This window comes from Dechloromonas sp. CZR5, assembly GCF_008711155.1.
In the GTDB taxonomy this organism is placed as follows: Bacteria; Pseudomonadota; Gammaproteobacteria; order Burkholderiales; family Rhodocyclaceae; genus Azonexus.
Window position 1 is genome coordinate 1 of sequence record NZ_VUYQ01000008.1, and the last position, 56190, is coordinate 56190.

The 56190-nt window shown below is 55.8% G+C and carries 59 protein-coding genes (1 of these 59 only partly in view); 18 read left to right on the forward strand and 41 right to left on the reverse strand.

The window, feature by feature from the left end; genetic code table 11:
• Positions 1–239: 239 nt before the first annotated feature.
• From erpA to F1002_RS17440, 7 genes are all read right to left on the reverse strand, one after another.
• On the reverse strand, positions 240–590 hold the full coding sequence (gene erpA, locus F1002_RS17410; RefSeq protein ID WP_150430324.1) for an iron-sulfur cluster insertion protein ErpA: 351 nt from the start codon (positions 588–590) through the stop codon (positions 240–242).
• 64 nt (positions 591–654) lie between these two features.
• Positions 655–1056, reverse strand: a complete 402-nt coding sequence (locus F1002_RS17415) for a polymer-forming cytoskeletal protein (protein WP_150430325.1) — start codon at positions 1054–1056, stop codon at positions 655–657.
• A 108-nt stretch (positions 1057–1164) separates the two neighbouring features.
• Complete coding sequence (locus F1002_RS17420) at positions 1165–1602, reverse strand: hypothetical protein (protein WP_150430326.1); 438 nt, start codon at positions 1600–1602, stop codon at positions 1165–1167.
• A gap of 447 nt (positions 1603–2049) precedes the next feature.
• Complete coding sequence (locus F1002_RS17425; RefSeq protein ID WP_150430327.1) at positions 2050–3309, reverse strand: porin; 1260 nt, start codon at positions 3307–3309, stop codon at positions 2050–2052.
• Positions 3310–3479: 170 nt separating this feature from the next.
• Positions 3480–4268: an indole-3-glycerol phosphate synthase TrpC gene (gene trpC, locus F1002_RS17430; RefSeq protein WP_150430328.1), complete on the reverse strand. Its 789-nt coding sequence runs from the start codon at positions 4266–4268 to the stop codon at positions 3480–3482.
• On the reverse strand, positions 4265–5296 hold the full coding sequence (trpD, locus tag F1002_RS17435; protein ID WP_150430329.1) for an anthranilate phosphoribosyltransferase: 1032 nt from the start codon (positions 5294–5296) through the stop codon (positions 4265–4267). The genes trpC and trpD overlap by 4 nt, the downstream gene beginning before the upstream one ends.
• Positions 5293–5865, reverse strand: coding sequence for an aminodeoxychorismate/anthranilate synthase component II (locus F1002_RS17440; protein WP_150430330.1), 573 nt, complete (start codon positions 5863–5865; stop codon positions 5293–5295). The genes trpD and F1002_RS17440 overlap by 4 nt, the downstream gene beginning before the upstream one ends.
• A gap of 885 nt (positions 5866–6750) precedes the next feature.
• Here F1002_RS17440 and F1002_RS17445 point away from each other — a divergent pair.
• From F1002_RS17445 to F1002_RS17460, 4 genes are all read left to right on the forward strand, one after another.
• Positions 6751–7182: a 2-hydroxymuconate tautomerase family protein gene (locus F1002_RS17445; protein ID WP_150430331.1), complete on the forward strand. Its 432-nt coding sequence runs from the start codon at positions 6751–6753 to the stop codon at positions 7180–7182.
• A 267-nt stretch (positions 7183–7449) separates the two neighbouring features.
• Positions 7450–8055, forward strand: a complete 606-nt coding sequence (locus tag F1002_RS21050) for a hypothetical protein (protein WP_191090459.1) — start codon at positions 7450–7452, stop codon at positions 8053–8055.
• 3 nt (positions 8056–8058) lie between these two features.
• Positions 8059–8406: a DUF3024 domain-containing protein gene (locus F1002_RS17455; RefSeq protein WP_150430332.1), complete on the forward strand. Its 348-nt coding sequence runs from the start codon at positions 8059–8061 to the stop codon at positions 8404–8406.
• Positions 8407–8462: 56 nt separating this feature from the next.
• Entirely contained in the window at positions 8463–9077 is a 615-nt protein-coding gene (locus tag F1002_RS17460) for a tyrosine-type recombinase/integrase (protein WP_150430333.1), read from the forward strand.
• 197 nt (positions 9078–9274) lie between these two features.
• Here the strand turns inward: F1002_RS17460 and F1002_RS17465 are convergent, their stop codons facing one another.
• Positions 9275–9622, reverse strand: a complete 348-nt coding sequence (locus F1002_RS17465) for a helix-turn-helix domain-containing protein (protein ID WP_013124624.1) — start codon at positions 9620–9622, stop codon at positions 9275–9277.
• Between the two features lie 97 nt (positions 9623–9719).
• Here F1002_RS17465 and ovoA point away from each other — a divergent pair, with 97 nt between their 5' ends.
• The 4 genes from ovoA (at position 9720) to F1002_RS21055 (ending at position 14356) form a co-directional block, all read left to right on the forward strand.
• Complete coding sequence (gene ovoA / locus F1002_RS17470; protein WP_150430334.1) at positions 9720–11834, forward strand: 5-histidylcysteine sulfoxide synthase; 2115 nt, start codon at positions 9720–9722, stop codon at positions 11832–11834.
• Positions 11819–13003 (forward strand): ADP-ribosylglycohydrolase family protein, encoded by a 1185-nt coding sequence (locus tag F1002_RS17475; protein ID WP_150430335.1) that lies wholly within the window; start codon positions 11819–11821, stop codon positions 13001–13003. Before ovoA ends, F1002_RS17475 begins: the two co-directional genes overlap by 16 nt.
• Positions 13000–13662 (forward strand): DsbA family oxidoreductase, encoded by a 663-nt coding sequence (locus F1002_RS17480; protein ID WP_068588550.1) that lies wholly within the window; start codon positions 13000–13002, stop codon positions 13660–13662. Before F1002_RS17475 ends, F1002_RS17480 begins: the two co-directional genes overlap by 4 nt.
• A gap of 520 nt (positions 13663–14182) precedes the next feature.
• Positions 14183–14356 (forward strand): hypothetical protein, encoded by a 174-nt coding sequence (locus tag F1002_RS21055; RefSeq protein ID WP_191090460.1) that lies wholly within the window; start codon positions 14183–14185, stop codon positions 14354–14356.
• Between the two features lie 56 nt (positions 14357–14412).
• On the opposite strand, the gene F1002_RS17485 is transcribed toward F1002_RS21055, so the two are convergent.
• Positions 14413–16026, reverse strand: coding sequence for a transposase (locus F1002_RS17485; protein ID WP_223879668.1), 1614 nt, complete (start codon positions 16024–16026; stop codon positions 14413–14415).
• Between the two features lie 59 nt (positions 16027–16085).
• Here F1002_RS17485 and F1002_RS17490 point away from each other — a divergent pair, with 59 nt between their 5' ends.
• A complete protein-coding gene (locus F1002_RS17490) occupies positions 16086–16883 on the forward strand; it encodes an aldolase/citrate lyase family protein (protein WP_150430336.1) in 798 nt (265 codons plus the stop codon).
• 90 nt (positions 16884–16973) lie between these two features.
• Positions 16974–18761, forward strand: a complete 1788-nt coding sequence (locus tag F1002_RS17495; RefSeq protein WP_150430337.1) for a sigma-54-dependent Fis family transcriptional regulator — start codon at positions 16974–16976, stop codon at positions 18759–18761.
• 25 nt (positions 18762–18786) lie between these two features.
• Here the strand turns inward: F1002_RS17495 and gstA are convergent, their stop codons facing one another.
• The 22 genes from gstA to F1002_RS17605 all read right to left on the reverse strand — a co-directional run bounded on the left by gstA (position 18787) and on the right by F1002_RS17605 (position 39969).
• Positions 18787–19392, reverse strand: a complete 606-nt coding sequence (gene gstA, locus F1002_RS17500; RefSeq protein ID WP_150430338.1) for a glutathione transferase GstA — start codon at positions 19390–19392, stop codon at positions 18787–18789.
• Positions 19393–19475: 83 nt separating this feature from the next.
• On the reverse strand, positions 19476–19898 hold the full coding sequence (locus tag F1002_RS17505; protein ID WP_150430339.1) for a tautomerase family protein: 423 nt from the start codon (positions 19896–19898) through the stop codon (positions 19476–19478).
• A 10-nt stretch (positions 19899–19908) separates the two neighbouring features.
• Positions 19909–20664, reverse strand: coding sequence for an SDR family oxidoreductase (locus F1002_RS17510; RefSeq protein WP_150430340.1), 756 nt, complete (start codon positions 20662–20664; stop codon positions 19909–19911).
• 51 nt (positions 20665–20715) lie between these two features.
• Positions 20716–21771 (reverse strand): 4-hydroxy-2-oxovalerate aldolase, encoded by a 1056-nt coding sequence (dmpG, locus tag F1002_RS17515; protein WP_150430341.1) that lies wholly within the window; start codon positions 21769–21771, stop codon positions 20716–20718.
• Entirely contained in the window at positions 21771–22685 is a 915-nt protein-coding gene (locus F1002_RS17520; RefSeq protein WP_150430342.1) for an acetaldehyde dehydrogenase (acetylating), read from the reverse strand. Before F1002_RS17520 ends, dmpG begins: the two co-directional genes overlap by 1 nt.
• 24 nt (positions 22686–22709) lie before the next feature.
• Positions 22710–22913 carry a 2-hydroxymuconate tautomerase family protein gene (locus F1002_RS17525; protein WP_150430343.1) on the reverse strand — a complete coding sequence of 68 codons (204 nt, stop codon included), beginning with the start codon at positions 22911–22913 and terminating at the stop codon, positions 22710–22712.
• A 24-nt stretch (positions 22914–22937) separates the two neighbouring features.
• Positions 22938–23741: a 2-oxo-3-hexenedioate decarboxylase gene (dmpH, locus tag F1002_RS17530; protein ID WP_150430344.1), complete on the reverse strand. Its 804-nt coding sequence runs from the start codon at positions 23739–23741 to the stop codon at positions 22938–22940.
• The gene (gene dmpE / locus F1002_RS17535) at positions 23738–24535 is read right to left on the reverse strand and encodes a 2-oxopent-4-enoate hydratase (protein WP_150430345.1); all 798 of its coding nucleotides are present in this window, start codon (positions 24533–24535) and stop codon (positions 23738–23740) included. The genes dmpH and dmpE overlap by 4 nt, the downstream gene beginning before the upstream one ends.
• 8 nt (positions 24536–24543) lie before the next feature.
• On the reverse strand, positions 24544–26004 hold the full coding sequence (locus tag F1002_RS17540; protein WP_150430346.1) for a 2-hydroxymuconic semialdehyde dehydrogenase: 1461 nt from the start codon (positions 26002–26004) through the stop codon (positions 24544–24546).
• 146 nt (positions 26005–26150) lie between these two features.
• Positions 26151–27212 (reverse strand): NADH:ubiquinone reductase (Na(+)-transporting) subunit F, encoded by a 1062-nt coding sequence (locus tag F1002_RS17545; protein ID WP_150430347.1) that lies wholly within the window; start codon positions 27210–27212, stop codon positions 26151–26153.
• Positions 27213–27223: 11 nt separating this feature from the next.
• A complete protein-coding gene (locus F1002_RS17550; protein WP_150430348.1) occupies positions 27224–27580 on the reverse strand; it encodes a phenol hydroxylase subunit P4 in 357 nt (118 codons plus the stop codon).
• 28 nt (positions 27581–27608) lie between these two features.
• Positions 27609–29129, reverse strand: coding sequence for a YHS domain-containing protein (locus F1002_RS17555; RefSeq protein WP_150430349.1), 1521 nt, complete (start codon positions 29127–29129; stop codon positions 27609–27611).
• Between the two features lie 14 nt (positions 29130–29143).
• On the reverse strand, positions 29144–29413 hold the full coding sequence (locus F1002_RS17560) for an MmoB/DmpM family protein (RefSeq protein ID WP_150430350.1): 270 nt from the start codon (positions 29411–29413) through the stop codon (positions 29144–29146).
• 9 nt (positions 29414–29422) lie between these two features.
• Positions 29423–30415 carry an aromatic/alkene monooxygenase hydroxylase subunit beta gene (locus tag F1002_RS17565; RefSeq protein WP_150430351.1) on the reverse strand — a complete coding sequence of 331 codons (993 nt, stop codon included), beginning with the start codon at positions 30413–30415 and terminating at the stop codon, positions 29423–29425.
• Between the two features lie 49 nt (positions 30416–30464).
• On the reverse strand, positions 30465–30743 hold the full coding sequence (locus F1002_RS17570; RefSeq protein WP_150430352.1) for a phenol hydroxylase subunit: 279 nt from the start codon (positions 30741–30743) through the stop codon (positions 30465–30467).
• Positions 30744–30754: 11 nt separating this feature from the next.
• Positions 30755–31687, reverse strand: coding sequence for a catechol 2,3-dioxygenase (locus tag F1002_RS17575; protein WP_150430353.1), 933 nt, complete (start codon positions 31685–31687; stop codon positions 30755–30757).
• A 57-nt stretch (positions 31688–31744) separates the two neighbouring features.
• Complete coding sequence (locus F1002_RS17580; RefSeq protein ID WP_150430354.1) at positions 31745–32053, reverse strand: 2Fe-2S iron-sulfur cluster binding domain-containing protein; 309 nt, start codon at positions 32051–32053, stop codon at positions 31745–31747.
• A 174-nt stretch (positions 32054–32227) separates the two neighbouring features.
• Positions 32228–33253, reverse strand: a complete 1026-nt coding sequence (locus F1002_RS17585; protein ID WP_150430355.1) for a universal stress protein — start codon at positions 33251–33253, stop codon at positions 32228–32230.
• Between the two features lie 39 nt (positions 33254–33292).
• The gene (locus F1002_RS17590; RefSeq protein ID WP_150430356.1) at positions 33293–35689 is read right to left on the reverse strand and encodes an RND family transporter; all 2397 of its coding nucleotides are present in this window, start codon (positions 35687–35689) and stop codon (positions 33293–33295) included.
• A complete protein-coding gene (locus tag F1002_RS17595) occupies positions 35686–36801 on the reverse strand; it encodes a YCF48-related protein (RefSeq protein WP_150430357.1) in 1116 nt (371 codons plus the stop codon). The genes F1002_RS17590 and F1002_RS17595 overlap by 4 nt, the downstream gene beginning before the upstream one ends.
• A gap of 81 nt (positions 36802–36882) precedes the next feature.
• Positions 36883–38229, reverse strand: a complete 1347-nt coding sequence (locus F1002_RS17600; RefSeq protein ID WP_150430358.1) for a DUF1329 domain-containing protein — start codon at positions 38227–38229, stop codon at positions 36883–36885.
• Between the two features lie 18 nt (positions 38230–38247).
• Complete coding sequence (locus F1002_RS17605; RefSeq protein ID WP_191090462.1) at positions 38248–39969, reverse strand: DUF1302 domain-containing protein; 1722 nt, start codon at positions 39967–39969, stop codon at positions 38248–38250.
• Between the two features lie 381 nt (positions 39970–40350).
• On the opposite strand from F1002_RS17605, the gene F1002_RS17610 reads away from it, so the two are divergent.
• Complete coding sequence (locus tag F1002_RS17610; RefSeq protein ID WP_370452180.1) at positions 40351–41259, forward strand: LysR substrate-binding domain-containing protein; 909 nt, start codon at positions 40351–40353, stop codon at positions 41257–41259.
• Between the two features lie 33 nt (positions 41260–41292).
• On the opposite strand, the gene F1002_RS17615 is transcribed toward F1002_RS17610, so the two are convergent.
• On the reverse strand, positions 41293–42285 hold the full coding sequence (locus F1002_RS17615; RefSeq protein WP_150430359.1) for a GlxA family transcriptional regulator: 993 nt from the start codon (positions 42283–42285) through the stop codon (positions 41293–41295).
• 139 nt (positions 42286–42424) lie between these two features.
• Here F1002_RS17615 and F1002_RS17620 point away from each other — a divergent pair, with 139 nt between their 5' ends.
• Complete coding sequence (locus F1002_RS17620) at positions 42425–43672, forward strand: acyl-CoA dehydrogenase family protein (RefSeq protein WP_223879658.1); 1248 nt, start codon at positions 42425–42427, stop codon at positions 43670–43672.
• A 38-nt stretch (positions 43673–43710) separates the two neighbouring features.
• Positions 43711–44415 carry an NAD(P)H-dependent oxidoreductase gene (locus F1002_RS17625; RefSeq protein ID WP_150430360.1) on the forward strand — a complete coding sequence of 235 codons (705 nt, stop codon included), beginning with the start codon at positions 43711–43713 and terminating at the stop codon, positions 44413–44415.
• A 331-nt stretch (positions 44416–44746) separates the two neighbouring features.
• On the opposite strand, the gene F1002_RS17630 is transcribed toward F1002_RS17625, so the two are convergent.
• The 3 genes from F1002_RS17630 to F1002_RS17640 all read right to left on the reverse strand — a co-directional run bounded on the left by F1002_RS17630 (position 44747) and on the right by F1002_RS17640 (position 46939).
• Positions 44747–45655 carry a hydrolase or metal-binding protein gene (locus F1002_RS17630; protein WP_223879659.1) on the reverse strand — a complete coding sequence of 303 codons (909 nt, stop codon included), beginning with the start codon at positions 45653–45655 and terminating at the stop codon, positions 44747–44749.
• Positions 45656–45763: 108 nt separating this feature from the next.
• The gene (locus F1002_RS17635; RefSeq protein ID WP_150430361.1) at positions 45764–46576 is read right to left on the reverse strand and encodes a DUF932 domain-containing protein; all 813 of its coding nucleotides are present in this window, start codon (positions 46574–46576) and stop codon (positions 45764–45766) included.
• A 36-nt stretch (positions 46577–46612) separates the two neighbouring features.
• Positions 46613–46939 (reverse strand): hypothetical protein, encoded by a 327-nt coding sequence (locus F1002_RS17640; protein WP_150430362.1) that lies wholly within the window; start codon positions 46937–46939, stop codon positions 46613–46615.
• 413 nt (positions 46940–47352) lie between these two features.
• On the opposite strand from F1002_RS17640, the gene F1002_RS17645 reads away from it, so the two are divergent.
• From F1002_RS17645 to F1002_RS17660, 4 genes are all read left to right on the forward strand, one after another.
• Positions 47353–47580 (forward strand): AlpA family transcriptional regulator, encoded by a 228-nt coding sequence (locus F1002_RS17645; RefSeq protein WP_150430363.1) that lies wholly within the window; start codon positions 47353–47355, stop codon positions 47578–47580.
• A 181-nt stretch (positions 47581–47761) separates the two neighbouring features.
• Entirely contained in the window at positions 47762–48103 is a 342-nt protein-coding gene (locus F1002_RS17650; protein WP_150430364.1) for a DUF3987 domain-containing protein, read from the forward strand.
• Positions 48100–49224 carry a DUF3987 domain-containing protein gene (locus F1002_RS17655; RefSeq protein ID WP_150430365.1) on the forward strand — a complete coding sequence of 375 codons (1125 nt, stop codon included), beginning with the start codon at positions 48100–48102 and terminating at the stop codon, positions 49222–49224. The genes F1002_RS17650 and F1002_RS17655 overlap by 4 nt, the downstream gene beginning before the upstream one ends.
• Positions 49225–49464: 240 nt before the next feature.
• Complete coding sequence (locus F1002_RS17660) at positions 49465–50133, forward strand: inovirus Gp2 family protein (protein ID WP_150430366.1); 669 nt, start codon at positions 49465–49467, stop codon at positions 50131–50133.
• A 141-nt stretch (positions 50134–50274) separates the two neighbouring features.
• Here F1002_RS17660 and F1002_RS17665 read toward each other — a convergent pair whose 3' ends face one another.
• Positions 50275–50895 carry a hypothetical protein gene (locus F1002_RS17665; protein ID WP_150430367.1) on the reverse strand — a complete coding sequence of 207 codons (621 nt, stop codon included), beginning with the start codon at positions 50893–50895 and terminating at the stop codon, positions 50275–50277.
• 131 nt (positions 50896–51026) lie between these two features.
• Positions 51027–52382 (reverse strand): integrase arm-type DNA-binding domain-containing protein, encoded by a 1356-nt coding sequence (locus tag F1002_RS17670; RefSeq protein WP_223879660.1) that lies wholly within the window; start codon positions 52380–52382, stop codon positions 51027–51029.
• A 167-nt stretch (positions 52383–52549) separates the two neighbouring features.
• Here F1002_RS17670 and F1002_RS17675 point away from each other — a divergent pair, with 167 nt between their 5' ends.
• Positions 52550–53614 carry a glycosyltransferase family 2 protein gene (locus F1002_RS17675; protein ID WP_223879661.1) on the forward strand — a complete coding sequence of 355 codons (1065 nt, stop codon included), beginning with the start codon at positions 52550–52552 and terminating at the stop codon, positions 53612–53614.
• An 81-nt stretch (positions 53615–53695) separates the two neighbouring features.
• Here F1002_RS17675 and F1002_RS17680 read toward each other — a convergent pair whose 3' ends face one another.
• The 4 genes in view from F1002_RS17680 to F1002_RS17695 are tightly spaced (at most 56 nt apart) and all read right to left on the reverse strand, a layout consistent with a single transcriptional unit that may run on beyond the window.
• Entirely contained in the window at positions 53696–54424 is a 729-nt protein-coding gene (locus F1002_RS17680) for an amino acid ABC transporter ATP-binding protein (protein ID WP_150430368.1), read from the reverse strand.
• Between the two features lie 20 nt (positions 54425–54444).
• The gene (gene gltK / locus F1002_RS17685) at positions 54445–55125 is read right to left on the reverse strand and encodes a glutamate/aspartate ABC transporter permease GltK (RefSeq protein ID WP_150430369.1); all 681 of its coding nucleotides are present in this window, start codon (positions 55123–55125) and stop codon (positions 54445–54447) included.
• Between the two features lies 1 nt (position 55126).
• Positions 55127–55864: an amino acid ABC transporter permease gene (locus tag F1002_RS17690; protein ID WP_150430370.1), complete on the reverse strand. Its 738-nt coding sequence runs from the start codon at positions 55862–55864 to the stop codon at positions 55127–55129.
• Between the two features lie 56 nt (positions 55865–55920).
• Positions 55921–56190, reverse strand: partial view of a glutamate/aspartate ABC transporter substrate-binding protein gene (locus tag F1002_RS17695; RefSeq protein WP_150430371.1) — the 3' portion only. It continues 618 nt past the right edge of the window; 270 of the gene's 888 nt are visible here — the last part of the coding sequence; its start codon lies beyond the right edge, outside the window; the stop codon is at positions 55921–55923.

The window sequence follows — 56190 nt, forward strand, 5'->3', positions numbered from 1 at the left end:
AGAGAAGCGAGATTATGAAGCACTTCCCAACTCCCGTCAAGCTCTTCGTGAATTTATTTTTCAATCAACTCACTTTCTGCCTGACCTCCCGCACCGCCGAAAACACCCGCCGCTGCAGAAGAGGTGCGCATTATATAGATTCAAAAACCACCGTCAATACCCTGCACCAAATTTTTTAAACGCGATAGCCAAAAAAGAAAAAGGCAGCCGAAGCTGCCCTTTTGGGAAAGCTCAATTAATCAAGCAGAGAAGGAAGACCCACAACCACAGGTAGAGGTAGCGTTCGGGTTGCGAATGACAAATTGCGCCCCCTCAAGACCTTCGGAGTAATCAATTTCTGCACCAACCAGATACTGGAAGCTCATCGGATCGATCAACAGCGTCACGCCATTTTTCTCCATCGTCGTATCGTCTTCGTTCACTTCTTCGTCAAAAGTGAATCCGTACTGAAAGCCCGAGCAGCCACCGCCAGTAACAAAAACCCGCAACTTGAGCGCCGGATTTCCCTCTTCTTCAATCAACTCCTTAACCTTACCGGCTGCGCTGTCGGTGAAAACGAAAGGGGTAGACATTTCGGCAACTGCATTCATGAGCAAAACTCCAGAAAAAATTCACGCACGATTATGCGAGTCCGCACAATCCCGGTCAATCGTATTAGGCAGGCGTCGCGCCCTTAAGTTCCACGGACTGCCCAATCGCGTTTACCAAGCGCCCCTCGATCACAGCCCCTTGGTGCATTTCTATTGTCGCGTACTCAACATCCCCGACAATGCGCGCCTTGGATTGCATTTCCAGTGACTCAGTCACCACAACCGGACCGACTACCGAACCATTCGTGACTAAATGACCAACCCTAACAGCCCCCTCGACACGCGCATGCTCACTCAGAATCAAGGTTGACGATGAAGCGCCCTCCACCGCCTGAATGCTGCCCTTCACTTCACCGTCCACACGCAAACCACCCGTAAAGTAGACAGCCCCCTCAACCCTAGTTCCCGCACCGATCAGACTATCGATTCGCCCCAGCGGCTTGTTTTGCTCCTTTTTGCCAAACATCGCAACTCCTAAATTTGCATCCAAGGCTTGAACCTTATCGTACTACCTTGCAAAAGACGAGACTCGCTGGGGCACGCCTAATCGAGAGCACCGCCTTACAAAGCGGCGTTAGCGCGAATTTTTTTTGTTTGCCCGAAGGTCCGTCTCAGACCCCGGCGGCATCAAGCGCTCGAGTATTTTCATCTCCTCTTTCAAGACCCCATTTTCAGACTCAAGCACGCCAATTTTAAGAAGTAGCTGCTGATGCGCTGCCCGCTCAATGCTCAACGCATTCTGAGCAGAGCCCGCCACCGAACGGAGTAAAGCCAGTTCATCATGTTGCAATTGCAACTGTCTGAGCAGATCGGTCTCGCCCTCATCTTTAACTCCTACCCCCCAATTATTCGCGGCAAACCACCCCAAGCCGAACATAACAAAGGCGAACAAGATGGAAAACAACCAGAACCAAGAAAGAGGCATATGCTGACGAATAACCACTCGTGGTGACAAAACACCAAATCGCCGCCTATATTTTTTGAGCTTAAGCGTGAGCGCCGGTGTTGGCATCCCGTTACCTCGCACTAATCATGGAAATCACCGTACTCGAAATGAGCAGAAAACCGACTATGCACCACGCCCCCATTCGACCCTTCGAAACATCCAGTAAAAACTGAACACCAGTCACGAAGGGACACACAGCACAGAGGGGAAAGTATATCGATTATTACAAAAATCGATCAACTCGGCACACTGAAGAATTCGCACACCCCAGCACTCAAGCAAGATCGACGCTCCAGCAGGGTTCGCCCAATTTACCAAGACGATAGCGCCGGATAGCTAAAAGAGGTGGCGCAACAGGACAAACACGCCTCCCGGTAAAGCAGATTCCCAGGTAAGCGCCTCATACCGAGCATCTACAGCACAAGCACGGAAAACGATGCACGCAATAGGCAAAGCCCAAATAAAAACGGGAGCCGAAGCTCCCGTTTATTTTCAGATCTGGTTTAAGCCAGATTAGAAGGAATGACGCAGACCAACGCTGAAGCCGGAAACTTGCGAACCGTCAGCCAGGCCACCACCAGCGGTAGCGGTGGTGTTCGGAGCGGAAACGCCGTACATGTAGTCGTAGTTAGCATTGTTCTTGTTATTGATGCGGCTGTAGATAGCCTTCAGAACAGTGCGCTTGGACAGGTTGTATTCGTAACCAGCAACGTAGTGGTTAGCACCTTCCTTGTCGACGCCGTTACCCTTCAGGTCGTTGGCGTGACCCCACTGAGCCAGGATGGCACCCTTGCCCAGGTTGAACTTGCCAGACAGATAGGTGGTGTTCTGCTTCAGATCGGAACCGGTGGTCGGGTCGATACGAGCACGATCAAACAGGAAGCCAACTTGGCCGAATGCAGCCTTGTACATGACGCCCAGACGATGATTATCAACCTTGTTCCAGCCAGCAGCCAGACCATCACCAGCGGTGGTGGTGAATGCGGAGTTAGTAGCGTTCAGGGCAGTAACATCACCAACAGAACCATTACCGGCAGCGTTAACTGCAGTGTAGGCGTAACCAACATAAACCGGGCCGGTTTCGAAGTTCAAGCCCAAGGTCCAAGCAGTGTTGCCTTGGGCTGCATTGTCACGTCCCATGGACTCGTGACCAGCCAGACCAGTGGTGGTGAAACCTGTGGAGTAAGCCAGAACACCGTTGAAACCACCGACGGTCGGCGAAACGTAGGCAATAGCGTTGTTGATACGCTGATCGAAGTGACCGGCACCCGAACCACCGGAGAACTTGCCCAGCAGGGCGGTGTTGGCACCGATACCGGTCGCACCGGAGTTGACGTCGAACTTGGCACCCAGAGCGCGGGTCGGGCCAGTCAGGTTACCGGCAACGATGGTACCGAAGCCACCAGCCAGACCAACGAAGGAGTCACGGTTGTTCCAAACGCCGGCGGTACCATCGGTGTTCAGGCCGCTCTCGAACTGGAAGACAGCCTTCAGGCCGTTGCCCAGATCTTCAACACCCTTGAAGCCGATGTAAGAAGAGTTGGAAGTGACGCGGTTACGATTGTTGTAGTCCAGACGCTCGGATTGATTGTGAGCACCAGCAACTTGAGCACCTTGTGCATTGGTGCTAAACCCGCCAGCGTTCGTGCCGCCGGTAGCCTTGACGCTGTCGAAGGTAGCGTCAGCAACACCGTAGATGGTGACGTTGGTTTGTGCGAAAGCAGCGGTAGAAGCCAGACCAGCGATGGCCAGAGCGATAATCTTCTTTTGCATCAGAAAATCTCCTTAGTGGTTAGTTTTTGGTTTGACCCGAAAGCCATTCCAAGCTTTACCTCTCGGATCGAGAAGTTGCGTCGATTGTCGCAAGGGCAAAACCCTCGGGCAACCTGTGTTTGCGTTGCCGCCACGCTTTTGGCGGACTTTGTTGTATTGCCGCAACACGCTCAAGCAAACAAACGCGCCAACTCGACGCCCGGCTCCGGCGCACGCATGAAAGCTTCGCCGACGAGGAAGGTTTCTACCTTGTTTCCCCGCATGAGCGCGACGTCTTCCGGTTTCAGGATGCCGCTCTCTGTGACGACGATACGGTCGGCCGGGATGCGTGAGAGCAGACCGAGGGTGGTATCAAGCGTAACCTCGAAAGTGCGCAGGTTGCGGTTATTGATACCAAGGAGAGGGGTCTTCAGTTGCAGCGCGACATCGAGTTCTTCGCCGTTGTGTACTTCGACCAGCACGGCCATGCCGTATGTCATGGCCTGCGCTTCCAGGGCCTGCATGTCAGCCAGGCCCAGGGCGGCCGCGATGAGCAGGATGCAGTCGGCCCCCATCGCCCGCGCTTCGGCGACTTGATAGGCATCAACCATGAAATCCTTGCGCAGCACGGGAAGAGAACAGGCGGCACGCGCGGCCTGCAGGTATTCCGGGCACCCCTGAAAATACAGGCGATCCGTTAGCACCGAGAGGCAGGCAGCACCGTGCTGTTCGTAGCTGCGGGCGATATCGGCAGGCTGAAAATCGGGACGGATGACACCTTTCGACGGGCTGGCCTTCTTGATCTCGGCGATGACCGCCGGCCGACCGGCCGCGATCTTGTTGCGAATGGCACCAACAAAGTCACGGGCAGCCGGCTGCGCAGCGGCTTCGGCCTCTACCGTCGCCAGCGCCTTGCCGGCGCGTGCTGCGGCAACCTCTTCGTATTTGGTCGCGATGATCTTGTTAAGAATGTCGCTCACGGTTTGCTCCCCAGTCGTTGCGTGCATTGAACGAACTGATCCAGCCTGGCACGCGCCGCACCGCTGGCAATTGCTTCGCGAGCCTTGGCGATGCCATCGCCGATACTGTCGGCGACATTGGCGACATAGAGTGCCGCACCGGCATTCAGGCAGACGATTTCGCGCGCCGCACCGGGCTTGTTTTCCAAGGCGCCGATCATGGTCTCCCGCGACTCTTCGGCACTGGACACCTGCAGGTTACGCAGCGACATCATCTGCAGACCGAAGTCTTCGGGATGAACCTCGTATTCATGAACCTCGCCATTCTTCAGTTCACCGACCAGGGTGGCGGCGCCGAGCGAAATCTCGTCCAGACCGTCCTTGCCGTGCACGACCAGCACGCGCTCAGCACCGAGTCGCTGCATGACGCGAACCTGAATACCGACCAGGTCGGGATGGAAGACGCCCATCAGCGTATTCGGCGCACCGGCCGGATTGGTCAGCGGGCCAAGGATATTGAATAGCGTCCGCACACCCATCTCGCGGCGCACCGGGGCAACGTGTTTCATGGCGCTGTGATGGTTCGGCGCAAACATGAAGCCGATGCCGGTTTCCTCGACACAGGCGGCGACCTGCTCGGGCGACAGCATGATATTGGCGCCCAGCGCCTCAAGCACGTCGGCGCTGCCGGAACTGGACGACACGCTGCGTCCGCCATGCTTGGCCACCTTGGCACCGGCGGCCGCCGCCACGAAGATGGACGTGGTGGAAATATTGAAGCTGTGCGCCGCATCGCCGCCGGTACCGACGATATCGACGAAGCGGTTGTCGTAAGGCACCTTGACCGGCGTGGCCAATTCACGCATTACCGACGCGGCGGCCGCGATCTCGCCGATGGTTTCCTTCTTGACACGCAGTCCGGTGACGATGGCGGCGATCATGACCGGCGAAACTTCACCGCCCATGATCTGGCGCATCAGGGAGACCATTTCGTCATGGAAGATTTCGCGATGCTCGATGACGCGTTGCAGGGCAGCTTGCGGAGTCATTTCTTGTGTTCGTCCAGGAAGTTCTTGAGCAGGTCATGACCGCGCTCGGTCAGGATGGATTCGGGGTGGAATTGCACACCTTCGACAGGCAGCGTCTTGTGGCGTACGCCCATGATCTCGCCATCGTCGGTCCACGCCGTGACCGCCAGGCAGTCGGGCAGCGATTCACGTTCGATGGCCAGGGAGTGGTAGCGGGTGCAGGTCAGCGGATTGGGCAGCCCCTTGAAAACGCCGACATCCATGTGATGCACCGGCGAGACCTTGCCATGCATCAGCTGCTTGGCGTGCACGATCTTGCCGCCGAAAGCCTCGCCGATGGATTGGTGACCGAGGCAGACACCGAGCAGCGGGATCTTGCCGGCAAATTCCTTGATCGCAGCCAGCGAAATACCTGCCTGCGCCGGCGCACACGGGCCGGGGGAGATCACCAGATAGTCGGGTTTGAGGCGGGCGATTTCGGCGACTGAAATCGCATCGTTGCGAAAAACCTTCACGTCCTGCCCGAGTTCGCCAAAATACTGGACGATGTTGTAGGTAAAGCTGTCGTAGTTATCGATCATCAGCAGCATATTGAGCCTATCCTATTGTTCTACATGGCAACCGAATCAGACAACAAGCATAGATACCCGCTTAGATACCCGCTATTTATTTTGATGCCCCACATTGATGCTCTGGAATCGAATGCACTAAAACCTCTATTGTCACCCATATCTGCTCCGACTCAAACCAAGCCTCTGCGGGAAGGCCTCGCCAGTGTGATTCGTCCAATGAGGCTGACGGCACATTGGAAGACGAGAGTTGTGGCTCGGAAGGCCAAGAGTGTCCCGGCGATCAAAGCACTGATTAGGAACGAGGATAAGCGCTTGATCTCCCTGAAGAGGTCAAGTTCGCTTGTTGTTTAGGGATGACTGGGAGGAGCTAGTGGCGGTCCGGATATCGGCCACTGCTGCCGTTGGCTGATGGCTCACTGTCGGTCAGCAGTCTGGCGGTAAGCAGCCGTTATGGGACATTTCCCGGCGACCGGCAGCTTTCTACTCCGGCGAATACGTGCTCCCGACCCTTAGCCGTCCTACACGGTATCCGAGGTTCTACGGCAGGTGACTGAGTGGAGCGGCCGTTCGTGGCGGCTGGTCACCGACAGGTCGTCGGCCTTTGCCGCCGCTGGCTGATTGCTTACTGTCGGTCAGCAGTCTGGCGGTAAGCTGCCCTTGGGGGTATTTCCCGGCGACAGGCAGCTTTCTAATCCGGTGAGTACGTGCTCCCGACCCAAAACAGCCCTTGGCCTAATCGGTCGGGGGATGTCAGCTTGTTGCCCGAAGCGGACATGGAAGGGCAATACCCGAAAGGTATTGATACCAAACAAATTAGATATTATCTGGACCAATGGTCATTGGTTAGCATCCTCTGGTTAGCTAAAGAGTTCATGTGTCGTACCTATCCCCGAGGATGAAAGCATGCCAGTTGCCCATATCAACGTCCTTAAAGGACACACGCGCCAACAACTCCGCCAAGTATTGGCAGACGTTTCGTCAGTGGTTATGAAAGTGCTACAAGCGCCTGCTGACCGCCTAGAAATTTGGATTACTGAAATTGACCCTGAACTTTGGGGAGTCTGCGGAGTGCCGGCAGAGGATGTCCTAAAAGAGAGCCCGATGAAAGACGTTGAGATGCCTTTTATCCAGATGGTGATTCTGGAGGGACGCACCAAGGAACAGCACCATGCGCTTATTGCACAAGTAACCGAAGCGGTTGGTAATGCGCTTGGAGCGGATAAGCAGCGTATCCGCATTCACATTTCGGAAACGAAACCCGACCTGTGGGGCATTGGTGGTGTTCCCGCAAGTGTGCGCCGAGCTGCTGAAATTCAGGCGCGAGCTTCTGCTTAAATTATCCCCATGCAGTTAGGGTTACGTCTTGAATATCTGGTATTGGGCCGGAAGCAGACATCATAGAGACCTTGCTGGCGGATTGCTGAGAGGCCGCAACTGGCCGATTGCGCCAGTACGGGCAGTGTGCCACAAAGCTACCGTTGGCCTGATGCCCATAGATCATGTCCGGATAGTGTCTGCGGGGGGCGATTTCTTCTGGATTGTCTCGGATAGCCAGTCTCAGGATAATGGTGGATTCGCAGAACAAGCAAACCAAATCCGTGTATGACCGAACGCACAAAGCGCCCTAAGAGCAAGGTCACCTGGTCCGACGTCAAGAGCAAGCTCGCTGACTTCGACAGGGCGGGGTTGCAACAACTGGTTGCCGACCTTTATGTCTTCCACAAAGACAACCAGACCTTTCTTCATGCCCGTTTCGGCTTGGGAGAGAACCCACTCGAAGCCTACAAGCAACGCATCCAGGCAGCGCTAGCCCCGGATATCAGCCGCAAGCGCAATGCCAACATTTCGGTAGCGGCGGCTAAAAAGGCGATATCAGAGTACAACAAGGCCGTCGGCGATCCGCTGGGTATTCTGGAACTGCGGCTGTTCTGGTGCGAAACTGCAGTCAAGTTCTCCATGGACTACGGATACGGTGATGTTGGCTACCTCGAGGCGCTTGCGCTCCAGTACAGCGAGGCATGCATTGTATTGTCGGCCCTGGATGAACCCTTGCTCGAAGACACCATCGAACGACTGACGAATATTCGGGACGACGCACAGATGGGGTACGGCATCTGGGATTACATGGCTGACACTCTGGGGAAGGCGTTGCTCAAGTTGCCAATGACTACAGTCGAGGCAGAGATCCCTCAAACTGGCAGTTCATAGCTCATGGCATTCAACGACCTCGACAGGAAGCGTATCGAAAATGCCATGGTAGCGTTCATGGCCAAGCGCCGCCCGCCACCGCACATACGCCCGGAACTCGACATTGGCTATCGGCTGACTGACCAGAGCGTTGAGATATTCGAGATTCGCCCGCAGTGGGACAATCCGGCGATCACTCGTGAGCGCCCGTTCGCCAAGGCGACCTTTGTACGAACTCAGAATCTGTGGAAGGTATTCTGGAAACGCTCTGACCTGAAGTGGCATGGCTACCAGCCCGCCGCAACTGTGAAGTCGATTGATGAATTTCTGGCTACCGTCGACGCGGATCAGTACTGTTGTTTTTTCGGGTAGCCCCCGTTATCTTTGGCAGAAAAATCTGACTCCGATCAACAACCAAGGAGTCAAAGATGGAAACCATCAACAAACGCGAGGCCTGGAACAAGGGAAAGCTCGTCGGCCAGAAGCCGCCGCTAAAGCCGAAGGATATCTGGGCCATCCGCATCTACCTCCAGAATGCCCATGCGGTCCGCGACCTCGCCATGTTCAACTTGGCCATCGATAGCAAGCTGCGTGGCTGCGATCTTGTGAGCCTGCGGGTCCGCGATATCACCCATGGGAACCAGGTGCTATCCCGCGCCATGGTGATCCAGCGGAAAACGCAGCGGCCAGTGCAATTTGAACTGACGGAACCGACGAGGACGGCAGTAACGGCATGGCTTGAGAAGTCACGTTTGCGCGGAGATCAGTTTTTGTTCCCGAGCAGGGTCGCAAAGTCGCCACACGTCTCGACTCGGCAGTATGCACGGATCGTGCATCACTGGGCTGAATCTGCCGGTCTGGACTCGTCGGCCTATGGGACGCATTCCATGCGGAGAACCAAGGCAACGCTGATCTACAAGCGCACGAAGAATCTGCGTGCCGTTCAATTGCTACTTGGCCATTCCAAGCTGGAAAGCACCGTTCGCTACCTCGGTATCGAGGTAGACGATGCGCTGGAGATTTCGGAGCAGACTGAAATCTAGCCTGTACCAAGCGGCTACTCGGGTTTGGCCCCGTGTGGCCGCTTTCTGGCATCTTTTCGTAGGTGTGCTCCCGGCCAGGAGCGGTCAATCAATAACCCACGAATCCAGCCGTTTAGCCGTCAGCTTTGGAGCAATTACCTGCCGTCCTTTGGAAAGCTACGACAGACCAGCCCCGTCATATTTCACTAAAAATACCCTCAACCTGGAAGCGTCAGGAGTTCCGGCACATGCTCGTCCAACCAGTCATCGAGCGATGACAATACGGTTCGGAAAGAACATCCCAGTTCAGTCATCGAATACTCGACTTTAGGTGGAATCGTCTGGAAATCATGGCGAGCGACCAGGCCATTCATCTCGAGCCGACGAATGGTCTGGGTCAGCATCTTTTGCGAGATACCTTCGATTTCCTGCATCAATTGGCCATTGCGCCGCGGACCATTTGCAAGGGCATGCATTACCAGTAGCGCCCATTTGTCGCCAATCAACTCAATGAATTTCCTGGATGGACATTGCTTAAAGCACGGATTCGTTTTGCGCTCGGTCATGATTGAAAGCCTATAGGCACCACAAGGTGCGTACTTTACCATTGTAAAGTAGCTCAATACACTGCCATCAGCACCAAATTTATGAAGGCTGAATGCTGTGAAATCCCTGTTTCCCCGTACCCCTTTTCTCGCTGGCAGCGACGTTGAAGCCAAGCGTACTGAGCTGCTGCATTACTTCCATGCCACCTTTGACCGCTACGAGTCTCTATTCGAGGTGCTCTCCTGCGATGAGGCTTATTACAAGAAGCCCATCACATTGCGACATCCCCTGATTTTCTACTTCGGCCATACGGCCACATTCTTCATCAACAAATTCTTACTCGCCGGCCTGATTGATAAACGCATCGACCCCAGGCTGGAGTCCATGTTTGCCATCGGCGTGGATGAAATGAGCTGGGATGACCTGGATGACGCCCGTTACGAGTGGCCCACGGTTGCAGAGGTACGCGCCTACCGCAACAAGGCCCGTGAAGTGATTGATGGCGTGATTCGGTACACGCCGTTTTCCTTGCCCATCGGCTGGGATGACACATTCTGGGTCGTACTGATGGGCATTGAGCACGACCGTATCCACCTGGAAACCTCATCAGTGCTGATGCGTCAGCATGACCTGAAGTACGTCACCCCCCATCCGGACTGGCAACCCTGCCGCGACAGTGGCACAGCACCCAGGAACACGCTGGTGAACATTCCCAGCGGACGGGTGGTGCTTGGCCGAGCACTTACTGACCCTATCTACGGTTGGGACAACGAATACGGGCACCATCAGGCTGACGTGCCAACCTTTCAAGCCTCCCGCTACCTGGTCAGCAACGGCGAATTTCTCGAGTTCGTGACAGCCGGTGGCTATACCGACGACAGCCTGTGGGACGAAGAAGGTTTGGGTTGGCGCCGTTATGCTCGGGCAGAGTTTCCCACGTTCTGGGTGCCGTCGGCTGATGGCTGGAAGCTGCGCTTGCTGGCCGAAGAAGTGCCGATGCCCTGGGACTGGCCGGTGGAAACCAATTGCCTGGAGGCTCGTGCCTTCTGCCGCTGGAAAGCGCGGGAAACCGGCCAATCGGTGCGCTTGCCGACTGAGGACGAATGGCATCGGATGTATGACCATGTCCATCTGTCTGACGTCCCTCATGATGCGCCAGCGGCTGCCAATCTGCATCTCGACCACTGGGCCTCGAGTTGCCCGGTCAATCGATTCATCCACGGTGATTTGGCGGATGTGGTGGGTAATGTCTGGCAATGGTGCGAAACGCCGACTTATCCATTCGACGGCTTCGACGTCCATCCCATCTATGACGATTTCACCAGTCCGACCTTTGATGAACGGCACAACATCATCAAGGGCGGCAGCTGGATTGCCACAGGTAATGAATCCCGCCATGCCTCGCGCTATGCCTTCCGCCGTCACTTTTTCCAGCATGCCGGCTTCCGTTACGTGGTGACAGACACACCAGTGCCAAACCCCGTGTCGGCCTATGAGACCGATGCCATGGTTTCCCAGTACGCTGAATTCCACTACGGTGAAACGACCCTTGGCGTCCCGAATTTCCCGCAGGCCATGGCACAACTGGCCATCGACTTCCATCGACGTCACGGAAACGGCGGCAAGGCGCGCGCCCTCGACCTGGGTTGTGCGACCGGCCGGGCAAGTTTTGAGTTGGCCAAGACTTTCGACAAGGTCATCGGCATCGACTTTTCCGCCCGTTTCATCCAGGTGGGTATCCGATTGGCCGAAACCGGCGCCATCCGCTACACCATGCCTGAGGAAGGCGAGCTGGTCGGCTACCACGAACGCCGCCTGGACAGCCTGGGTCTGCTGGAGACTGCGCAACGCGTCGAGTTCTGGCAAGGCGATGCCTGCAACCTGAAGGACATCTTCAGCGGCTTCGACCTCATCCTGGCTGCCAACCTCATCGACCGACTTTACGCACCGCGCCGCTTCCTCGATACCGTTGCTGACCGCCTGAACTCAGGTGGCCTGCTGGTACTGGCCTCGCCCTACACCTGGCTGGAGGAATACACCAAACGCTCCGAGTGGATTGGTGGGTTCAAGAAGGATGGAGAATCCCGCACCACTCTGGACGGTCTCAAGGAAATCCTCGGCCGAAAGTTCGTCATGGTCGAAGCCCCCCTCTCGGTTCCCTTCGTCATCCGCGAGACGCGACGCAAGCATCAACACACCCTGAGTGAGGTAACCGTATGGAAGCGCAAGTGATGCCATTGACCAACCCGGACCACTACCGAGACCGTGCCCTGGGTGCCCTGATGGGCGCTTTTATCGGTGATGCCTTGGGTATTGGCCCCCACTGGTATTACGACCTGGACCAAATGGTCGCCGACTACGGCCCATGGGTTGACTCCTATACGCGCCCCAAACCTGGGCGTTATCACGAGGGAGTCGAGCCCGGACAGCCTTCTCAGTCGGGCATCTTGCTGGAGATGACGCTACGCTCTTCGGTGGAGTGTGGCGGCTATGACGAAGCAGACTTTTGCCGACGACTGGATACGGAGCTTTTTCCTAAACTGGACGGCACCCCGATGAATGGCCCTGGTGGCTACACCAGCCAATCGATTCGGGATGCCTGGCGCAACCGAGTCCAAGAAGGGCTGGCTTGGGGGAGCTTCGGTAGTGATGTCGATAACACGGAGGCTGCCGAACGTATTATCGCTATTGCGGTGCGCTATGCGCTCAATCCGGCCAAACTGGCATGGGCAGTGACTGCCAATACAGCGCTAACTCAAACAAACAGTAACGTCCTGACTACAACGACCACATACGGTGCGGTACTGGGTATGTTGGTGGAAGGGCATCGATTTGATGCCGACATATCCGACAAACTCATGGACCGTATCAAGGCCGACAAACGAATCGCTCGCTTCAATTCAGCAGTGCAACCACTCCACGCTGCCGCTCAGGGAAGGCTAGAGGTACAAATACACACCGACTGTCAGCCATGTATGGAGACGTTCTTTCCTTCTCACGATGCCTTGGTGACGCCATCGGGCGTTGCCCGGGCAGCACACGACTCGGGAATTCGCATCGAGCCTGCCTCCAAAGTAAGTTTGCTCTACGGCCTTCCTTGCGGGGTCCATCACCAGTTTCCAGCTGCCTACTACCTGACGGCCCGCTTCCAAGACGACTTCGAATCTGCCGTGCTGCACGCCCTAAACGGTGGTGGTCAGAACCAGGCACGCGCCATGCTGACAGGCGCTCTCAGTGGCGCGATGGTTGGCCTGTCCGGTATTCCCCGGCGATTCATCGATGACCTAGAGCGCGCTAAAGTGCTACTGGCACTTGGCGAGAGGCTGGTAGGCGATATGCAAAGTCAGGCGCAGAAAAATGGCTCCCCCGGATATTTCATCGATGAGAGACGTTGCCCATGAACCCGTCGCAGCCTTTGACCATTGAAATCGTTTCCGACGTTGTCTGCCCGTGGTGCTTCATAGGTTTGCGCCGGCTGGACTTGGCCCTTGAGGCTGTCCGGCGCAGGCATCCTGATATTCGTTGCATCAAGCGTTGGCGCCCGTTCTTCCTGAATCCCAGCGTGTCGCCAGAGGGTGAGCCTTACCTGCCTCACCTGGTGAAGAAGTTTGGTGGCCCCGAACGGGTTCAAGCGGCATTCCAACATGTGCGTGATGCTGGCGCTGCCTATGGACTGGATTACCGGTTTGAAGACATCAAGGTCCTAGTCAATACGTTTCAGGCGCATCGACTCATTCACTGGGCACAACAAAGCGGCGATGCGCAGATTTTGGTAGAGCGGCTATTAATAGGGCAGTTTCAGCGCGGAGAGAACCTTGGTGATGAGGCTGTCCTTGCCAAAATCGCCGTAGAGTGTAGCTACCGAGAGACTGCCATCGTCGAATACTTGAACTCTGATGAAGACAATCAGCTTGTGCAGGAACAGGAAAGGGAGTCCAGGGCCTGGGGTGTGACCGCAGTTCCTACCTTCATCGTCGGGCGAAAGCTCATGCTCGCAGGGGCCGAAGACCCCATGCTTTTTGCCGAGGCCATCGAGCGAGTTTTGGTTATGGGTTCTTGATAAAGACGCGGCTGTCTGGGCTGTTCGCAGCAATCGGCCGGTTGCTGTTGAAAAGCTGCCCTTCAATCGACCACGTGACCAAAGTCCGCATTGGGTCGGTTGTGTGAGCTCGTCGGATGGAGAAGCTGCCGTTCGACGTGACTTCTAGTTGAACGGCAGGTGACTGGCACATTGCTGCCCGAGTCAGGCGATACCCCCATCGTCAGCAAAGGCCGAATTGTCGACTATTGCTCCTAGCATAAGGCTGACGTTCGGCCTTTGCTGCGATTCGACCTGCTGACTTATTTAGTCAGCAATCTGACAGTAAGGAGCCCTTCACTACCGAATCGTCCTTAGCGCTAGATTTTGTATGGGGTCCGCGCCTCACGTTCAAAAACTGAACAAATCGATACCGATCAGGTATTGAACACGAGATAAATATATATTGGACAGTATCCACTGAGCTCCCAGATAGTTGAGGGATTAACAAAGGCAAGGTCTCCCCCTTCAAATTAATCCTATGGAGCAGTAAGGAAAGTACATGTTTAAGCGCAATCAGATCCTGCGGATTGCCGGGATAACCTTAACGATGATGGCGCTTTCAGTGCAAGGAATGAATAATTCATCATGTTTGCCATGGTGGGAAAACCTAGCGATTTCCTTAGGCTGCGCATTTCTCTGGGCGGGTGGCTCCAGCCGAATTGCCAAACAGTAGATTACTGAATCGTTCCGACTAAAACTAGACGATGCTATTTAACCTAAAAACCTCAGTTACCCCACCCGGTTTGCATGATCGGTCAGCAAACGAAGGGGTGCCGGTGGCCCGATGGCCGCGATGGTGCGCTTGAGATGGTCGCAACAGCGCAGCCAGACCGATGGGGCGGTGAACTGCTCCGCAGCTTCGCTCATCCAGGCTTGAAGCTGGCTGGACACGCGCACGAGCACCTGCCGGGCCTTGTCGAAGTAGGCATGCTGGCCAGTGAGCGTGATCGTGGTCTGGCCGGCATGCTCGGTGCGCCGACCGACCGAGGACATCAACCAGGGCCGGCTGGTGATGGCCTCGAGTCGGGCTTCGGGGTTGGCCAGGCGCACGAACAGACTCCACCAGTTGTAGATCAGCGCCACGGCACGCGCGGACAGTTGGCAGCGATGCAGATCGTGCGTGGTGAAGCCACCCCAGCCCCACTGGTTCTTGAGCTCGTCGAAGGCGTTCTCCGCGTCGGCCCGGTCACGGTAGAGCTGGCCGAGCGAGAGGATTTCGTGGTCCAGATTCGTGACCAGCACGGCGTACTCGTAGCCGGTGATGCGCTTTGCGCCCTTGCGGTCGGCCTCGATGAAGCCCAGCAATTGCTGACCGTTGTCCTCCTGGGCGACGAGCATCTCGCCCTTCAAGGCGCGACGCAGCACGACCACGCGGCGCTTGTCCTCCCAGCCGGTGAGTGCCAGCGTGCTGTCGATCCCTTCCCAGCCCTGACCGGCATCGCACCAGCCCGAGACCCGGAACAGACGCTCGATGTGGCGCTTGACGTTCTTCGACAGGCGCAGCTTGAACAGATAGGGCTGCGCGCGCGCTTCGAGCTCGCGCATGATGCCGTCCGACCCGAAACCGCAATCGCCGCGCACGATTTTGGGCCGCTGATGGGCGGGCAGTTCATCGAGGATCCTGAGCAGACCGGGCAAGGTGTGACTGCCCGAGTGCTCGTTGCCCGCCTTGACCTCGACCCCCATCACCAGGCGCAGCCCGGCCATCAGGTAGGTGTGGTAACTGTGCGAAGGCCGCCCCGGCTTCTTCGGGTTGTACGACACGACCGCCCCCTCCTGCTTGCCGTACAGCGGCTTGATCGTTGTGTCGATGTCCAGAATCCAGGGCACATCGAGCAAGGGCGCGGTGCTCTCGCGCAGGTGGTCGTCGAGCCAGCTCACCCCTTTGTCTTCGGGAATCGCCACCAGCGCCCGGCGCAGCGCATCCTCGCTGATCACCTTGTTCATCCCCAGCAGCCCCGGATTGACCCCGTCACAGCGAATCGTCGTGACGTGCGAGTAGCGCCGGTGCCCCGACAGAATCGACAGCATCCAGGTGCCGAGCACATCGGCCCTGGTCGGTGCGTTCGGGCTCGAGTACGACAGCGGGCAGCGATCCTGCCAGCCCGACCACAGCCCCGTCAGGGTCAGGAACTCGATGAAGTACGCCAGTTGCCCCATCGGCGTGGCCGCGCCATCTGCTTCCCAGCGAACACGCACGCGACCGCCCGCCGTCTGCACCCCCGCACACGACAAAAGCATTTCCTCGGCGTCCAGACGCTTCAATTTCGACTCACCCATCGGGTGACTCCCTCGATCAACAGCAAACCCATAGCCTGCCAGCGGTTCGAGCAAGCTGCACATCACCAACTGAGATTTTTAGGTTTAATTGTCGCCCATCCCTGATCTAGGAAGTTCTCGCTATGGATATTCCATTCAATCAATTCAAGGCTGACCTTAAAACGGATAAAACATTACTTGGCCTTTGGCTCGGATTAGGTGAAACATTTAGTGCCGAAATCTGTGCCGGGACAGGCTTCGACTGGCTGCTCATAGACGGCGAGCATGGCCCGAATGATCTTCGGAGCATTCTGGCTCAACTACAGGCGATTGAACCCTACGTATCGCAAGCGATAGTCCGCCCACCACAGGGTGACCACGTTCTGATCAAGCAATTGCTTGAGACTGGCGTCCAAACGCTTCTTATCCCCATGGTAGAAACGGCGGAGCAAGCATCAGGACTCGTGCAAGCGATGCGCTATCCCCCATCAGGGATTAGAGGGGTCGGTGCGGCGTTGGCTCGAGCCTCCCGCTGGGGCCGGATTCAAGATTACAACGCTTCGGCAAATGATCAGATGTGCTTGCTGCTACAAGTCGAAACTCGACGCGGCTACGACAATTTAGATGAAATATTGGCTGTGGAAGGCATTGACGGCATTTTCTTTGGCGCAGCCGACCTTGCCGCATCCTATGGGCTACTGGGTCAATCCAATCATCCCAGTATCGTTGATGCTATCGCCAACGGACTGAAAAGAACTCGCGCCGCAGGAAAAGCTGGGGGCGTGCTGTGCAGTGAAAAACATATTGTCGAAAAATACAGTGACGCTGGCGCCCGCTTTATTGCTATTGGTGTTGACGGCTTATTGCTTGCGGCAGCAACTACTGAACTCCTAAACAGCTTCCGGCCAGGAGGCTGCGACAAAAGCATCTCCAACTATTGAGTAAAAATTGCGACTGGCGGCGATAATCCAATTTTTGGACTTCGCCTCCCCGCTATCGATGATGACGACCGGACGCCAAAGAGGAAACTGATGGACAAGTCCTTCAACAGTGCGCCTGACCCAAGCATTCGCATTGTTCGCCCAAACTTCCAGGCAATACACCGTTTTCCCGACTTGGAGGACTTGGCTGGATTGATTCGTTTCGATCCGGGCAATGGTGAAATATGGCTCGACGACCAACGAATGATGCTGATACACAACACATCGCTGGGAGCCTTGCGCCGAGAACTGATTGAGACGCTGGGCATAGAGAAAGCACGGGGGATCATTACCCGAGTGGGATATCACTCGGGAAGTAAAGATGCCGAGATTGTCCGTCGTCATCGCGCTGGCTCTAACGACGCTAGCGCTTTTTCTCTTGGGCCACAGTTGCACTCCATCGAAGGTTATCTGACGACAGAAACACTGGCGACAGAAGTTGATGTTGAGGCCGGTCACTTTTATGGTGAATATATTTGGCACAACTCAGCCGAGGCTGAAAGACACATTGCTGCATTTGGCAAAAGCAACGCTCCCGTCTGCTGGATGCAGCAAGGCTACGCAAACGGTTATCTAACCAGCTTCCTTGGGCGCCCGATGCTGGTCAGAGAAGTGGAATGCAAAGGCATGGGCCACGCAGCCTGCAAGATCATCGGAAAGGCTCTTGATCAGTGGGACGATCCGGACTCCGACTTTCGTTACCTGCAGCCCCAGGAGTTTGTTCAAAATCCTAGCAGCAAGACCTTCTCATTTGATCGTACAGAAACTCCTGAAGGAAACTCTGCAAGCAAGATAACCCTGGTTGGTGTTTCCTCCGGCTTCAATTCTGTTTGTCACATGATCCAACGTGTCGCACCAACGCGCGCCACCGTCCTTTTTTTGGGAGAAAGTGGCGTAGGCAAGGAGCAGTTTGCCCGAACCTTGCACAACATCAGTGATAGAACTGAACAACCATTTATTGCAATCAACTGCGCTGCCATTCCTGAGCAATTGATCGAATCAGAACTTTTCGGTGTCGAGAAAGGTGGATTCAGTGGTGCAAATCAGTCGCGCCCGGGACGATTTGAACGTGCTGATGGAGGAACGCTCTTCCTTGATGAAATTGGGACGCTCAGCCTCGTAGCGCAGGGCAAGTTATTAAGGGCACTTCAAGAAGGTGAAATCGAACGTATCGGCGATACCCACGTACGGCGCGTTGACGTCCGTGTCATTGCCGCAACCAATGAAGACCTGCGCAAGCTGGTAGAGCAGGGAAAATTCCGGGATGACCTCTTTTACCGCCTGAACGTCTTTCCCGTCAGGATTCCCCCTTTACGAGAGCGCAAGGAGGACATACTTCTTCTCGTGGAGAATTTTCTCAATCGTTACTGCGCAATGCATAAGCGCAGGGTTACGGGCTTCACCGAGTCGGCGCTTGAAGCGCTGATGCTCTACTCCTGGCCTGGCAACATCCGGGAATTGGAAAACCTGATCGAGAGGGGTGTCATTCTTGCGCCGGAAAATGGTGCGATTGATATATCGCATCTATTCAACAGCGGCGAAAACCTCCGGGGGGAAGATCCCAAACCCATCGAAACTTTGGGTACTCTGGAAAATATCGGGAACGACGTGGATTCTGAGGAACTTCTGCCAGAACTACTGCCAGAACTACTGCGCAAAGGTCTTGCCTCAGGCCAGATCAGTTTGGATGGCTTGGAAGACACCATCATCAATGAAGCGCTGAAACTCGCCAAGGGCAATGTGTCCAGCGCGGCCAAAATACTTGGGACCACAAGGGCTCGTGTTGCCTATCGCCTCTCTGGCAAGAAGGTTCCACACCCGCCGGAAGACAAGGAGTAGTCAATCGATTACTCCTGTTTTCAGCTTAGAGAAGGCCCTCAGTGCGCAAGGCTTCCTGAACGGCGGGCCGATTCAGAACTCGCCGATGGAATGCCACTAACGCAGGCCATGGCGCCAGGTCGATCTGCAGGAAACGAGTCCAGTTAACTACAGTGAATAGATAGGCGTCAGCAACGCTGAAATCGCTGCCTGTCAGATAGTCTTGGCCTGTCAGCGCTTTTTCTGCAAAGGAAAAACGCCGCTCGATATTTGCCCTCGCCGCCGCCTTCCAATCAGCCGAGGCGGCTGGATTAAACAGTGGGCTGAAATTCTTATGCAGTTCGGTGCCAATGAAGGTCAGCCACTCTTGAACCCGAACCCGCTCCAGGCTCCCAGCAGGAGGCAAAAGACACTTGCCGGGATTCTGGTCAGCCAAATACTGCACGATGGCGGGTCCTTCGGTCAGCAATTGGCCACCGTCAATTAACAGAGCCGGCACATAGCCCTTCGGATTGATGGTATTGAAATCCTTGCCATCAGCAGTCGTGTGCGTGGCCAGATCAACCTTCACCAGTTCATGCGGCAACTCCAGTTCACACAAAACGATATGCGGCGACAGGGAGCATGCACCGGGAGAGAAGTAAAGTTTCATTTGTTCTCCAAGATTCAAGAGGTAAGCAAAAGCACAACGGAAACATTGGCCCAACTAGGACTTAGGGCACGTTCTCATTGATATCAATTAGCTGCAATTTGCCGGCGAGCTTCGATTTCTGTTTGTCGCAAATGGCTGGCAGGAACGCCGCCTATGCTCCAATCTTCCGGCGCAACAGGAACAATGCCTCCCCGTACCAATTCTCTCGGAGCACCGAGTATTTCTACGATCAGGTCAGTAAAGGCGGTGAGCAGACTCTGCCGATCCTCCAATGAACGCCCTTCAAGCACGATAAAGGAAAAATAGGGGGCCATCACCTCAGAATCACTGACCATCTTTCCCCCGACACACATAAAGCGTGCCTCGTGTTCGGTCACGAATACGCGGACGCGATCTATCGGGCAACGTAATCCGTCGGCAAAAGCTTGGCTACAGCGCAACAGAAGATTTTCCACCGCGGGCGCCGGACTCTGACCGCGAACCAGATGAATGTTCAAGATTGGCATTTGAATTCCTCTACGGCAGACCGCGCCTACGGCCGGCATCAAGCATCAGGGAAGAGCCGGTCATCGCTGACGCTTCTGGTGCCAGCAACATTTCCAGAGCCCAAGCCACCTGGCCCGGCTCGGTGAAGGCATGGATCGACGATTCGTTGAGCATGGATGCCATTACCTCCTCGACAGTAGTGTTATTCAAGCGTGCACGATCTGCTGCCACCCGGCGGAGACGCTCGGTATCAGCCGGTCCCGGTGCGACGAGATGCGCGGTAATACTTCGCTCGCCGTAAGCAAGGCTGAGTTGTCGTATAACGTTGACGAGAGCAGCGTTGGCGACACCAGCTGCAGCCGCGTAGGCAGTCGGCTCAAATCCGTAGTGACCACCAATGGCGACGAGGCGTGAATCTGTCTGCAAATGTGCGTCGACTGCCCGCACCAGTCGCAGCAACCCACCAACCTTGATATTTACTGCGTCCACCAAAGCCGATGTGTCGATGTTGAGCACACCACCACCCACACTGACACCTGGGCCATGTACGACCATGCGGACGGGACCAGGCAAAGCGGCTCGAATTGCTTCAATCGAACTGTCCTGTCCGATATCTGCGACACAGGGTTTCAGGCCTGTATTTGCCGATGCCAATGCCTGCAGGGTAGTTTCACTTCGGGCAACCGCCACCACACCAAGACCGCGGGCAAGAAAGCGTTCGACCATCACCGAACCGAAAGCCCCAGTGGCACCGACAACAACGACCCATTCTTTAACTTCAGCCATCACGAACCTCGGCAAGTTGGCTGGAAAGGATTGACCTCCCCAGCCAGCGAATCAGGCTGCCACTTCCTTGAGCAGGCCGCGTTCCTTGGCCATGGTCATGGCCGTATCGACGATCATGTCTTCCTGGCCGCCGATCATCTTCTTGCGACCGAGTTCGACCAGAATATCGCGTGCCGGGATGCCGAAACGCTCACCGGCCCGCTTGGCGTGCAACAGGAAGGTCGAATAGACGCCGGCGAAACCCAGGGTCAGCGAGGCGCGGTCGACTCGGACCATATGTTCCATCATCGGCACGATCAGATCTTCGGCCATGTCCATCAGCTTGAACAGGTCGCAGCCCGTTTCAATGCCCATACGTTCGCAGACAGCAACAAAGACTTCGGTCGGCGTATTGCCGGCCCCGGCACCGAGGCCGGCGACAGAAGCGTCAATGCGGGTGGCACTGGCTTCGATGGCGGCGATAGAGTTGGCGATGCCCATGCCCATATTGTGGTGGCCGTGGAAGCCAATCTCGGTTTCCGGCTTGAGCACAGCACGCAGCGCTGATACCCGAGCCTTGACATCGCCCGGCAGCATGTAGCCGGCAGAGTCGGTGATGTACACCGTCTGAGCCCCATAGGACTCCATCAGCTTGCCTTGCTGTGCCAACCCTTCCGGCGTATTGAGGTGGGCCATCATCAGAAAGCCGCTGGTATCCATGCCCAGCTTGCGGGCAAAGGCGATATGCTGCGGCGAAGTGTCGGCTTCTGTGCAGTGGGTAGCGACGTGCACGCTGCGCGCACCAGCGTCGTAGGCTGCCTGCAGTTCCTTCATCGTACCCAGGCCGGGGATGAGCAGGATCGATACCTTGGCCTGCTTCATTTTCGCGGCGACGGCACCGATGTATTCCTCGTTGCTGTGCGGCGCGAAACCGTGCTGCAACGAGTTACCGCCGAGGCCGGCGCCGTGCGTGACCTGGATCAGCGGCACACCGGCATCGTCAAGTGCAGTGGCGATGCTGAGCATCTGTTCGATCGACATCTGCTCGCGCTTGGCGTGCATGCCGTCGCGTAGGGACATGTCATGGATGACGACCTTGCGGCCCTTGAGATTGGTTTCGGCGCTCATCACGCGACCTCCAGAGGCTTGAGCTGGATTTTGCCAGCCAGGATTTCTTCGGCGAACATCTCGGCGGTGCGTGTCGCGGCCGCCGTCATGATGTCCAGGTTGCCGGCATATTTCGGCAGGTAGTCGCCAAGACCGGCGACCTCCATAAAGACGGTGACCCGCTTGCCGTCGAACAGCGGACCATTTACCAGGCGGTAGCCCGGCACGTATTTCTGCACTTCCTTGATCATCGCGTGCACCGAGGCGGTGATGCGGGCCTGGTCCGGCTCTTCGTCGGTCAGGCAAGAAATGGTGTTGCGCATCATCATCGGCGGATCTGCCGGGTTGATGATGGCCAGGGCCTTGCCCTTACGGGCGCCGCCGACGACTTCGATGGCGTTCGAGGTGGTGTAGGTGAATTCGTCGAGATTGGCGCGGGTGCCCGGACCGATCGACTTCGAGGCGAGGCTGGCGACGATCTCGCCGTAGGCGACCGCCTGCACACTGGAAACGGCGGAGACGATGGGAATCGTCGCCTGGCCGGCACAGGAAATCATGTTGACGTTCATCTCAACCTTGTCGGCATGCTGGCGCAGGTTCACCGGCGGCACGCAGAGCGGGCCGATGGCAGCCGGCGTCAGGTCGATCATCATGACCCCCAACTCATTGAGCTTGCGCGAGTTCTCGGCATGGACATAGGCCGAGGTCGCGTCGAAGGCGATCTGGATATTGTCTTCGAGAACGTAGGGCAGCAGGCCGTCGACACCGGCAGCGGTGGTCTTCAACCCCATGTCGCGGGCACGAGCCAGGCCTTCGGACTCCGGGTCGATACCGACCATCCAGACCGGCTCGAGGACCGGGCTGCGTTGGATTTTATAGATCAGGTCGGTGCCGATATTGCCCGACCCAATCAGGGCGCATCTGATTTTTTTCATCTCTTCCTCAATTGGCTTTTGGTCTTACTTGCCTGCCGCTTCATTGCTCTGGCCGACGGTTACACCGCCAACGCTGAAGTGCTCGACCGGATGTTCTGTAATCAATATCCGCACGGTTTCGGCGGGAATTTCGAGCGCCTCGACCAAGGCTGCTGTCATTGCTGCAACTGCCTTGCGCTTCTTTTCGACGCTACGCCCTTCGAGAAGGTGCATTTCAATAATTGGCATGGTGCTGTTTCCTTTTATGGTCTTTTAGTCGATAAATCGCATTGAGACGCTGCCCAGATCCTGGAAGCGGGCCACAATGCTGTCGCCCGGCTTCACAGCCACGGCCTCGGTGATGCCGCCGCTCATGACGAAGCTGCCGGCGGGGAGTTCCTCGCCCAGTTCACCCAGGATATTGACCAGCATGGCGATGGCTTCGGCCGGATGCCCGAGCACTGCAGCAGAAGCCCCCATGGTGACGATTTCACCATTTTTTTCCATGACCACGCCGAGTGTGCGCAAGTCGATATCCTCGACATAACGGGCCCGGCCGCCACCGACAAAGCGCGCCGAGGAACCGTTGTCGGCAACGACGCTTTCCAGGTCAAACTTGAAGCCTGAGAAACGCGAGTCGATGATCTCTACCGCTGGCAGCACGTAGTCGGTCGCATCCATCACATCCTGCAGGGTGCAGTTCGGGCCCCTCAGGGTCTTCTTCATGACGAAGGCAACTTCGCACTCGACGCGCGGATGCACCAGGTCGGAAGTCTTGATCGCCGAGCTTTCCGGACGCGCCATGCGGTCAGTCAGGAAACCGATCGACGGCACGCTGACCCCCATCTGGATCATCTTGGCCTTCGAGGTCAGGCCCGCCTTCCAGCCAACCTGCTTATGACCGGCGGCAAGGAAGCGCTTGCGCAGTTCCAGTTGTACCGCGTAGCCGTCGCCGATGGTCATCTGCGGGTATTCGTCGGTCAGCTTGGGGATGGCATAAGCGCGGGTCTGCGCGCCTTCGATACGCTCGCACAGGCGAACGATGTCCTCGCGGCCGAGGGTGATGCTCATGCTCATGCTGCACTCCTTCCGGAAAATTTGACCCGGCAGCTACCGAGGCCGCCAACCGTGCACACCAGTTCGTCACCATCGACCACCGGCACCAGCGCCGATTGCGAACCGGAGAGAATGATCTCGCCGGCCTTGAACGGAATGCCCAGTTCGCCCAGCGTATTGGCCAGCCAGGCGACCGCATTGGCCGGCGAACCCTGGACGGCGGCACCGACGCCGGTCGAGAACAGTTCCCCGTTCTTTTCCAGCACCATCCCGGCCAGCGTGATATCCAGCTGGCGCGGATCGCCCTTGGTCTTGCCGAGGACATAAACGCCACAAGATGCGTTGTCGGCGACGGTGTCCTGGATCTTGATCTTCCAGTCCACAATGCGCGAATCGACAATCTCGAAACAGGGCAGCACGTAGTCGGTGGCGCGAATGACATCCATCGCCGTGATACCCGGTCCCTTGAGGTCTGCCTTGAGAACGAAGGCGAGTTCGGCTTCGGCCTTGGGCTGGATCAGCGTCGCCAGATCGATCGTGTCGCCTTCCTGAAAGACCATGCCGGTAAGCAACATGCCGAAGTCAGGCTGATAGACGCCGAGGAAATCCTGCACCGGCTTGCTGGTCGCACCGATTTTCTTGCCGATGATCTTTTCTCCGGCCTGCACGCGGCGGGCAACGAAACGCTCCTGGATCTGGTAGGCATCCTCGATGGTGATTTCCGGCTCGCGTTCGAGCAGCGGGCGCACCGGGCGGCAAGCCACCCAGGCCTCGTAAAGCTCATCGCCGTAGGCGGTTATTTTTTGCTTGTCCATTAAGGGCCTCAGAGCTTGACGCAGATGTTGCGGGTTTCGGTATAGAACTCCAGCGAATGCACGCCGCCTTCGCGGCCGATGCCGGATTGCTTGGAGCCGCCGAAGGCCGTGCGCAGGTCGCGCAGGAACCAGCTGTTGATCCAGGTGATGCCGACTTCGACACGGGCTGCGACGCGATGGGCGCGGCCGAGATTGGTCGTCCAGATCGTGGTCGACAGGCCGTAGTCGTTGTCGTTGGCCTTGTTGATCACTTCGTCCTCGCTGTCGAACGGGCTGATGTGGCAGCACGGTCCGAAGATTTCCTCGCGCACGACGGTTGCCGTTTCTGGCAGGCCGGTCCAGATGGTCGGCTGCACCCAGTGGCCTTCGGCCAGGTCGGCCGGCATCTCGGGCACGCCGCCGCCGGTGACGATGGTGGCGCCTTCGGCCTTGGCCTTGGCGTAGTAGGACATGACCTTCTGCTTGTGCTCGGCGCTGATCAGCGGGCCGTAGTTGGCATTGTGATCATCCGGACGGCCGAACTTGACGGCTTCGGCCTTGGCCTTCAGTGCCTGCACGAATTTCTCGAAAATCGGTCGCTCGACATAGACACGCTCGGTTCCCAGGCAGACCTGCCCGGAATTCAGGAAGGCGGAACGGAAGATGCCATCGACTGCCGCATCGAAATCCGCATCGGCAAAAACGATACCGGCGTTCTTGCCGCCCAGTTCGAAGGAAACATCGCGCATGCCTTCGGCAGCGGCCTTCATGATCGCCGTGCCGGTGCGGGTTTCACCGGTAAAGGTGATGGCATCGACGAGCCTGTTCTGGGTCAGGAATTCACCGGCTGAATTGGGGCCGAAACCATGCACGACGTTGAAGACGCCCTTAGGGATGCCGACAGCATTCATTACTTCGCCGAGCAGGGTCGTCGTCAGCGGCGTCTCTTCCGACGGCTTGACGACTACAGTATTGCCACAGGCCAGGGCCGGGCCGACCTTCCAGGTCATCAGCAGGAACGGGGCATTCCACGGCGAGATCACGCCGACCACGCCTTTCGGCTGACGGATAGCGTAATTCAGGGCGCCGCGACCGTCCGGCGTCGCCATCTGGAAGGACTCGGAGGGCACATTCTTGACGACATCGGCGAAGACCTTGAAATTGGCCGCGCCGCGCGGAATGAAGGCGCTGGTCATGACATGACGCGGCTGGCCGGTATCGGCCATCTCGGCGGCGACAAAATCGTCAAAGCGGCGGGTGATCTCATTGGCCACCCCGTACAGCAGCTCGACGCGCTGGTCGGTGGTAAAACCGCCCCACTCGCCCTTCAAGGCGGCATGTGCTGCCTGCACGGCGGCATCGACGTCAGCCCGGCTGGCTTCAACGACATTGGCGATGACCTGATTGTTCAGCGGCGAACGCTTTTCGAAGGGCGTTGTACCCGTGGCTTCGACAAACTCGCCGTTGATGAAATTCTTGATCAGTTGCATGGCAACTCCTTGTGGTTCTCCCCGATAACGGGGCTTAACAATCAGTCTAGATTCCGCCGATCAATACTGTCCAATACCTTATTTCATTAAACTCAATATCAATAAGGTATGAAAGAAGACGACCCGGAGGTCGTCTTCTTAATTGATTAAAGGGCGCGGAAAAGCGGGCTGCGCACTTGCTGCGCGTCGGCCGCGGAAATGAATTTCTCGGTGTAGATGTCGCGCTCGAACAGTCGTCCCTGCATCAGGGTGGCGATACAGGCTTCGATCATCAACGGCGGCCCACACAGGTAGGCCTTGTTACCGCGAAAGTCATTGTCGAAATGAGCCTTCGCCGCATCATGGACAAAACCGCGGAAGCCACTCCAGCCACTGTCCTCTGGCTCGTGTGAGAGCGCCGGGACATAGGTGAAATTCGGGTGCAGCTCGGCCAGCGAGAGAAACTCCTCGTGGTAGTAAAGCTCGCCGAGATGGCGCTGACCATAGACAAGCGTAATCTGTTTGTCGAAACCTTCAGCCAGAAGATCCAGGATCATCGAACGCGGGCTGGAAAGACCCGAACCACCGGCCATGAAAATGACCGGCAGGTCGGCCGATTTCTTGACGAAGAATCGACCGTAGGGGCCGGATATCCCAAGCCGCTCGCCCAGCTGAAGCGTTTCATGAACGTAAGTCGTGCCCGGCCCGCCCGGCACGATGCGGATGTTGAGTTCGATCTCGCCGCTGGCCGAGGGCGGACTGGCCACCGAGAAGGCACGACTACCGATGCCTTTCGGCAAGACCAGATTAACGTACTGGCCAGCCTGGAAACGCATGCCGGCCGGATCGTCAAGCTTGATCCAGACACCCTTGATGGTCGGCGTCAGGGTCTCGATGCGACTGACGACACCGGCAAAGTCACGCACCGGCAGGTTTTCGGCATCTGGATCCTCGTCGATCTCGGCTTCAATCACCAGGTCGCTCTGGGCCGTGGCGCAACAGGCCAGGCATTTCTGCTCGTCGCGCTCGCCGTCCATCAGGGCGAAGCTGGAAGCCTCGCCATGCTCGATCTCGCCATCGATGACCTGCACCTTGCAGGTCGCGCACAGCCCGTGACAACAGGCATGGGGCAAATAGATCCCGGCGCGCAAGGCGGCATCGAGGATGGTCTGACCATCCTCGATTTCGATGGTCTGACCGAGCGGTTCGATGGTCAGTTCATAGCTCATCTCGCCATCCCTCAGGCAGCAGCCAGCAGGGAATTCAAGCCCGGCGTGATGAAGCGCAACTGCTCCTTGTGGCCGATGCCGTTCGCAGCCAGGCTGGCATCGAAATCCGGCGTGAATGGCTTGTTTGATTTCAGCCATTCAACCTTGCTCCAATCAACCGCAGAGGCATCCGGATCTGGCTGCATCAAGGCAGTCAGCGGGCCATCGACCAGTTCGCGGAAGCTCATTTCCGGTGGGACACAGATCAGGAAGGGTGCGGCGAACAGCAGGTGCTGATCCCAGCAGGCATAGACCAGTTGCTTGCCGTTGAAATTGGCAACCAGATCACGCGGCACACCGACATAAGGCTTGGTGGAAACTACGGCCATTTAAATTCTCCTTTTTGGGGTGCGTGGATCACTGATTGCTGGTGGCCATGGCACGCCAGGCGTCGAAATTCTTCTGGTCTTCGGAACCGTCGAAATCGCCGTTGTCCTTGCCGTTGCGCAGACCAACCCAGTCCATCCAGGCGGCCAGATCGCCGCCTATCGGGTCCTGGAACAGCTGCGGCATGGGCAGCCAGGCCTGAATGTATTTCTCCGGCTCGTTCTCGAAGATGTGCTGGCAGCCATCGGAACAGAAGTGATATTTCTCGCCCTTGTACTCGCCTTCGCGCTGCGCCGACCGGGTCGGATCGTCCGGCTCGGTAAACACGATGGGCAACTGGCAGGTCTGGCACAGCTTGGCCAGGCCGTAGTTGGCGAACTGCGTACCGGCGGCCTTCAGTTTCTTGATGTGTTCCCAGCGTGGGCGGTAGTACTTGTCGAAGGTGTCGGGATATTTTTTCGCCAGCCAGGCCATGTCGTCGTCGGACGGAATCCAGCTGTGGAGGGCGGTGCCGAAACTCCACTGGTACAGACCGAGCATGAACTGGTGCGACATGTGGTCGATGGCCTTTTCGGCATCATCCCAGCCGGCCGGGGCACGAATGCCGTAGCGGGCCAGATCGCGGAACAGGGCCGTGCCGTTCTCGATGCCGTAGATATTCCACGCTTCGCGCCAGGACATGACGCGCTTCGGCAGCATGTAATCCATCATCGTGCTGACCAGGCCGAGCACGCGGAAGCCGCGCCAGAACCACTTGTCGATCCAGCCCTGAACGATGGGCAAATTGGCCGGGTCTTGTTCGAGCATGAACTTGATGCACTCGAGGCCGAGGGTCATGTGCCGCGCTTCGTCGGACTGCGCCGAGAAACCGAAGGTCACCGTCGCCATGTCGCCATTGTAGGCGGCACCCGACATGAAGGGCACGAAGAGCAGGTTGGTCAGCACGTATTCGAAGCTGAAACCGATGGCGATCATGAACTCGAAGGGGCCAGCCGACACCGCGTCGTCGAAGAAGGAACGCGGCACCGTGCAGTACCACATGCGGTCGCGAGCATCGGCAAAGGCATGGAAGCCGTTGTAGAACTTGTTGTAGTTCGACAGGGCGTGAATCTGCGTCTGGGCGTGGCGAATCTCGTCGATCGCCTGCATCTGGCAGGCAACCTGGGTGCCGACACCGGGAAACTCGCGGCCCATGCGGGCGAAGCCCTTGCCGGCGGCGTATTCGCCCGGGCTGATGGCCTGTAGGAAGATCTTCAGGGCGCTCAGGTAGCGGGCATCGGTAATGTGCAGGTGGCCGTTGTTCTGGGCGTGGGCGTCGATGATCGCGTAAAACTTGCGCTCCTTCTCGGCTTGGTACTTCCAGTAGGAATCCATGGTCAGGCGGAAGGGGTCTTCCCACTTGTCCCAGTCGTGAATCCTGATCCCTTCGTACTTGGTGTAGGGATAGATCTCGTCCTTGTTCTGGTAAGTCGGCTCCCAGCCCAGGTCACGGGTCAGCAAGCGGTACTTTTCCTTCAGGGCGAGCTTCTTCTTGGCAACTTTCATGTCCATTTTGCGTCTCCTTCTCAGCTGTTCCAGCGTAGGGTCAGGGTGTCTTCGTCCTCTTCGACATTGCCAGAGAGGGTGATTAGATTGACGTTCAGTTCCTGCAGGTCAAAGGCGCGACCGAGTTGTTCCTCGATCGTCTCGCGACGGACAGTCAAACTACCTGGGGCATCAATCTTGATCATCGCCGGTTGGCGATTGACCGTGCAGTTCGGGTTATCGATGACGATCGCATCGATGATCGGACGGGTGTCTTCGTTGGTTTGCAAAGCAATGAATACAGTCGACATGTCACTCTTTCAGATTTCGATACCAGTTTTTTTAAGGCGTGCCTTCAGGGCGGCCATTTCTTCGCCGATCGCCTCATCAGCATCAGCGCCAAGCGCCAACTGGGCGACAGGCAGCAGTGCCGAAGCTGCTCGGCTACCCCATTTCGCCGTCCATTCTTGCAATACGGAACGGTTATGCTCGGATTCGGCGGCAGCCGTTTTTAGAACTGCATCGATCCATTTGCGGGTTTCTTCGTGCCAGTCGCTCATGAACTGGGTCAACATGGCGATGGCAGACCCGCCGCGCGACGACAAGTGCCCATCGACAATGCGTTCGTAGATCAACGGATAAAGCAAACCATCGAGTGCCAGATTCTGGGCAACAAACAACTCGAACGGATCACGGACAACCAGGCAGTCCTCGATATAGCGCCTCAAAGGTTGCCACTCGTCGCCTTCCAGCCAGGATTTTTTGCCTTCGTCCAGAGCCTCGGTATCGCCCAGCAGGAGGCCGATACGCGATAGGTACTGGGCAATGCCCAAGTTATCCATGGCGTGGAACATGCAGGCTTGGGTAAAGATCGCCGCATAACCGTAGCCGCAGACGAAAGTATTGTTCTGGTTTGCTCCCCAAGCCACATGACGCAATGGCACCAGCACCTTCAGGGCAATCTGCTTCAACTCCTCAGGAAGCATGTCAGCCAGGCCACGGGTTTCGACAAAGGTGAAATTTGCTTCCGTGGTTTCCTGCTGACGGGCGCGAGCCAGCGTGTAGGTGTTGTAGTAGAACTGACGCGGATCCTTCAGTGCGTACCAGTCCGCCATCACGATGCGGGTGATCGACTTGTCGTAGATCAACTGATCAGGGTCCCAGGTCGGGCGATAGTGCAGATTTTCAGTCGCCTGAATATCGTAACTACCCTCCTGATAGCGGGAGGCCGGCTTGTCACCGAAGCGACGAACCAGATGATCAAAGGCCTGACGTTGCGGCTGAATGCTAACCGTGCGCAAATCAATTTGCATAATAAGTCTCCAAACTTTTCATGTTCATTACTTCAAACAGCGTCTTTGCTCACTTGAAGCGAGTACCGGTGGCATCAGCCAGACGCCAGTCCCAGTCGCTGGGCGGCATGTCGTCTGGACTTTTTCCCGGGAGAATTTCCGCCTTGTTGCTGACGCAGAACGCTTCAAAGTCCTCCCGAGGGAGGATCAATTCGACAAATATCTCTGGCTCACCGATGGCAAACTCAAACTCGACGAAACCGTTGGTCCGTTCGCGGAGCTTGCGCACGAATCGACGCTTACTGTCGATCTCGGGCGTTTGCAATGCGCTGGAAGATGCGGATGCCATTGCTAAATGGCTCAGCTGACCACGGTCATGAAAGTTTCGTGCAGCTTGCGCTGCGGATAGTCGAGGCCCTGGCCGAAGTTATCGAAGGTCCAGGTCAGCGGCTCCTTGTAATCGGGATACGGCTGGTAGCCGCCCATGAAGGTCTCGAAACGGTTACCGGAAGGATCCCAAGCGTAAATGGTGCAGCCACGGGTAACACCGTGACGCGTTGGACCAATATCCACCGGGACCTTGTTCATCGACATGATGTCACCGGCTCTGAGCACCTCTTCCCAGGTTTCCATCAGGAAAGAGCAGTGGTGCAGCTTGCCTGGCTCCGGGTATTCGGCGAATGCAATGTCGTGCACCTTGTGCGAGCAGGAGAGCCAGATCGCCAGGTTGGCATTACCTTCCGGGTTGAGAACACGCTCAACAAGGAAGAAGCCCAGCACGTCGGTGAATATTTTCTGCACTTCGGCCACATTCGGACCATAGAGCAGTGCGTGGTCGAGACGGACGGGCCCGATACCGCGCTCGGACTCCTGCGACCAAGGCGCCGGGTTCACCAGACCGCAGCCGTTGCCAACTGTCGTTTTTTCTGAATAGAGCTCGATGAAGTGACCGCTCGGCAACAGGAAACGGACACGCTCACCGGTTTCCAGCATTTCGCCAGCCGGAATTCGCTCGGTCTTCAGGCCGTAGGCCTGGAGATCGGCATCAAGCTTATCTAGGGTTTCCTTGTCGAGCACCTTGAAACCGAAGAAATCGAGGCCGGCAGACTCAGCCTGGCGCAGGATGACACTGTTGTGATCTCTCTCATCCCAGCACTTTAGATAGACACGACCTTGCGCATCGCGCCCTGTTTCAACCAAGCCCATCACATCACGGTAGTGACGAACACCTTCCTCCAAATCCAATACGCGAATCTGTGCGTGCCCTGGACGCAAAACTCCGGTCATAGCCATTGATTAGTCTCCTCGTTAAAAAAATGACGGCTTAAAGCCTTACATCTGAATTCGTAACTACTGCTTGCCCAGCGAGCGCTTCATATTTCCCAGCACCCGCAACTCAAGATCGCTAACTGGGAAAATTCGACAGGCCAGAACTCGACCCTCCCGCTGATCCTCTTCAGTGATATGGCTGCGGCTCATCGCTTTATGAGCAAAGAGTCCGGCAACCACCTCAATCTTGCAGACCCCACAACCGCCGCCGCGACATCCTTGCGGAATGCCACGACGCCCGATCTGCACCATTCCTTCGAGTACGGATTGCGTCGGACTACACTGAAAGCTTTCGCCGGTCTCGGCAATCCTCACGGTGAACATCGACATAGACCTCCGCTAGCTCATTACACAACCAATTCTTCTAAACGTAATTGCAGATACCGTGCCAGGTTTACAACCAACTGTTTTAATTGGGTTTTATTAAAAATACGCCACCCAAAACCACGCCACTTTTATATTTTTATCAAACGTAATTAATACGATTGCTAAAATTATTTAAATCTATGAAGACAAATTCATAATCCGGGAATAGAGTTGCTTGAAGCCATCCTCCAGATCGGAATCAAAGCGTGGATCACCATTTGCAGCAAAGGCCGTACTGATCTCGGCCCAGTCTTCGCTTTTCAAATGCGAACGGGCCGCCGGCAGAATGGTGTTTTCTTCAAGGTTCATGTGCTCCCATTGAGCCTCGGAGAATTCATTGACGGCAGTAACAAGACCAGCCAACGCACCAGGAAAATTTCCCAGCTCGGAAGCACATCGATCAACCGCTGACTCCATGTTCCGAATCAAAGCATCACCACCGGCGTGCTGTGCCTTCAACAGCGCGATGGCGTCGTTGAACTCCGGGGTACGCTCGCTCAATAGGCGGAAGAGATAGGCATCCTCTTTCGGATGATGAAGGCGCTCAGGAAAGGCTTTGATGTAGCGAATCATCGAGCGAACCAAGGCCACGTCGAGACTCTTGTTTGTGCTCGCAACCTCACCCACCAGATGCTGGAGGCCACGCACGACTGCGGCCAGAGAACGATGCTCATCTTGAATAATCCCGATCGCTGTCAGCCGCTCGCGATCAGGTTGATTACTTTCGACACTGGCAACCAGCACTGGAATAGAACTATTAGACAGCACCTTCTGCGTCTGCGACCCGATGACCAGTGCTCGCAATCCCTTATGGCCGTGTGAAGCCATGAAGATCAAGTCACAGCCTTGCGCCTCAGCCTCGGCAAGAATGGCGGCAGCAGGACGGTCGCTGGTACGAACCACCGAGGCACAGGGCACCCCCTTGGCTTTTGCCGCAGCCTCGGCTTTTTGTAGAATTCCCCGCGCTTCGCCGGCAACATTGTCGACATATGCGCCAGGCGCTACGGTTCTCTGCAAAGCCCCCTGATCGGTGGCCGAAAAGTCAGCACGGGCGGTAAAAAAGGTAATTTTTGCCCCCAGTACGGCGGCGAAAGGAACCACCTGGGAAACAATTTCGGTGGCCAGTCCGGAACCATCGAGGGGAACCAGAATATGTTTGTACATGGATACCTCTTGCGAATAATCAGCGTGTAATGAAGCTGGTCAGATAACGACAGGCTTCTTGTGGCGCAACAGGAAATGCCCAAGGGCAGGCAGCAGGATCAGCGCACCAAGCATGTTCCAGACGAACATGAAAGCGAGCAGGATGCCCATATCGGCCTGAAACTTGATTGGCGAAAAGGCCCAGGTGGCAACTGCGATACCGAGTGTGATACCGGTCAGCACCACGACCTTTCCGGTGAACAAAAGCGCTTTGTAATAGGCCTCCGACAGACTGAGGCCAGCCTTCAACTGAGCCTGGGTCACGGTCAGCACGTAGAGTGCATAGTCGACGCCAATACCAACCCCCAGCGCGATGACGGGCAGGGTTGCCACCTTCACGCCGATATTCAGGTAGACCATCAGAGCCTCGCAGAGCACCGAAGTCAGCATCAACGGCAGCACGGCACAGACCACGGCCCGCCAGGAGCGGAAGGTGATGAAGGCGAGGACGATGACCGCGAGGTAGACCAGCATCAACATCTCGGTGTTGGCCTTCTTGACGACAATGTTGGTCGCCGCCTCGATGCCGGCGTTGCCGGCCGCCGACAGGAAGCGCAGCTCATCGGTGTTGTGCTCCTTGGCGAAGGCTTCGACCGTCTTCACCACACTGTCCAGCGTGTCGGCCTTGTGGTCCTTCAGGTAGGCATAGACCGTCAGCAGATTGCAGTTCTGGTTGAACAGCTCACGAGGTGCCCGGGTAATGATGGCGTTCAGCATGTCCTGGCTGCGAGGAATCTCGAACCACTTCAGGCTGCCCTCGTTCATGCCGGCTGCTGCCAGCTTGCTCAAGCCGGCAAGCGATGCCGTCGCCTCGACACCCGGCAGTTGCTGCAACTCGCGCTCCAGTGCATCCACCGCCATCACGGTGTTGTAGTGCGCGCAGTGGAACTGCGGCGTCTTGACCATGATGATGTAAACGTCGGAACTGGCTGCGTAGTTGGCGACCATGAAGGCGTTGTCGCGGTTGTAGCGAGAGTCGGGGCGGAGCTCCGGCGCCCCCTGGTCGGTGTCGCCGATCTTCAACTGGAAGCTGATGGCCAGGCCGACACCCCCCATTACGGTGGCGACGACGATGGCGATCGTCGCCCACTTGCGCTGGGTGAACAGATCCAGAAACGCCCAGAACGGATGCTTGGCATGACCGGCATCGGCCGCTTCGGCAAGTTCGGCTTTCAGGCTGCGCTTGGCCGCCTCGGCGCTGACCCCGGTATAAGAGAGCAGGATGGGCAGCAGGATCAGGTTGGTAAAAATAAGAACCGCCACACCGATACTGGCCGTGATCGCCAGATCCTGAATGACCTGAATCTGAATCACCATCAACACGGCAAAGCCAACCGCGTCGGCCAGCAGCGCAGTAACCCCCGCCAGGATCAGTCGACGAAAGGTGAAACGGGCGGCAACCAGCTTGTCGGTACCCCGCCCAATATCCTGCATGATGCCGTTCATCTTCTGCGCACCGTGGCTCATGCCAATGGCAAAAACCAGAAAAGGCACGAGCACCGAATACGGATCCAGCTCAAAACCCAGCGTCGGCAACAGGCCGAGCAACCAGATGACGGCAACCACCGAACAAACCACAACCAGCACCGTGCTTCGCAGGCAGCGGGTGTACCAGAACAGCACAGCAGTACAGATCGCGATCGCTACCGCAAAGAAGACCAGAACCTGCTGCAGGCCGTCGAGCAGATCACCCACCACCTTGGCAAAGCCGGTGATATGAATCTTGATATCGTCGTTTTCATACTTGGCGCGCATCTCTTCCAGACGGCGCGACAAATCGTTGTAATCGATCCTCGCCCCGGTTTCCTGAACCTTGTCCTGCAGCGGCACAAGAATGATGCTCGACTGGAAATTGCTGGCGATCAGTTGACCGATCTCGCCGGAGCGCTCCACATTGACACGAACCTGATCCAGGCTGGCAGTTGAACCGTCATAGTCATCGGGGATGACCGGACCGCCATCCAGGCCCTCTTCAGTCACCCCTGTCCAGCGCACCGCCGGGGTCCACAGCGATTTCATGAAGGGACGATCAACACCCGGATAGAGAAACACCTCGTCGTTGATCTTGCGCACAACGTCGAGATATTCGGCATCGAAAATATTGCCTTTCCTGGTCTCCACTGCGATACGCAGGGTGTTTCCCGCGCCGGCAAGCTCGCCCCGGTTTTCCAGGAAATTGGCGATGTACTCGTGCTTGGTGGGAATCATCTTCTCAAAAGCGGCATTGAGAGAGAGTCCCGTAGCCTGATAGCCGAGGACAATGGTCGACAGCAGGCACAGAAGAACGATGAACAAGCGGTTATTGAACAGTGCCCGTTCAATCACTGAACCGGACTTCGGATCGAAGTCCTGAAGAGAGACAGCCCCTGCATTGGGGTCGGATGCGACGTAACTCATTTCTTTTGCTCCATACGGAGGGCTTCAGGGGCAATGCGCATGACGCCGCGCTGCGTCGAGGCAACAAGCGCCCCATCGTCGGCCTCCACGAGGCCGGTAGCTGAATTCATCTTGATATTGGCAACGCTGGCGAAAGTGGCACCAGAGTCCTGGCTTAGCAGCAGGCGACCGGCTTCATCGACGATGGCCAAACGTCCATCGCGCAGCCGGATACCGGCTGTCAGGGTGACCGGCAGACCGGCGTCGACCTTGGACCACGTCTTGCCTTGGTCAGTCGAGCGGAAGGCGTTGCCGCGCAATCCGAATACGACAATCGCGCCATCCTCGGCGACGACGGAACCAAACAAGGTTCCCGGGTAATTGATTGCCAACGACCTGAAAGTCTGGCCGCCATCAACTGAACGCAACAGGATGCCTTGTTCGCCGGTGATCAAAAGATCCTTGTCGGCGATGGCCACGTTGTACAGATGGCGGGATTTCGGGTTTTCGATTTGGCCGACCAGAGATGACCACGTCTTGCCGCCATCGCTGGTGGTAAAAGCCAGGCCGTAAGCGCCAATCACGAAACCGCGCTGCTGATCGAAAAAGAAGGCGTCGAGGAAAGGCTTGTCAGCGCCGTCGGCTACCAGGCCCTGCGCGTCACGCTGACGACGTGTCGGCGCTGCAGATCCGTTTGCGGCAGCGTCAGCCGCCGCCAACTCGATGGTTGCGGCCAATTTTCCTTCCAGTTGCCGGACCCAGGTTTCGCCACCGTCCGCAGTCTTGAGCACCACGCCACTGTGGCCGACCGCCCAGCCGGTATTTTCAGAAACGAAACGAACCCCCGCCAATGCCACGCTGGTTGGGACAGACTTGGCCTGTCGCCAACTCTGTCCGTTGTCATCGGAGAGCAACACGATGCTGCGCTCGCCGACCGCCACCAGGCGCTTCCCTGCGACCGCAACGGCCGTCAGCACAGCGGACTTGGCACGTTCACTCAAGCGCGCCGGCTGCTCCAGCACATCACGACTGTTGCCACCTTCGGCACCGACAGCCAACCCATTGACGAGGCTCAGGCTTGCCAAAAAAATGGCGGCACCGAGCCATCGCGACGTTTTTCCACGCGCGTTCATGTGTATTCCCAAACGGATGAATCAGAACCGGGGAACCCGATTCAAGGGATGCCGGAGGAACCCCCCGGCATCGAACGTCAATTAACGGCTAGCGTCAGCCGCTATCGCGTCGCCGGTGAAGTAATTCTCCGACTTGCGTTGCGGCAGGACCTTGAAGGAATCAAGGAACTGAACCGTGCTCATCGTGCTCTTCTGCAGGTCAAATACCGAGACCGGCTTGATAACAACCGCCGGAATGGCCGGCACGACAAACGGATAGACCTGCGACGTGCGCCAAAGCTTGCCTTCGGTGTCATAGCCATCCATCAGGACCAACAACCATGTGTCCTCGTCCAGATAGTAGCGACGCTTCGGCACTGCATGACGCTTGCCACTGGCGACAGTCGCTTCAACTTCCCACACCCGATGCAGTTCCCAGCGCAGTTTGTCCGGATTCATGTGCCCTTTGGCAAAGGCCTCCTGCTCCTTGGCGGTTACCAGGGTGTTGGCGTTGTACGGCACGTACATTTCCTTCTTGCCAACCAGCTTCCACTGATAGCGATCCGGGTGACCCATTATGCCCATCACTTCATCAAAGTAATTGGCGCCGGACGAAACAAAGTCGGGGGTGTCGTAAGCAACGGTCGGAGCGCGACGGACACGGCGCTGACCAACCAGGTATTGCCATGTCTGGCGCGGGGTAGCTGAGTCAACACCATCACGAATAACCAGCGACTCACCGGCCTTGAACGGCGGAGCGACGGTGGAGAAGCGCTGCAGGAAGTATTCGCCGCTCCACTTTTCAACCGAGCCATCCTTGAAGTAGTAGGGATACTGATTGACCTGTTCGTTCTGAGTAGCGAGCGTGCGGCCACCATCGGCAGCGGTGATGATGTTCTTGAAGGAGACCTCAGTCGCTTCCGCCTCGACGCGCAGCAGATAATTCCAGATGGCCTCGACACCTTCCTTCGGAATCGGGAACGGAATGCCGCCGTAGCAGCCTTCCACCGAATTACCGCCAGCCTTGGTCTTGCAGTGCGTAGCATTCTTGAAGGTGTTGTCATAGACGAATTGCGGCGCCACTGCAGTGCGGTGCGTCGGGTAGACGTCAATCCGGAAAGTTTCCGGATATTTCTTCATGAGCGCCTGGGTACCTTCACTGAGCTTGTCGGCGAATTGAGCCATGTTTTTGGCATTGATCTGCACGACAGGCTTTTCATTCGGGAATGGCTGAGTCGGAATATCCCCGGCCTTTGGACTCGAAGCGACAGTCTTCTTGCCATCCCACGCGGGAATACTGCCATCCTTGTTGCCGGCTTTTTCACCACCCAGCGGCGTCAAGGTCGATTTCAACTTACTCGCTTCATCAGCCGTAACGGCCGCAAAGACGGTGGTGGTGCCAGCCATCAAAGCAACGATGGCGGCGCACAACATAGTTTTTTTCATGATTTATGTCTCCTTTATGACTTAGAAGGTGCGCTGAACTGAGAGCGAAATGAAGTCCCGGTCGCCATGGAAGTTCTTGTAGGACAAGGCTGGAGGGAATTGCTGGTCGATGACAGCATCTTTGGGTCCGAAATACTTCGTGTAATTCAGGCTAGTCTGCCAAGTCTTCTGATATTCCCCCTTGATACCGATGCTGAAATTGCCACCGCGCTCAGAAGGCATTAGCGCCGAAACTCCTGCTACCGAGGAATGGCCGTTGATGCCATAACCAACGCCGATCGGTACCTGCAAATCCAGGCCAGGCAAGACCTGGAAGTATTCAGGCTGAAACACGAATTGAATTGCCGAAGCCGTTTTGGTTGCATTCGGATCAAGCTGGTCGGCGTTCTTGGTAATCCGCATGCGCTGGTTGTAGGCGAACTCACCAATAAAGCTGGCGCCATGCCACAGCGGAGTGGCACCCAGAACGCTGATTGCGGAAAGATTGAAATGGAGGGAGTCGCCCACCGGGTAGGCTGGATTACCAGCACCATCAGCACCAAAGTTAGCAACCTGCGCAAGGTTTACCAGGACCCCTCGCGCGACCATGGGCATATTCTTTCGGATGGAAAGCTCTGCCGCAACGTTGGTCTCGCCCACCAGGGTGCTGATACTTGCACCATAGGTTTTAATCTTTTCGCCATAAACCAATGCGTAGTCACCCACATCCACCACGCCCGAGGCCAACATACCTTGGGCATTTTGGCCAGGACGAGCGTAAAACTGGGGCATTTTGTCGTGGAATTGAGCCGCGTAAAGGCCGAACTCGGAGTCACCCAGCTTGAACTTCACCTGAGCACCGCCTTGGCCAGAGTCTTTAGCCTTCAGGTCTTGGCCGCGGTGCAGCGCGACATTCGGCCCGCCGCCCGGGAAGACGATGCTTTCACCACCGGCATCCGCAAAGTCGGTAAAACTGAAATAGCTGCCGGCGGCCGGAATGCGGTTTTTCTTCCACTCAAATTGATAGTAGGCGCCGACCGTCAAATTCGGGGTGATTTGGATTTGTGTGGAAAGCTGTTTGACCGGCAGGGCTATTTCCTTGAACTGCGAGTTCGGCACGGACAATGCGCGTACAAGATCCAGCGGGGTCTGCGCTGCGGCAATGCCGTTGTAGCCGAAAAACAGGGTTTCACCGTAAAGCTGGGTGAACTGGCCACCCTTGACATTCACGTTCATGTCAGCCGGCGTGAAATTGCCATATACGAAGGCGTCCCGGAACTCTGCGTTCTGTGCCTGCTTACGAGTAGCGCTAGTAAACTGGTTATACGGAACCGAGGTGGAATTCACATAAGCAGTACCGTTATTGTCGTTCGTGTGGTTATAGACATCGTCGTACCAGGCCGCACCGCTAACCCGGAAGCCATACGCGTTCTTGAATCGAAAATCGAACTCGGACAGAAGATCCAGTCGATTGGTGATCATCGAACCTTTTTTGAAATTATTGTCACCGTCATTGACGTTACGCTGCATCGTGCCAGGACCGGGATCCCCTGCAACCGCATTATCGGGATTGGCGACACGCCAACCTGCGCTGTACTTGACCGTGTTGTCCCAGGACATTTTTACATCTGGATTTCCAACATCAATAGTGCCTGCCTGCGCCACACCTGCCGCGACGACACCAACGAAAGCGCCGGCCATATTCAAAACCAAGCGCTTGAGACGAAGACCTCCAAACTGCTTCGTTTCATAAGTTATTTGCATTTGTCCCTCCAGTAATTGTTTGACTGTGAATCCGCAAAAGTCTCGACTCAGCCCCCAAAATCAGGGTAACCAGCCAATCTCTACATGCAAATTTACGTGACAACAGAATTGCCGTCCAATACCATATAACCAACCAATCAATACCTTTAAAGTATGAAAAAGGTCGTATCCAGCCTGATTTGTCCTCACTTCACACTGAAAAAACGGGGGGCTTTAAGCCCCCCAAAAATGCAGAGAGAGACATTCACGCACAACAGGAGACTCGCTTCTGTTGTTGATTACAGGTTAGTAAATGCGGAGATATACTGTCCAATACCGATTTAAACCCATATCCATACCTTGCAGATATGGACTTATCGGTACCCACTCAACCAGAAACACATGGAAACGATCATGGATCTCCGGCACCTGAAATATTTCATTGCTGTAGCGGAAGAACTCAACATTGGAAGAGCGGCACTTCGCTTACATATTTCCCAGCCACCACTGACCAGGCAAATACAGCAACTTGAGGAGGAACTCGACGTCCAGTTGCTGATTCGCACACCACGCGGCGTTGAACTCACGCAGGCTGGAGAAATGTTTCTGGAAGAAGCACGAAATATTCGATCGCTGGTAGAACAGGCCATCGAACGCACCAAACGGGCAGGGCAAGGAAAACTGGGCCGATTGGATATCGGCATTTTCGGCACAGGAATCCTAAATACGATTCCAAAGCTTCTTCAATTGTTCAGGGACGACCATCCGGATGTGCGAGTCGTTTTGCATACGATGACCAAAAATGAGCAAATTGAAGCGCTGCGCCAAAAACGGATTACCGTCGGCTTCAACCGCATCATGTCCCCTCTACCAGATATAACCTGTGAGTTGATCATGCGCGAACCACTCTTTCTTGCGGTTCATAACAGCCATCCGCTTAGCAAGAATGTCTCTGTATCGGTTAAGGAACTGTCAAAGCATCCGCTGGTACTCTTTCCAACCGGCCCTCGCCCCAACTTTGTCGATCGGGTGTTAGAGATTTGCGGACATATGGGTTTTATTCCGGAGATTTCTCAAATCGTCGGCGACGCAGTGACTGGGGTCGCCCTGGTTGCAGGGGGATTTGGCATATCAGTGGTCCCGGAATCAGTGATCACTTTTAAACCACCTGGTATCGTCTATTTGCCGTTTGATGACTGGCTTACCGGGAAAGTGGATCTCAGTTGCATCTATAGAAAAGATGATGAGTCCCCAATTCTCAAGGCCTTCCTGATTGCGGTTAATAAATTTCGGGAACAGCACAAAGGCTAAATAGCTGAACACGAAAACAGCACGACATATTGTTCAATCCGTTCCCTGAAACTGGAATCGTCCTCTGTACGCAGAAGGCGTAAATCCCACTCGTTCACGAAAAAGTCGGGTGAATGAAGCCGTGTCGCTGTAACCAACATAGACAGCAATCTGTTCAGTGCTCAAATCACCGGCTTCCAACAACGCCCGGGCAGTATCGATGCGCAGGTGTTGCAAATAGGTTAGCGGTGACTGCCCCATTGTGCTGTTAAATCGCCTGATCAATGTACGGTCGCTAACCGCCAGCATTTGTGCGAGTTCGCTGATTCGTATTTGCTGCGCCATATGATCCTGAAGCCATTTTTGCGCACGATGAATCAAAGGATCGTTATGTGATTTGTCAGCGATCAATGGCTGAAGTGGTGTCTGTATCGTTTGTGTCAAATCGATCAGCATACTGCGCGCGCATTGCATAGCAATCGCTTTACCAACAAACCGATTGAGCAGCCGAACGGACTGCAACAAAAAAGTGGCATGTGCCCCACCACAGACCAGGCGTTCATCTTCAGTGACGGCTGGGCGCATCTGCAGATCGACGCTTGGAAAGCGCTCTCGAAAATGCCGCTCCAGCCACCAAGTCGTTGTCGCAGTACGGTGATTCAACAAGCCTGTCTCCGCCAGGAGGAATGTTCCAGTGCAGTTGGCACTTATCCATGCTCCAGCTTTCCATTGCTTGCTCAGCCAGTCACGCACTTCGACCTGCTCAGTTAGGAATCGTTGAAATTCGGCCCAACCACGATAGTGCAGGCTAGGCACGAACACGAGATCGTAGCGATCATCAGACGAGATCGGACGCATCGCCAGTTCCAATCCATTGCTTGCCCTTACCGATTGTCCACACGCTGATACAAAGTGCCACTCGAACAACCCCGTGGGCTGGGTGCCCTGTTTCCGCATGTGGGAATTAGCGACCTGAAGCATGTCGGCAAATCCCCCAATCACAGAGGCATAGGCATCGTTAAAACCAAGAATCGCGGCAGTCGGCATAAATCACATCTTTCTAAAAACGCGGAAGCCAATTTGGCGTAAATCGCATATTACTTGTCGGTTCCGACTATTACACCTCCAGGTGGTTTTACCTACAGTACGAGTCACTCGAATACATCAAATTTTCCAGGAGACACCTATGAACAATCGTGCTGATGCGTCCGGAACAACCCTAGTAACTCGTTACCAAGACAGCCTGTATCACGATCTGATGACACCAGAGGAAATTTTGGCTATTCGGCAGGAGGTCCGACGCTTTGCTGACGAGCACGTAGCTCCCGCTGCCTACGCAATCGGTCACACCGAAGAGGCCGTAGCCGCCTTTCCGCGCGACTTATTTGCCAAGATGGCCAAGGCAGGATTGTTCCGTATTCCCTTCGCCGCCAAAGTGGGTGGCCGTGGCTTGCAGTACCCGGCAACAGCAACGGCTGTGATGATCGAAGAGTTGGCCTATCACTCCAATTCGGTAGCCGCCATCGTGGACGTACACTGCATTCTCGCGGGCAATGCTCTGAAGCATGGCTCAGACTCAATCAAGCAACGCTACCTGACGCCGCTGCTAAGCGGCGAGATGATCGGCAGTTTCGCAACCACGGAACCCGACGCAAGCACCGATCTGAGCGTCGAAGCGATGCGCACTGTCGCGACACGTACAAACGATGGCTACGTGGTCAACGGCCGCAAGCGCTACATCACCAATTCTCCGGTTGCCAACTTTGTTGTCTTGCTTTGCATCGACGGTGAGCGCATGACCGAACTGGTTGTCGAACTCGATTGCCCAGGTGTGCGAGTTGGTGAGCCGGATAAAAAATTGGGCAATCATGGCCAACTAACCGCTGACATCTATTTCGACAACGTTAAGGTTCCATTTGAAAATGTTGTTGGCCAGCCCGGACAGGGACTGAAAATCGCCCTACAGACGCTCACCTACGGCCGTGTGGGCATTGCGGCCAGTGGTGCTGGTATGGCTCAGGCTCTGTTTGATCACAGCGCGGAACGGCTGAAGACGCGGCGAGTTTTTGGCAAAGCTATTGCCCAATTCCAGCACTGGCAGTTCAAGATGGCCGAGCGGGCCACTGAAATCGAGAATGCACGCAACCTTTACCTGAAAGCAGCACTGCGTATGGATGAGGGACATGCATTCCCAGAGCCCGAGGCGGCAATGGCCAAATGGTACGGCACCAACCTCGCAGGCGAATTTGCCCGCGATGCCGTACAGATATTCGGTGGCTATGGCTTCATGCGGGAACTTGCCGCAGATGGCTCGCATTATCGCGTCGAAGAAATCTATCGCGACTGCAAAATTGCCGAGATTTACGAAGGGGCCAATGAGATTCAGAAGCTAGTGATTGCTCGTGGCATTTTCGGCAAAGAAATCACCGGTTAATCGACCAACCTAATACCTAGATCGGAAAGTTAAGCACCATGAAAGTTCTCATCGTCCACGCTCATAATGAGCCACAGTCATTCAGCGCAGCAATGAAGGATCTCGCAGTCAAGGAGCTTGGCACACAGGGACACAGCGTTCAGGTATCTGACCTTTATGCGATGAACTGGAATCCCGTGGCAAGTGCCGCGGATTTCGGCGATAGGGCAAATCCGGACTATCTTATTTATGCCCTGGAGCAACGCCACAACCACAAGCAGCAAACACTTGCCCCCGACATCCAGTCAGAATTGGACAAGCTGTTGTGGGCTGACATGGTGATCTTCAATTTCCCGATCTACTGGTTCTCGATGCCCGCAATTCTCAAGGGCTGGTTTGACCGGGTATTCGTATCAGGTGCCGTGTATGGCGGGATGCGCTTTTACGACCAGGGCGGGCTTGTTGGCAAGAAAGCCATGCTGAGCATCACGATTGGCGGAAAACCACACATGTTGATCGAAGGCGGTGTGCACGGCCCCCTGGAAGACATGCTTCGACCGATTTTGCGGGGCACATTAGCGTATTCAGGCTTCAGTGTTTTACCGCCCTTCGTCGGCTACCACGTACCCTATATAGCCCCAGAGGAACGTACGGCCATTCTGGAGGAGTATCGCCAGCGCTTGAATGGATTGGATACCTTGCAACCGCTAGAGTTTGTATCTCTCGATCAGTTTGATAGTAAATTGCATCCCAAAGTTAGGTAACCGGAGAAACAGCATAATAGCAATCAATCCCCTCCATATACGGTAGGAGCGGCATCCAAGCCAATGCACGAGGTTGAATGCCGCCAATTGAATTGTCGTTCGCGACGAGCCCTATGTCCGAAATCTGCCCAATACCAGCCATTTAGTTAACCTGCCCAAAACGCCCGCTTTGGCCGAACACCGGCAGTTGAAAGGCTTCGCTGCCCCAACCGCTCAAAGTCAAAAAAAGTAGATAAAACGAAACCCGAAGCGCAAATGCGCCTCGGGTTTTATTACTTCGTTCTCTCAGTGGATAGCAGGGAAAATGATCGAACTGGCAATGCGCTGAGACCTACCCTACATCGCGCCCCAGTCTCACTACCCGGTCCTCAAGCTTGTCCGCCAGACTAGGCGCAGCCGATTTCTCCGAAGCAAAGCCAGGATCACCCTGCCCACCATCCCCCTCCGGATAAAATTCCTCTACGACAGAATCCCCCTCTTCTTCGCTTTCCTCGAATGCACCGTTAGAGAATCCCTGCCGAGCAGCCCCTTCTAAGGCAACCTGATCGAAACCAGCTTCCCGACGATCTGCTTCAAGTTGTTTCGACTCAGTTAGCGCCTCCTCAACAGAAACACCGCTACGTACGGTGAGATCGACGTAATAGATCGGGGTGCCCATGCTCTGCCGAGTCGACTTCCCTCTCAGCCGCAATTCCAGCGGCAAGTAGGCCAACCGGTTGCCTGAGATCGCCTGGAAGTATGCCAGCCGTGCCGACAAAGTCCGGATGCTGTTGAACCCCGTGGTCCGGAACACAAAGCTTCCCAGCGGATCATCATCCCCAATCAGCACATTCAACCTGCCATACGGTTTGCAGGCAGCGTTCTGCGCCAGCGTACAACCTTCTGGAGAAGGACAAGGCAATGACTGAATCCCGGACTCCGTCCGCCGCTTGCAGCTCTCACCATTGCCAACACAAACTGGCCGACCAGTCCTGCGATCAAACAGAGCATATTCAGCCCGGAAGTTCAGATCGGGATCATTGAAGAGCAGCCTGATCGGAATTGCTCGAATCTTCCCGCCCTGTGCTTTCCGGAATCCCTCATCGAAGGGATGTGGCAACCAGCCTTCTGCGCCCTGAACCTGGCTGGTGATGGTGAATTGATCGTCCTTTTCCGGAAGACGCTTGCCGGCTTTCTCGACGACCTTCCCGATGGAAATCCGTCCGAGTACTGGCGGGGTGATGACCAAACCTTTAAGCATGGTGTTTCCTCTCAAATATAAAACTCCCTATCGGCGCCGGATGACTATCCGGTTGCCGATAGGGAGTTGGTGGGTTGAGTACTGCTACGTTGGTTTTTCGGGAATGAATCAAGCAAGCACGAATCGCCGCGATCCTTGGCGCTGCATGCCGTAGGTCGTGAGCAAATCCGGTTGATCGGCCAGCAGCCGCGCGGCATCCAGCACCACGCTGTCTTTGGCTTTCTTCCAGGTCACTTCGCCTGTCTCGAAAATGGCGCGTGAAGCTTCGCCCATGGCCTGTTGCAGGGCTTGCTTCAACTTCGCTTCCAGCTTCTCGGTTTCAGCCAAGGTCTGACGGACACTGAGCCAGTCGGCAAAGGTCGCTGACAGGTTACGGTCGGAGCTGAAGTCGACTGCGATTCCCTTGTCCTGCGGATAGAGACAACGCAATGCCAGCTCTGCTGATTCCGAACCATCTGCCGGCGGTGGTGTACCGTCACAAGAAGTGGCGAGTAGCAAGTAACCTTGGACGATATCGTTCCCCTTGAGGGTGGAGGACTGACCGGTTTTTGCCAGTGCCCAGAACTTCTTCCCGCCTTTCAACACCCCGGCGGTTTCGAGCTCATAGCCTGCCACTTGCGTGAGGTCACGGTAGAACTCTAGAACTTCACTGGGCTGGACGACCTGATAACGATTTGAGACGACAGACAGGGCATCCTGTGTATCGGACCGATAGAGCACTTTCTGATCGGCGAAGGTTTTGATCGTGCCGAGCGCTCCCGCGGATTCCGAAAAGAAACGGACAGGGGTTTCGAGAATCCGGAAGGACATGCCGGATTGCTCTGCCCAGACTTCAATCGGCTGCTGCGGCGTAAGTTCATTGCCGAGGCCATGCCAGGGAACATCACCCACGTACGCCATTTGTTGGACTTGGTGTGCCATTTGAGGCTCCTGAAAATGAATGGTGAAGATGGCAGGTCAGCGGTCGCTGAACTCGTGGCCGCAATCGCCGCACTGCAGATTGCCGAGAACCTTCTCGTCGACGACATCGCCGACTTTGCCGCCGGCGATCGATCCGGCGGCGCCACCGAGCAGACCTCCGAGAATGGCACCAGCCAGACCACCAAGCAGCATGCCGGCCGGACCACCGACTGCACCTACTGCTGCGCCAGTTTGAGCACCCGACAAGGCACCACCGGCACCGGTTGCTGCACCACCGACGGCGCCGACAGCTGAGCCAATCCTTCTGGCGGTGTGCAGGCGATAGATGTTGATCGAATGGCAGAGGGGACATTTGTTGCGCATGATTTTTTCTCTCCTAGAAATGAAAAGAGCCCGTTACCTGCGTAGGTAGCGGGCTCTTGAATGGGTAGAAACTGGGAATTGAAGGCCAGGTTGGCCTAGTCTTCAGGTTTTATATATGTAACTGAATGGGGTTCAGATGCAGGCCATGATTCTTGGCACCGGCATTGATACGTACTTAGTAGGCTCGGAAATAAGTAGATCTGCGCGCTATCAGGGGAAACATCCAAAACTGTGGTGTTGAAATACTTCTGACAAGAACTTATAAATCAACGCGTTAAGACAACCAAAGTTGGCAATCGGACCTGATTTAAAATTTGCGTGCTGGCAGTAAAATTTTACTAGCAGGCAAAGAAGCCTAAAGCCCAACGTATTTCGCGATACTGCGTCCTACAAATTCACGTAGGAGAAACGCGATGCAGGAAAAGACCACCACCACCCCAAGGTTCCTGTCGTTAACGGAATCTCGCCTTCGCTTGGGGGGTAAATCTCGCAGTTGGTTGTATGACGTAACCTCCCCGAAATCCAAAAGGCATGACCCCACTTTTCCTCGTCTGATCCGCTTTGGTCCAAGAAGCGTTGGCATTCTTGAAGAGGACCTGAATAACTGGATTCGAGCTCGTCACCAAGATAACAAAAAATGAGGTCCCAGAAACCGGTGTGGCCCAAAAGGCCGCATTTACTTCCCAGAAACCGTAAAGGAGAAAACAACCGAGAATTTCCCGAGTAGCCAGATCAGATGTCGTTGCAAGGGCCCTGCAGCGCGATCTGAAAGCCAATCAAACCATACGAACTTTGGCGTATTAATCGCCAGAAAGGGTCATCATGATTTACGAAATTCAACCGCATTCAAATTACGACATTCAACCATTTTCTCTTCCACCATTTCCGGTTGACGCGCTACCTCCTACGATTCGAGCTGCGGTCGAAGAGGCCATGCTCGCGGTAGAGGCTCCCGCTGCGCTTATTGCCAGTTCGGCACTCGCCGCTGCATCGCTTGCCACCCAAACCGAATTCAACGTCGAACGCGATGTTGGCCTGGATGGTCCGATCTCGCTGTACTTCATCACCATCGCAGAATCGGGAGAACGTAAGAGTGCTGTCGACCGGCTGTTTTTTAAAGCGGCCAGAGAGTTCGAAATCGCCCAAGAACTGGAGGCAGAATGATGGAACGCCTGCAACTCCTCTATTCCAACACCACTCCCGTCGGCTTTATCGAAGGGCTTAAAGAGTCGTCCCACTCGGCATGCCTGTGTGAGGCTGAGGGCTCACGCTTTTTCAAAAGCAAAATCATTGACGACCTTGGTTTGCTCAATCAGGCTTGGGGCGGTGATCCAATCGTTGTGAACCGCAAAGGCAAGCGAATTGTGATCCCTTCTCCACGATGCACCCTCTCAATTCTCGTCCAAAGCATCGTTTTTGAGAAAACCATGAAGAATCGCGGCGACGAGTTTCAGGGAATTGGTTTTAATGCGCGCTGCCTTATCTCCTACCCTGAATCAACTCAGGGTTATCGATTACGCAAATATAGACCGCGCGATCTCCCCAACATTGGTCGCTTTAACGCGCGCAGCTTGGAATTGTTCAATAAACAAGTTCCCCTCTTCAAGTCAAAGGCACACCTGCCGGAGCGAACCAAATTAACCTTCAGCACTCTTGCACAAGCCGAATGGGAGCACATTTACGAGTGGATTGAACGCGCCTGTCGTGCAGGCGGGATATTTTTTCGAAATCGTGACTACGCTTCAAAAATGGCGGAAAACATTGCACGTATGGCAGCGGTTTTTCACGCATTCGAAGGGTGCGAAGGAACGCAAATCTCGCACGAACACCTTGTATCTGCGGCACGCATTGTTTCATGGTATGCCAATGAATTTTTGCGTCTGTTCTCCCCTCCGAGCCCAGCCGAAATAATGATGAACAACGCTAGGACCCTGGATGCCTGGCTGATCGATTACCTTCGTGAGACAAATACATTTTACGTACCCAAAAGCTATTTGCTGACTTCAGGACCAAATCGGCTGAAGAAGGCGGACCTGCTGGAGCCCGCCCTTCAGAAGCTGATCGATGCGAATAGGCTGAGCTATTTCCTCGGTTACCCCGGCTTGAATCTCGTGAACCCCACCCTTCAGGAGCTGATCGATGCGAATAGCCAGAGCAATTTCCTCGGGCAGCCCGGCTTGAACAACTCTCGTAGGAAAAAGGGCACCGTGATGCTCTTACTCCACGACAATTATTACGGCCAAATCGTCAGGGGCAACGCACCTTTCAACTATAAACCGCTGTAGTTGCAGCAAAACTGCTGCGAATCCGCTAATTATTAGCGGATTCGCAGCCATTAAGCATGCACAGGACGTCACCAGCTAGTTTTTTCCGAGAGTGGACCAGCCTATCAATCTGACTGGGAATCCGGCATGCACTGAAAACAAAGGCACCGGGACGCCAGCACACCAAATTTCGGCAATAGTAATATATAAATATTAATATAAACAAATAGTTAGAATAACTCCAGATAGCTCAGACTCTTCATGAAAAGACATTCTGAAAACAATAACCTGAAGCTGATCTTCGAAGATCAATTCGAGGGATTCACAGTATTCCAGCAGCGCGGACCGCTGGTCGAAGAATATCTATCGCGAGCGTTATGCGTCACTCGCCTTGCGTTACTTAAACACCGGAAGACTTTTGCATTCCGAGTAGACCTACACTTTCCTGCGAATTGGTCTTTCGGCACAAACGACAACAAGCCACTGGAACGATTCATTGCGTCGTTTAAGGCAAAAATTTTCCACAATAGAAAGTTACGAGCTGAGCAATCTCGGCTCGCTCACAGCACCGAAGTCAGCTACATCTGGTGCAGAGAAATCGGGGAGCACGGAGTTCCGCACTATCATCTGGCAATCCTACTGAACAGGGATGCTTTCTTTAAGCTCGGCAAGTTCAAAATCGGCAGGAAGAACCTTTTTAATCTTTTGGTTGAAGCATGGGCAAGTGCATTGGGGTTGCTAGTACAAGAGGCAGTTGGTCTCGTTCATATACCGGAAAACCACGCCTATGAGCTGACCAGAGATGACACGGATGACATGGATGACATGGATGCCTTCAACGATTTTATCTATCGAGTCAGTTACCTCTGCAAAGCCGAAACGAAGCATTTCGGCGACGGTGTGCACAGTTTTGGAACCAGCCGGATTTAGACGCAAGCACAGTGACAATTCAGCTAGGATTCGGAGTCATTTGCAATGACTTCGCCATTTTCAAACTCTGGCTACCTTCGAGAATAAAACGGCCGGGAAAGCGGGTGAGTGCGACAGTCTCGAAAAAAATAAGCGCCCTAACTAGCGCCGTCGTTTTGGAGTTTTAGAAATCAATTTTTTGATCAATGCATTGAGACTGTCATCCGTCGAAAACCAGTTTTGAATTCTTTTTATCATTGCTGATTTGGAATTTTTGATTGCGTGCCCATCAGCAGCCTCATTGAGAAATGGCTCGAAGTATTCTGCTGCTTCGATCTTTGAATTAAATGGCACTCTGCGCGAACGAATCTCGTCTTCGATTAGTCTGCGCAGCTCGTCTCTCATTTTTTGCCACTGCGCATTGCGAGCATCTCCTCCTTTACTTGAAACGTAGGTGTTGTATGCATCTTCACTGCAAGGCCGATACCCACGAAAGAGAACTAGCGCCGAGCTTGCAATGAGTTGCCTTGCATCTGAAATATTCCCCTTGCGGGCAGCTATCGCCGCAAGACCAGCATAGACAGAAGCCCATTTCACAGTGTGCAAACAGTAATGCGAGTGAGCCCGTAAGATAAGACCCTTCACCTCATCAAGGGGGGGAAAGAGTCCCCTTGAGTCATAGTCATTGATAAGGTGATTAACGTCGCACAACAAAGTCTCTGCTTCGCCTTCGGCGATGAGCGAATTCCAAGCTTCCTCTAGCTGAAGCGACAGGCTTTCCAATAGCGGTTCCTGGCTGCTTGCACATAGTTTGAAGAGGTTCGAGGGATAAAAAAATGAGCTCTCCAAGTCTGGCACTAAGTCTTCTCGCTGTTAAGGTTTCGGGAAAAGCGCTGACCAAGACCCCTGGCAGTTCACCTTGGTATCGCGCCTCGCTTAATTGGCGTCACCTTGCTGTTGCGATTCGCCATTTCGTCAATGAGGTCTGCCCATTGCTGCATCATTGACCGCCGCTCTTCCAGATATTCGGCCTGATTGTAGCTGGCTCTTACCTTGTTGCGCTCAGCATGGGCTAGCTGCCGCTCTATCACGTCAGGCCGAAAGCCGATTTCATTCAGGATGGTCGAAGCCGTTGCACGGAAGCCATGTGCCGAGAAACCAATGCTATCTTTGCCATTGAAGCCCATGCGTTCCAGCGCCCTATTCAGGGTCGTTGCTGTCATGCAGGTTTTGGGATTCCTGTAGTTAGGGAACAACATCTCGCGCCCGCCGGTATGGGTGTGAAGCTCCCGCAACAGTTCGACGGCTTGTCGTGACAACGGAACAATATGCTGCTCCCGCATTTTCATTCGCTCTGCGGGAATGCGCCATTCAGCCCGATCAAGATCAATTTCTCTCCAATGTGCCGCCCGCAGCTCCACAGTACGAACGAAGGTCAGCAGCAATAAACGAAGAGCAATAACAGTAGTCCGATACCCTGCGTAGCCTTCCAATGCCGCTGTGAAGTCGGCTATCTGGTCGCGAGTCAAAGGTTTGCGATGCTCAACCTTAGGACGATGAATTGCTCCCTTCAAGGCCGCAGCTGGATCAACATCCGTTCGCAAGGTAGCCGCTGCATAACGAAAGATAGCGCTGCACCATTGGCGAACCATGATTGCAACTGTTTCCGCTCCCCGTTTCTCAACGCGTTTGATAATCGACAATAGATCTGCCGACGTCACTTGCCGGATTGGCAGGCTACCAATGTGAGGAAAAACGTCTGCGTTCAAAAATCTGTCTATTTGCCGGAAATAGTACGGAGTCCATTTCGCCTTACGTTGCTCAATCCATTCCAGCGCAACGGCTTTGAAGGTATTCGCGTTGTCGGAGATTTGTGCTGCTTTGCTGGTATTGCGTTCGTGCACCGGATGAATACCGCGTTTCACCAGCTCCCGTGCATCTACCCTGATACTACGTGCATCAGCCAGGCTGACGGTCGGATATTCCCCGATAGAAAAGATGTTTTCTTTTCCCGCGATGCGGTAGCGGTAGCGCCACAGCTTGGTTCCGGTCGGCCGCACTTCCAAGTAAAGCCCACCACCGTCAGTTAGCTTGATTGGCTTTTCTGCAGGCTTCGTGTTGCGGATTTTGGTATCGGTCAGCGGCATGGGTGCGGGTATCGAACCTGTAATACTTACGAGCGCTCTTGATACCCGCAACGATACCCGCAATTTCTTCGGATAACAATGAACAAAATCGGACACTAAAAAACAGATAAGCCCATTAAACATGGGCTTATCTGCTGCATTTCGGACACTAACGGATCACAAAAAACCTCGATGCCGATTTTCGATCATCAGCAGCATGCTGTTGATTCCTTGCCTGTTTTGTAAGCCTTGGATTCTACCTTATGCACCGGGATTCGACGCCTTCGACACCGCCCCGTGGCGTCCGAATCATGGCTGAAGAACCCGTTCAGGTTAAAATGCCGGCTTTCCCGCCGGACCTGCCCATGACTGCCGCCCTTTCGATTCCTCCGCACAGCCTGTCCATCGTCGTCCCGTTCTACAACGAGGAAGACAACATCGCGCCGCTGGTCAAGCGGGTGCACGAGGCACTGGCCGGCTACCAGCACCCCTGGGAACTGGTACTGGTCGATGACGGCAGCAGCGATGCGACGGTGGATCGCGGCCTGCAGTGCGCCCGTGAATACGGCCCGCACGTCCGTGTCGTCGAACTAACCCGCAACTTCAAGCAGACGGCCGCCATGCAGGCCGGCCTCGACGCGGCGCGCGGCGATGTGATCGTGACCATGGACGGCGACCTGCAGAACGACCCGGTCGACATCCCGCGCATGGTGGCCCGCCTGCTCAACGAGGATCTCGACCTCGTCGCCGGCTGGCGCCAGAACCGCCAGGACGGCCTGTTCCTGCGCAAGATTCCATCGAAGATCGCCAATCGCCTGATCGCCCGCATGACCGGCGTCAAATTGCGCGACTACGGGTGCAGCCTGAAGGCCTACCGCGGCGACGTCATCAAGCGTGTGCGCCTGTACGGCGAGATGCACCGTTTCATTCCGGCCTGGATGGCGACGGTGACGACCCCACGTCGCATCGCCGAGGAACCGACGACGCACCACGCCCGCACGGCCGGCGTTTCCAAGTACGGCATCTCGCGCACCTTCCGCGTCATCCTCGACCTGATCGCCGTCTATTTCTTCATGCGCTTCCGCGCCCGCCCCGGCCACTTCTTCGGCAGCATCGGCCTGGCGCTGACGGCCATCTCCGGCCTGGTACTGGCCTGGCTGGGCTGGGTCAAGTTCGGGCTCGGCGAGCCGATCGGCGGTCGCCCGCTGCTCATCGTCGGCATCGGCACGCTGATTGCCGGTGTGCACTTCATCACCACCGGCGTGCTATCCGAACTCCTGGCCCGCATCTATTTCGAATCGGGCACCGTGCGCTCGTACTCGGCCCGATTGGCGCCGCCGCTCGCCGCCGACGAGGCCTGGCACAAGCCGGACTGATCTGCCCCTGCACCAGCCGCTCCCTGTGAGCGGCTTTTTTACGCCCGCCACCCCAAAGCGGCGAGCACCGGCGAATCCCGATCAGTGCTGCAGTATCTTGGCGAGAAACTGCTGCGCCCGCTCCGAGCGGGGATGGGCAAAGAATTCGTCCTTGGGCTCGTCCTCGACGATCCTCCCCTGATCCATGAAAACCACCCGATGCGCGACGCGCCGGGCAAAGCCCATTTCATGCGTCACGCACATCATGGTCATGCCCTCCCGGGCAAGCTCGGTCATGACATCGAGCACTTCGTTGATCATTTCGGGGTCCAGCGCCGAAGTCGGCTCATCGAAAAGCATGCAGATCGGATCCATGGCCAATGCCCGGGCAATCGCCACGCGTTGCTGCTGCCCGCCGGACAACTGGCCGGGAAACTTGCCGGCATGCGCCCGCAAACCGACCCGGTCAAGCAGCCTGAGCCCCCTGTCCATCGCCTCTTCCTTGCTGCGTTTGAGCACCTTGATCTGGGCCACGGTGAGATTCTCGACAATGCTCATGTGAGGAAACAGCTCGAAATGCTGAAACACCATGCCGACCCGGGCGCGCAACGCCGACAGGCGGGTTTTGGGATCGCCTACGGAGATGCCATCGACAATGATTTCCCCGGACTGGAAAGGCTCGAGCCCGTTGACACACTTGATCAGCGTTGACTTGCCCGAACCGGACGGACCGCACACGACGACCACCTCCCCCTTGCTCACCGAAGTGGTGCACTCCTTGAGGACTTCGAAGCTGCCGTATTGCTTGCTGACATTTGCAATCTTGATCATGAAGGTCTTTCCCGGTTGGTTCAGGCAGGCTGGTATTTTTTCTGCAGACGCCTGACCCATTGCGAAACGCTGAAGCAGATGACGAAATAGACCGCCCCGGCAAACAACAGCAGTTCGACCAGACGCCCGTCACGATCCCCGACCTTGTAGGCGGCACCAAAGAAGTCAGCCAGTGCCGACACGTACACCAGCGACGTGTCCTGAAAAAGGATGATGGCCTGGGTGAGCAGCAAGGGCACCATGTTGCGGAATGCCTGCGGCAGGATGACCAGACGCATCGCTTGCCCGTAGGTCATGCCGAGCGCCGAACAGGCTGCCATCTGCCCCTTGGGAACGCTCTGGATACCGGCCCGGATGATCTCCGAATAATAGGCTGACTCGAACAGCGCAAAGCCGATGATCGCCGAACTCAGGCGCAGATCGGCACCGGGCGGAATGTTGAACAACTGCTCGATGAATTTCGGGACAACCAGGAAGAACCAGAGCAACACCATGACCAGCGGTACGGCGCGAAACAGATTCACATAGCCAGCGGCAAAGAGCGAGAGCGCCTTGATCGAGGACAACCGCATCATGGCCAGCAGGGTTCCCCAGACGATCCCGACGACCACGGCGCTCGCCGTGATCTCCAGCGAAATCTTCATACCCTCCCAGAGGAAGGGCAAGGCACCGGGAATCGACGACCAGTCGAATTCGTACATGTCACTTGCCCCCCATGTAGCCGGGCACGCGCACCCTTTCCTCGAGGCGCTTCATCAGGGCCATGACGATCAGGTTGAGCGCAATGTAGGCCAGCGTCACGGCAATGAATGACTCGTACGGCTGGGCAGTGTAGTCGACCAGCTGCCGCCCCTGGGCAGCCAGTTCGAGCAGCCCGATGGTCGAGCAGACGGCCGAATTCTTGAAGACATTGAGGAACTCCGAGGTCAGCGGCGGCACGACCAGCCGGAAAGCCATGGGCAGCATCACGTAACGATAGGTCTGGGCCAGCGTGAAGCCGAGAGCCAATCCGGCATTTTTCTGGCCGCGCGGCAGCGAGTTGATCCCGGCCCGCACCTGCTCGGCGACACGGGCACTGGTAAACAAGCCCAGACAGAGGACGGATGCCGAAAACATCTGGAACACCGGATTCGACTGCTTGAATGCATTGCCCCAGGCTTCGGGCAGGAGTTCCGGCAGGACGAAATACCAGATGAACAGCTGGACGAGCAGCGGAATATTGCGGAACAGCTCGACATAGGCGCTTGCCAGACCGCTCAACCACTTGTTGGGTACGGTTCGCAGTACCCCGACCAGCGCCCCCAGCAGCAAGGCCAGCAGCCATGCCGACAGAGAGAGCATCACGGTCATCTTCAGGCCGGCCAGCATCCAGCCCAGATACGTATCATCGCCGGCGGCCGATGGCTGCAGGAAAACGCCCCAGTTCCATTGATAACTCATCGTGCCGCCTCCCAGGGAGCACCCAAGGCGCCACGCGCCTCAGGCGGCTGCCGGAATTACTCGAAAGCCTTGTCGTTAGGTGCTTTCATCAGGATCTTCATGTCCTCGGAGAGCGGCATGTTCAGATTCAGCCCCTTGGGTGGAATCGGGTTCAAGAACCATTTGGCGTAGATTTTTTCCGCTTCGCCGGAGGTCATGGCCTTGCTCAGCGCAGCATCGACGACCTTCTTGAAACCCGCGTCGTCCTTGCGCAGCATGCAGCCATAAGCCTCCTTGGATTGGGGCGTACCGACCACCACCCAGTCGGATGCCCGCTTGGCTTTCGC

Excerpts from the sequence above, each read along its gene's own strand:
- erpA (WP_150430324.1), bottom strand. The coding sequence starts at position 590 with ATGAATGCAGTTGCCGAAATGTCTACCCCTTTCGTTTTCACCGACAGC.
- F1002_RS17415 (WP_150430325.1), bottom strand. The coding sequence starts at position 1,056 with ATGTTTGGCAAAAAGGAGCAAAACAAGCCGCTGGGGCGAATCGATAGT.
- F1002_RS17420 (WP_150430326.1), bottom strand. The coding sequence starts at position 1,602 with ATGCCAACACCGGCGCTCACGCTTAAGCTCAAAAAATATAGGCGGCGA.
- F1002_RS17425 (WP_150430327.1), bottom strand. The coding sequence starts at position 3,309 with ATGCAAAAGAAGATTATCGCTCTGGCCATCGCTGGTCTGGCTTCTACC.
- trpD (WP_150430329.1), bottom strand. The coding sequence starts at position 5,296 with ATGACTCCGCAAGCTGCCCTGCAACGCGTCATCGAGCATCGCGAAATC.
- F1002_RS17440 (WP_150430330.1), bottom strand. The coding sequence starts at position 5,865 with ATGCTGCTGATGATCGATAACTACGACAGCTTTACCTACAACATCGTC.
- F1002_RS17445 (WP_150430331.1), top strand. The coding sequence starts at position 6,751 with ATGCCAGTTGCCCATATCAACGTCCTTAAAGGACACACGCGCCAACAA.
- F1002_RS21050 (WP_191090459.1), top strand. The coding sequence starts at position 7,450 with ATGACCGAACGCACAAAGCGCCCTAAGAGCAAGGTCACCTGGTCCGAC.
- F1002_RS17455 (WP_150430332.1), top strand. The coding sequence starts at position 8,059 with ATGGCATTCAACGACCTCGACAGGAAGCGTATCGAAAATGCCATGGTA.
- F1002_RS17460 (WP_150430333.1), top strand. The coding sequence starts at position 8,463 with ATGGAAACCATCAACAAACGCGAGGCCTGGAACAAGGGAAAGCTCGTC.
- F1002_RS17465 (WP_013124624.1), bottom strand. The coding sequence starts at position 9,622 with ATGACCGAGCGCAAAACGAATCCGTGCTTTAAGCAATGTCCATCCAGG.
- F1002_RS17475 (WP_150430335.1), top strand. The coding sequence starts at position 11,819 with ATGGAAGCGCAAGTGATGCCATTGACCAACCCGGACCACTACCGAGAC.
- F1002_RS17480 (WP_068588550.1), top strand. The coding sequence starts at position 13,000 with ATGAACCCGTCGCAGCCTTTGACCATTGAAATCGTTTCCGACGTTGTC.
- F1002_RS21055 (WP_191090460.1), top strand. The coding sequence starts at position 14,183 with ATGTTTAAGCGCAATCAGATCCTGCGGATTGCCGGGATAACCTTAACG.
- F1002_RS17485 (WP_223879668.1), bottom strand. The coding sequence starts at position 16,026 with ATGTGCAGCTTGCTCGAACCGCTGGCAGGCTATGGGTTTGCTGTTGAT.
- F1002_RS17490 (WP_150430336.1), top strand. The coding sequence starts at position 16,086 with ATGGATATTCCATTCAATCAATTCAAGGCTGACCTTAAAACGGATAAA.
- F1002_RS17495 (WP_150430337.1), top strand. The coding sequence starts at position 16,974 with ATGGACAAGTCCTTCAACAGTGCGCCTGACCCAAGCATTCGCATTGTT.
- gstA (WP_150430338.1), bottom strand. The coding sequence starts at position 19,392 with ATGAAACTTTACTTCTCTCCCGGTGCATGCTCCCTGTCGCCGCATATC.
- F1002_RS17505 (WP_150430339.1), bottom strand. The coding sequence starts at position 19,898 with ATGCCAATCTTGAACATTCATCTGGTTCGCGGTCAGAGTCCGGCGCCC.
- F1002_RS17510 (WP_150430340.1), bottom strand. The coding sequence starts at position 20,664 with ATGGCTGAAGTTAAAGAATGGGTCGTTGTTGTCGGTGCCACTGGGGCT.
- dmpG (WP_150430341.1), bottom strand. The coding sequence starts at position 21,771 with ATGAGCGCCGAAACCAATCTCAAGGGCCGCAAGGTCGTCATCCATGAC.
- F1002_RS17520 (WP_150430342.1), bottom strand. The coding sequence starts at position 22,685 with ATGAAAAAAATCAGATGCGCCCTGATTGGGTCGGGCAATATCGGCACC.
- F1002_RS17525 (WP_150430343.1), bottom strand. The coding sequence starts at position 22,913 with ATGCCAATTATTGAAATGCACCTTCTCGAAGGGCGTAGCGTCGAAAAG.
- dmpH (WP_150430344.1), bottom strand. The coding sequence starts at position 23,741 with ATGAGCATGAGCATCACCCTCGGCCGCGAGGACATCGTTCGCCTGTGC.
- dmpE (WP_150430345.1), bottom strand. The coding sequence starts at position 24,535 with ATGGACAAGCAAAAAATAACCGCCTACGGCGATGAGCTTTACGAGGCC.
- F1002_RS17540 (WP_150430346.1), bottom strand. The coding sequence starts at position 26,004 with ATGCAACTGATCAAGAATTTCATCAACGGCGAGTTTGTCGAAGCCACG.
- F1002_RS17545 (WP_150430347.1), bottom strand. The coding sequence starts at position 27,212 with ATGAGCTATGAACTGACCATCGAACCGCTCGGTCAGACCATCGAAATC.
- F1002_RS17550 (WP_150430348.1), bottom strand. The coding sequence starts at position 27,580 with ATGGCCGTAGTTTCCACCAAGCCTTATGTCGGTGTGCCGCGTGATCTG.
- F1002_RS17555 (WP_150430349.1), bottom strand. The coding sequence starts at position 29,129 with ATGGACATGAAAGTTGCCAAGAAGAAGCTCGCCCTGAAGGAAAAGTAC.
- F1002_RS17560 (WP_150430350.1), bottom strand. The coding sequence starts at position 29,413 with ATGTCGACTGTATTCATTGCTTTGCAAACCAACGAAGACACCCGTCCG.
- F1002_RS17565 (WP_150430351.1), bottom strand. The coding sequence starts at position 30,415 with ATGCAAATTGATTTGCGCACGGTTAGCATTCAGCCGCAACGTCAGGCC.
- F1002_RS17570 (WP_150430352.1), bottom strand. The coding sequence starts at position 30,743 with ATGGCATCCGCATCTTCCAGCGCATTGCAAACGCCCGAGATCGACAGT.
- F1002_RS17575 (WP_150430353.1), bottom strand. The coding sequence starts at position 31,687 with ATGGCTATGACCGGAGTTTTGCGTCCAGGGCACGCACAGATTCGCGTA.
- F1002_RS17580 (WP_150430354.1), bottom strand. The coding sequence starts at position 32,053 with ATGTCGATGTTCACCGTGAGGATTGCCGAGACCGGCGAAAGCTTTCAG.
- F1002_RS17585 (WP_150430355.1), bottom strand. The coding sequence starts at position 33,253 with ATGTACAAACATATTCTGGTTCCCCTCGATGGTTCCGGACTGGCCACC.
- F1002_RS17590 (WP_150430356.1), bottom strand. The coding sequence starts at position 35,689 with ATGAGTTACGTCGCATCCGACCCCAATGCAGGGGCTGTCTCTCTTCAG.
- F1002_RS17595 (WP_150430357.1), bottom strand. The coding sequence starts at position 36,801 with ATGAACGCGCGTGGAAAAACGTCGCGATGGCTCGGTGCCGCCATTTTT.
- F1002_RS17605 (WP_191090462.1), bottom strand. The coding sequence starts at position 39,969 with ATGCAAATAACTTATGAAACGAAGCAGTTTGGAGGTCTTCGTCTCAAG.
- F1002_RS17610 (WP_370452180.1), top strand. The coding sequence starts at position 40,351 with ATGGAAACGATCATGGATCTCCGGCACCTGAAATATTTCATTGCTGTA.
- F1002_RS17615 (WP_150430359.1), bottom strand. The coding sequence starts at position 42,285 with ATGCCGACTGCCGCGATTCTTGGTTTTAACGATGCCTATGCCTCTGTG.
- F1002_RS17620 (WP_223879658.1), top strand. The coding sequence starts at position 42,425 with ATGAACAATCGTGCTGATGCGTCCGGAACAACCCTAGTAACTCGTTAC.
- F1002_RS17625 (WP_150430360.1), top strand. The coding sequence starts at position 43,711 with ATGAAAGTTCTCATCGTCCACGCTCATAATGAGCCACAGTCATTCAGC.
- F1002_RS17630 (WP_223879659.1), bottom strand. The coding sequence starts at position 45,655 with ATGCTTAAAGGTTTGGTCATCACCCCGCCAGTACTCGGACGGATTTCC.
- F1002_RS17635 (WP_150430361.1), bottom strand. The coding sequence starts at position 46,576 with ATGGCACACCAAGTCCAACAAATGGCGTACGTGGGTGATGTTCCCTGG.
- F1002_RS17640 (WP_150430362.1), bottom strand. The coding sequence starts at position 46,939 with ATGCGCAACAAATGTCCCCTCTGCCATTCGATCAACATCTATCGCCTG.
- F1002_RS17645 (WP_150430363.1), top strand. The coding sequence starts at position 47,353 with ATGCAGGAAAAGACCACCACCACCCCAAGGTTCCTGTCGTTAACGGAA.
- F1002_RS17650 (WP_150430364.1), top strand. The coding sequence starts at position 47,762 with ATGATTTACGAAATTCAACCGCATTCAAATTACGACATTCAACCATTT.
- F1002_RS17655 (WP_150430365.1), top strand. The coding sequence starts at position 48,100 with ATGATGGAACGCCTGCAACTCCTCTATTCCAACACCACTCCCGTCGGC.
- F1002_RS17660 (WP_150430366.1), top strand. The coding sequence starts at position 49,465 with ATGAAAAGACATTCTGAAAACAATAACCTGAAGCTGATCTTCGAAGAT.
- F1002_RS17670 (WP_223879660.1), bottom strand. The coding sequence starts at position 52,382 with ATGTTTAATGGGCTTATCTGTTTTTTAGTGTCCGATTTTGTTCATTGT.
- F1002_RS17675 (WP_223879661.1), top strand. The coding sequence starts at position 52,550 with ATGGCTGAAGAACCCGTTCAGGTTAAAATGCCGGCTTTCCCGCCGGAC.
- F1002_RS17680 (WP_150430368.1), bottom strand. The coding sequence starts at position 54,424 with ATGATCAAGATTGCAAATGTCAGCAAGCAATACGGCAGCTTCGAAGTC.
- gltK (WP_150430369.1), bottom strand. The coding sequence starts at position 55,125 with ATGTACGAATTCGACTGGTCGTCGATTCCCGGTGCCTTGCCCTTCCTC.
- F1002_RS17690 (WP_150430370.1), bottom strand. The coding sequence starts at position 55,864 with ATGAGTTATCAATGGAACTGGGGCGTTTTCCTGCAGCCATCGGCCGCC.